Source organism: Pedobacter rhizosphaerae (assembly GCF_900111155.1).
In the GTDB taxonomy this organism is placed as follows: domain Bacteria; phylum Bacteroidota; class Bacteroidia; order Sphingobacteriales; family Sphingobacteriaceae; genus Pedobacter; species Pedobacter rhizosphaerae.
Genome location: NZ_FOGG01000029.1, coordinates 1 through 57,671 on the forward strand (window position 1 = coordinate 1; position 57,671 = coordinate 57,671).

Annotated in this window: 46 protein-coding genes (1 of these 46 running past the window's edge); 34 read left to right on the forward strand and 12 right to left on the reverse strand. The window is 38.2% G+C overall.

What is annotated here, in order from left to right; translation table 11 throughout:
* From BMX11_RS18460 to BMX11_RS18485, 6 genes are all read left to right on the forward strand, one after another.
* A partial coding sequence (locus tag BMX11_RS18460) for an integrase core domain-containing protein (RefSeq protein WP_139180225.1) occupies positions 1–293 on the forward strand: 293 nt, incomplete at its 5' end.
* A gap of 320 nt (positions 294–613) precedes the next feature.
* Complete coding sequence (locus BMX11_RS18465; protein WP_245738713.1) at positions 614–1,198, forward strand: tyrosine-type recombinase/integrase; 585 nt, start codon at positions 614–616, stop codon at positions 1,196–1,198.
* Positions 1,199–1,455: 257 nt separating this feature from the next.
* On the forward strand, positions 1,456–2,409 hold the full coding sequence (locus BMX11_RS18470) for a hypothetical protein (protein ID WP_090887033.1): 954 nt from the start codon (positions 1,456–1,458) through the stop codon (positions 2,407–2,409).
* A 125-nt stretch (positions 2,410–2,534) separates the two neighbouring features.
* A complete protein-coding gene (locus tag BMX11_RS18475) occupies positions 2,535–2,969 on the forward strand; it encodes a hypothetical protein (RefSeq protein ID WP_139180226.1) in 435 nt (144 codons plus the stop codon).
* Between the two features lie 50 nt (positions 2,970–3,019).
* Positions 3,020–4,834, forward strand: coding sequence for a DEAD/DEAH box helicase family protein (locus tag BMX11_RS18480; protein ID WP_090887039.1), 1,815 nt, complete (start codon positions 3,020–3,022; stop codon positions 4,832–4,834).
* Positions 4,835–5,419: 585 nt separating this feature from the next.
* Positions 5,420–5,935 (forward strand): hypothetical protein, encoded by a 516-nt coding sequence (locus BMX11_RS18485; RefSeq protein ID WP_090887042.1) that lies wholly within the window; start codon positions 5,420–5,422, stop codon positions 5,933–5,935.
* A gap of 80 nt (positions 5,936–6,015) precedes the next feature.
* Here the strand turns inward: BMX11_RS18485 and BMX11_RS18490 are convergent, their stop codons facing one another.
* Entirely contained in the window at positions 6,016–6,231 is a 216-nt protein-coding gene (locus BMX11_RS18490) for a helix-turn-helix domain-containing protein (protein ID WP_090887166.1), read from the reverse strand.
* Between the two features lie 115 nt (positions 6,232–6,346).
* On the opposite strand from BMX11_RS18490, the gene BMX11_RS18495 reads away from it, so the two are divergent.
* From BMX11_RS18495 to BMX11_RS18585, 17 genes are all read left to right on the forward strand, one after another.
* Positions 6,347–6,922: a hypothetical protein gene (locus tag BMX11_RS18495; protein WP_090887045.1), complete on the forward strand. Its 576-nt coding sequence runs from the start codon at positions 6,347–6,349 to the stop codon at positions 6,920–6,922.
* Between the two features lie 5 nt (positions 6,923–6,927).
* Positions 6,928–7,470 (forward strand): hypothetical protein, encoded by a 543-nt coding sequence (locus BMX11_RS18500; RefSeq protein WP_090887049.1) that lies wholly within the window; start codon positions 6,928–6,930, stop codon positions 7,468–7,470.
* Positions 7,471–7,682: 212 nt separating this feature from the next.
* A complete protein-coding gene (locus BMX11_RS18505; protein WP_139180227.1) occupies positions 7,683–8,183 on the forward strand; it encodes a hypothetical protein in 501 nt (166 codons plus the stop codon).
* Between the two features lie 1,047 nt (positions 8,184–9,230).
* Positions 9,231–9,539: a hypothetical protein gene (locus tag BMX11_RS18515; RefSeq protein WP_090887060.1), complete on the forward strand. Its 309-nt coding sequence runs from the start codon at positions 9,231–9,233 to the stop codon at positions 9,537–9,539.
* Between the two features lie 333 nt (positions 9,540–9,872).
* Complete coding sequence (locus BMX11_RS18520; protein WP_090887063.1) at positions 9,873–10,913, forward strand: PD-(D/E)XK nuclease family protein; 1,041 nt, start codon at positions 9,873–9,875, stop codon at positions 10,911–10,913.
* 146 nt (positions 10,914–11,059) lie between these two features.
* Positions 11,060–11,704, forward strand: coding sequence for a hypothetical protein (locus tag BMX11_RS18525; RefSeq protein ID WP_090887066.1), 645 nt, complete (start codon positions 11,060–11,062; stop codon positions 11,702–11,704).
* 119 nt (positions 11,705–11,823) lie between these two features.
* Positions 11,824–12,816 carry a hypothetical protein gene (locus BMX11_RS18530; protein ID WP_090887069.1) on the forward strand — a complete coding sequence of 331 codons (993 nt, stop codon included), beginning with the start codon at positions 11,824–11,826 and terminating at the stop codon, positions 12,814–12,816.
* Between the two features lie 10 nt (positions 12,817–12,826).
* Positions 12,827–13,303: a hypothetical protein gene (locus BMX11_RS18535; RefSeq protein WP_090887072.1), complete on the forward strand. Its 477-nt coding sequence runs from the start codon at positions 12,827–12,829 to the stop codon at positions 13,301–13,303.
* Positions 13,304–13,379: 76 nt separating this feature from the next.
* Positions 13,380–14,102 (forward strand): hypothetical protein, encoded by a 723-nt coding sequence (locus BMX11_RS18540; protein WP_090887075.1) that lies wholly within the window; start codon positions 13,380–13,382, stop codon positions 14,100–14,102.
* A 638-nt stretch (positions 14,103–14,740) separates the two neighbouring features.
* Entirely contained in the window at positions 14,741–15,202 is a 462-nt protein-coding gene (locus BMX11_RS18545; protein WP_090887078.1) for a JAB domain-containing protein, read from the forward strand.
* Positions 15,203–15,786: 584 nt separating this feature from the next.
* Positions 15,787–16,677, forward strand: a complete 891-nt coding sequence (locus BMX11_RS18550; protein WP_090887081.1) for a hypothetical protein — start codon at positions 15,787–15,789, stop codon at positions 16,675–16,677.
* A gap of 256 nt (positions 16,678–16,933) precedes the next feature.
* A complete protein-coding gene (locus BMX11_RS18555) occupies positions 16,934–17,944 on the forward strand; it encodes a hypothetical protein (protein ID WP_090887084.1) in 1,011 nt (336 codons plus the stop codon).
* Positions 17,945–18,176: 232 nt separating this feature from the next.
* Positions 18,177–19,052 carry a hypothetical protein gene (locus tag BMX11_RS18560; RefSeq protein WP_090887087.1) on the forward strand — a complete coding sequence of 292 codons (876 nt, stop codon included), beginning with the start codon at positions 18,177–18,179 and terminating at the stop codon, positions 19,050–19,052.
* A gap of 1,197 nt (positions 19,053–20,249) precedes the next feature.
* Positions 20,250–21,338 carry an FISUMP domain-containing protein gene (locus BMX11_RS18570; RefSeq protein WP_090887093.1) on the forward strand — a complete coding sequence of 363 codons (1,089 nt, stop codon included), beginning with the start codon at positions 20,250–20,252 and terminating at the stop codon, positions 21,336–21,338.
* Positions 21,339–22,156: 818 nt separating this feature from the next.
* Complete coding sequence (locus BMX11_RS18575) at positions 22,157–24,415, forward strand: glycosyl hydrolase family 95 catalytic domain-containing protein (protein ID WP_090887096.1); 2,259 nt, start codon at positions 22,157–22,159, stop codon at positions 24,413–24,415.
* Positions 24,416–24,491: 76 nt separating this feature from the next.
* Positions 24,492–25,832 carry a glycoside hydrolase family 88/105 protein gene (locus tag BMX11_RS18580; protein WP_090887099.1) on the forward strand — a complete coding sequence of 447 codons (1,341 nt, stop codon included), beginning with the start codon at positions 24,492–24,494 and terminating at the stop codon, positions 25,830–25,832.
* 22 nt (positions 25,833–25,854) lie between these two features.
* Positions 25,855–27,105: a DUF2264 domain-containing protein gene (locus BMX11_RS18585; protein ID WP_090887102.1), complete on the forward strand. Its 1,251-nt coding sequence runs from the start codon at positions 25,855–25,857 to the stop codon at positions 27,103–27,105.
* Positions 27,106–27,148: 43 nt separating this feature from the next.
* On the opposite strand, the gene BMX11_RS24855 is transcribed toward BMX11_RS18585, so the two are convergent.
* Positions 27,149–27,253, reverse strand: a complete 105-nt coding sequence (locus tag BMX11_RS24855) for an AraC family transcriptional regulator (RefSeq protein ID WP_090887105.1) — start codon at positions 27,251–27,253, stop codon at positions 27,149–27,151.
* Between the two features lie 303 nt (positions 27,254–27,556).
* Positions 27,557–28,669, reverse strand: a complete 1,113-nt coding sequence (locus BMX11_RS18595) for an acyltransferase family protein (RefSeq protein ID WP_090887108.1) — start codon at positions 28,667–28,669, stop codon at positions 27,557–27,559.
* A 365-nt stretch (positions 28,670–29,034) separates the two neighbouring features.
* On the opposite strand from BMX11_RS18595, the gene BMX11_RS18600 reads away from it, so the two are divergent.
* The gene (locus BMX11_RS18600; RefSeq protein ID WP_090887111.1) at positions 29,035–29,694 is read left to right on the forward strand and encodes a GDSL-type esterase/lipase family protein; all 660 of its coding nucleotides are present in this window, start codon (positions 29,035–29,037) and stop codon (positions 29,692–29,694) included.
* A gap of 122 nt (positions 29,695–29,816) precedes the next feature.
* Here BMX11_RS18600 and BMX11_RS18605 read toward each other — a convergent pair whose 3' ends face one another.
* On the reverse strand, positions 29,817–31,316 hold the full coding sequence (locus tag BMX11_RS18605; protein ID WP_090887113.1) for a carboxylesterase/lipase family protein: 1,500 nt from the start codon (positions 31,314–31,316) through the stop codon (positions 29,817–29,819).
* Positions 31,317–31,469: 153 nt separating this feature from the next.
* Between BMX11_RS18605 and BMX11_RS18610 the strand changes: the two genes are divergently transcribed.
* The 8 genes from BMX11_RS18610 to BMX11_RS18645 all read left to right on the forward strand — a co-directional run bounded on the left by BMX11_RS18610 (position 31,470) and on the right by BMX11_RS18645 (position 46,726).
* Positions 31,470–34,373, forward strand: coding sequence for a triple tyrosine motif-containing protein (locus BMX11_RS18610; protein ID WP_090887169.1), 2,904 nt, complete (start codon positions 31,470–31,472; stop codon positions 34,371–34,373).
* A 258-nt stretch (positions 34,374–34,631) separates the two neighbouring features.
* Complete coding sequence (locus BMX11_RS18615) at positions 34,632–37,751, forward strand: SusC/RagA family TonB-linked outer membrane protein (protein ID WP_090887115.1); 3,120 nt, start codon at positions 34,632–34,634, stop codon at positions 37,749–37,751.
* Positions 37,752–37,761: 10 nt separating this feature from the next.
* Positions 37,762–39,291: a RagB/SusD family nutrient uptake outer membrane protein gene (locus BMX11_RS18620; RefSeq protein ID WP_090887119.1), complete on the forward strand. Its 1,530-nt coding sequence runs from the start codon at positions 37,762–37,764 to the stop codon at positions 39,289–39,291.
* 96 nt (positions 39,292–39,387) lie between these two features.
* Positions 39,388–41,166, forward strand: a complete 1,779-nt coding sequence (locus BMX11_RS18625; protein ID WP_090887123.1) for a cellulase family glycosylhydrolase — start codon at positions 39,388–39,390, stop codon at positions 41,164–41,166.
* 19 nt (positions 41,167–41,185) lie between these two features.
* Positions 41,186–42,382: a multiheme c-type cytochrome gene (locus BMX11_RS18630; RefSeq protein WP_139180228.1), complete on the forward strand. Its 1,197-nt coding sequence runs from the start codon at positions 41,186–41,188 to the stop codon at positions 42,380–42,382.
* Between the two features lie 158 nt (positions 42,383–42,540).
* Positions 42,541–44,862: a TonB-dependent receptor gene (locus tag BMX11_RS18635; RefSeq protein ID WP_090887129.1), complete on the forward strand. Its 2,322-nt coding sequence runs from the start codon at positions 42,541–42,543 to the stop codon at positions 44,860–44,862.
* 3 nt (positions 44,863–44,865) lie between these two features.
* Entirely contained in the window at positions 44,866–45,666 is an 801-nt protein-coding gene (locus BMX11_RS18640; protein WP_090887131.1) for a DUF4249 domain-containing protein, read from the forward strand.
* 100 nt (positions 45,667–45,766) lie between these two features.
* Positions 45,767–46,726 carry a 2-hydroxyacid dehydrogenase gene (locus BMX11_RS18645; RefSeq protein WP_090887134.1) on the forward strand — a complete coding sequence of 320 codons (960 nt, stop codon included), beginning with the start codon at positions 45,767–45,769 and terminating at the stop codon, positions 46,724–46,726.
* A gap of 580 nt (positions 46,727–47,306) precedes the next feature.
* Here the strand turns inward: BMX11_RS18645 and BMX11_RS18650 are convergent.
* Both BMX11_RS18650 and BMX11_RS18655 read right to left on the reverse strand, forming a co-directional pair.
* Complete coding sequence (locus BMX11_RS18650) at positions 47,307–50,033, reverse strand: alpha-2-macroglobulin family protein (RefSeq protein ID WP_245738712.1); 2,727 nt, start codon at positions 50,031–50,033, stop codon at positions 47,307–47,309.
* Between the two features lie 206 nt (positions 50,034–50,239).
* Entirely contained in the window at positions 50,240–50,872 is a 633-nt protein-coding gene (locus BMX11_RS18655) for a nitroreductase family protein (RefSeq protein ID WP_090887137.1), read from the reverse strand.
* 527 nt (positions 50,873–51,399) lie between these two features.
* On the opposite strand from BMX11_RS18655, the gene BMX11_RS18660 reads away from it, so the two are divergent.
* Positions 51,400–51,921, forward strand: a complete 522-nt coding sequence (locus BMX11_RS18660) for a hypothetical protein (RefSeq protein WP_090887139.1) — start codon at positions 51,400–51,402, stop codon at positions 51,919–51,921.
* Between the two features lie 133 nt (positions 51,922–52,054).
* Complete coding sequence (locus tag BMX11_RS24410) at positions 52,055–52,228, forward strand: hypothetical protein (RefSeq protein ID WP_175474614.1); 174 nt, start codon at positions 52,055–52,057, stop codon at positions 52,226–52,228.
* A 70-nt stretch (positions 52,229–52,298) separates the two neighbouring features.
* Here BMX11_RS24410 and BMX11_RS18665 read toward each other — a convergent pair whose 3' ends face one another.
* The 6 genes from BMX11_RS18665 to msrA form a co-directional block, all read right to left on the reverse strand.
* The gene (locus BMX11_RS18665; RefSeq protein ID WP_090887142.1) at positions 52,299–53,189 is read right to left on the reverse strand and encodes a glycerophosphodiester phosphodiesterase family protein; all 891 of its coding nucleotides are present in this window, start codon (positions 53,187–53,189) and stop codon (positions 52,299–52,301) included.
* A 231-nt stretch (positions 53,190–53,420) separates the two neighbouring features.
* Positions 53,421–54,278: a nuclear transport factor 2 family protein gene (locus BMX11_RS18670; RefSeq protein ID WP_090887145.1), complete on the reverse strand. Its 858-nt coding sequence runs from the start codon at positions 54,276–54,278 to the stop codon at positions 53,421–53,423.
* Between the two features lie 80 nt (positions 54,279–54,358).
* Positions 54,359–55,339 (reverse strand): M28 family peptidase, encoded by a 981-nt coding sequence (locus BMX11_RS18675; RefSeq protein WP_090887148.1) that lies wholly within the window; start codon positions 55,337–55,339, stop codon positions 54,359–54,361.
* Between the two features lie 199 nt (positions 55,340–55,538).
* Positions 55,539–56,999, reverse strand: coding sequence for a cysteine--tRNA ligase (gene cysS, locus BMX11_RS18680; protein WP_090887151.1), 1,461 nt, complete (start codon positions 56,997–56,999; stop codon positions 55,539–55,541).
* A gap of 60 nt (positions 57,000–57,059) precedes the next feature.
* Entirely contained in the window at positions 57,060–57,413 is a 354-nt protein-coding gene (locus BMX11_RS18685) for a VOC family protein (protein WP_090887154.1), read from the reverse strand.
* 24 nt (positions 57,414–57,437) lie between these two features.
* Positions 57,438–57,671 carry the 3' end of a peptide-methionine (S)-S-oxide reductase MsrA gene (gene msrA, locus BMX11_RS18690; protein ID WP_090887157.1) on the reverse strand. It continues 366 nt past the right edge of the window, so the window shows 234 of its 600 coding nt (coding positions 367–600); its start codon lies off the right edge, out of view; the stop codon is at positions 57,438–57,440.

Consider the following 57,671-nt stretch of genomic DNA (forward strand, 5'->3'; position numbering starts at 1 on the left):
CAAAGATGATAAGAATGGATAATGGGCCAGAATTCATCTCACACAAGCTGGATGAATGGGCGAAGGAAAACAATGTAGAACTGCTTTTTATCGAGCCTGGAGAACCAACACAGAACGCATATATAGAAAGATGCAATGGAAGCATCAGAAGAGAATTGTTAAATGCCTACATATTTCATTCGTTGGATGATGTGAGGGAAAAGGTAGAGGAATGGATGATGGACTATAATTACCATCGACCACACCAGGCATTGAACTTCAAATCTCCCATCGATTTATTGCAGGAAAGTTGAGGACAAAATTATACTTTTGAATGGTCTGAAAAACAGGGGAGCTTACACAAGCTTTATCCAAGAAACTAAAATCCAATATCAATAGGAAATACAAAGTAAACCTAAAGACTATCCACACCCAGTTTACTAATTTTCTAACCGAGAAAGAACTAATTGGAAAGATAGAAGATATTACACTAACTCGGGTTGAACATTTTCTTTCACAATTCTCTAGTTCAGGCACCTATTACATGAATAAGCGAAGAGATTTAGGAGTTCTTTTCTCAACAATTAATAAACAGCTTAAACATAAAGTGCACGTCATACAGGACAGCGAGAAGATGAAATCCAGTGCCAAGCTTCACAAAATTTACGATGAAGATCAGGTTAAACCCATACTGAATTACTTGAAAGAAAATCATCATAATTTGTATATATGCTGTCTGATAACTTACGCAACTTTTCTTAGACCACACCACGAGGTTAGAAGCTTGAGAATGAGTCACATTAAAAATGATTGTACAGAAATACACCTATCTGGGACAGAGAATAAAGGAAAAAGAATAAGAATTGTATACATCCCAGATTATTTGAGAAAAGAGCTATTACCCATAATTGATGGATTAACACTAAATGAAAGTCTATTTACTCGGACAATTGAGATCCCAAATGAATATTATTTTAGTACGGCTTGGACAAGGCAGTTTAAGGAAATGTTTAAAATCGGTTTAATTCAAAAGAATCAAACGATCTATTCATTCAGACATACTGCTGCTGTGCAGGTTTATAATAAAACTAAAGACTTACATATTCTTCAGCAGCTATTAGGTCACTCTGATATGATTGTCACACTCAAATACCTTCGTGGTTTGGCTGCCATTAAAAATGATGATTTAAAAGCTGTTATGCCAACACTTAATTTATAGTATTTTAATTATCCATTATAGCGGAGTATGATTACTTCGCTATTCGTTTTTCGGTTAGAAATCATACAAAACATTAATCAAAGATATAGAGGAACAACTATTGCAAATTATATCAGAAGTTTTTAATCAATTTGCCTCATCTGATGCCTCAGAATAGTGCCTTTAAAGCAATAACATGGCATCTAAAAAAATCAATTTGCCTCACTTCTATACGAAATTTCTGAAGTACAAGTCGAAGCAATATCTTTACCGTATATATGGAATACAACTTTGTTACGGAAGAAATAACTGAAATTATTGCTGATTTAGATATCATTGCTAAATATCATAGCGGATCGAAAGCTTTACTGCATCCAGACAAACCAAATATACTCAGCACAAAGGCTAACATTAGATTGCTTATTGGTAAGGAAGGAGATAAATTATCTTTAGTCGATGATTTTAATATAGCGAAAGTTGTGCTAGAAACTGGACTGGAACATAGTCATGTTCAAAATCTGTTTGTTCTCACCAGAAACATGATTGATATTGAATGGGGCTATTACAAAACTCACTTTACTTCCGAAGATACCAATGAAATCAATCTCCATTCTAGACTAAGAATTTTAATATCTGAACTTAAAATTCTTAAGGAGCAGCTTGAAGGCCGAGGCATTCTAGAAACTAAGATAAAATTGAGGCAACTGATGAACAACGGTAAAAGCATGGTTCCATATGATGTTCCGAATATGGGAGTTACCATAGATAGTAAAGAAGAGAATCTCGAAATTATAAAGCTGGTACTCCTAAATAGATTTAGACAGATAACCGAATTGAGTTACTTATATCTTCATATCACAACTGAAGAACCAAGTAAATGGTCAGCGGATATTATTGAACAGATGCTAGAGTATTTTTATCAACCCTTTTCAGATGCAAGGGCAAAGTGGCTATTTGGAAGATATGCAACTCAAAATATAATAGCATACTTAAAAGCCGAAACGAACTTTCATAAAGAAGATATTGAAGTTACCCAGCAACAAGGTGTTCTGATCTACACACTATTTTTACTATTTGGCTTAATTGACATTAAAATCGAAGATGGCATTCCAGAATTTAAATCAGATCGAGATAAAGCCAAATTAATTCGTTCCTTTCTACGCCAAGACTTAAAGGATAAAGAGATTGAATTCTATAATTTAATGTTTACCTTTTTTCCAGTTGAAAATTAATCTACTGATTATCAGTTGACACGGATTCTTAAAAAGGTTCTTTTCTGTGACTTTTTTCATTGATGGATACTTGTATCAGAAAGCAACGACATGGTGTTGTTGCAACGAACAAATTTCACAAAACAATGAAAAATTCAATTTCAAATGCATCAATGGATGCAACAATCAGATCAGTAAAGGATCTATTTTCTGATTCTGTTAAAGATAACAAAGATTTATCAACAGAACAATTCTTTAACAGATACATGACAGCCGATGAAGTTTTAGATCAGCGCAAAGAATTGGGGAAAATGCCACATGGTCTTGACTACACGTCTATTATCTTTCACAATTGTTGTCAAGGATTAAAAATTACCAGTCCATTGCTTTTAAAGACTGATAGATATGGCAACCAATACTTTTGGACAGTATTCTCCAATGGCGCTGGAAGTAAAGCCATTTTAACAAATGGATTTAAAGCATTCCTGAATGATTATCAAAACGGTTTGATCAAGCCAGAATTCGATTACCGGTCTCTATTAGAAGATGCTTTAATAATGCAAACATTATCGAACAAGTAATTTTCAATTCAGCGGGGGAGATTCCTCCCTCGCTATTTAAAGCTGACCACATGAATATTAGGAATATAACATGCGTAAATAAAGACGTTATGCTTTGGCAAATTGAGCCATACGCATCAAAAGGATTACCAATCAATGCTTTATTCGATAAAGGGAGATGTGGAATTGGTGGAACAACACTAGAAATCGAACAGAATAGACACAGCATAATTGTTGTTCCAACTACCCCATCAATATTAGGAAAATGCAAAGATTATCCAAGTATTCTTCCAGTTATGGGAGATGAAAAGATGAGCTATGAAATGAAAGTTAAACGAATAATTGATAAACTGAAAAGTGGAGAATCAAATATTAAAATTATGACCACTCCTGATAGTTTCGAATGTATCATTGAAGCCGCTAGTAGAATTGACAGACTTGAATGGTTATTTGACGAGTTCTTTTTATTATTAGATGAGTGCCATTCATTTATAACCGAGGCTTTCAGAAAGAAAATTACGATCCCTTTCAGATACTTATGGTATTTTAAATCCAAATGCCTGATATCAGCCACACCGATTAAATTTAGCGACCCGAAGTTTGCTACATTAGAGCAACACGAAATTAAAATAAATGAAGAACTTGGAACAATAGAGCTTATTGAAACTTCAGATATTAATGGTGTTGTTCAATTTGTATTAAGTAATCCCGATAAGTTCCCTGACAATGTGCATATCTTCTACAATTCGGTTGCACAGCTTTCTAAGAGAGTACTAAATGTATTTAAAGAATTAGGAAGTATAGAATGCAATATCTATTGCAGTAAAAGTGATGATAACTTTAAAAAGCTAGGCGATATCTCAGGCATGTTTAAAGAAGAACCTGTAACCGGAGAATACAAGAAATTTAACATCTACACATCGAAATACTTTGAAGCCTTTGACCTAAAAGACCCTAACGCAACGATCATTCTTATAACAGATGTAAATGCAAAACATACCAAAGTTGGCATAACTAACAAAGGCTTTCAGGCAATCGGCAGATTACGAAGTAAACCAAATAGGATAATTCACTTTACGAACCATTCAGATTTAGGTTATAAACGAGACCTAAAGTACTTTAAAAGAAAGCATACAATATACGCTAGAGATGTAATTAATGGTTATCAAAATCATGTTTTAAGATGCAATAAGACTAAACTTAAACCATATTCGAAGTTTAAGGAAATGGTTGAGAATTACGCAGAAGTATCCAAAGATGGCCTAACGGTTAATTATGAAATTATAAAAGTTGACCAATTTGCCAATCATGAAGCTTGTAATGAAGAGTACAATAATATGGATTATATCCAGAAAGCCTGGGAATCATGTAACTATATGGTTAAAAGAAGGAGAATAAGACCTTTTGTAACAGAGATAGCTAGCCGAATGTTAGTGGCAGATCAAATTAGGGAAGCATTAGAAAAGATACATTATTTGGAAGTGAACAAAGATAATATGCTTTTCGACAGCGATTATCTTGACGGCATGTCGGAAGTAAAGATTTTAAACAAGCACTTTGAACTTGCATACAAGGCTTATCACAATTTAGGGTTAACAAAGATATATGAGATTGGTCTGGACTCAAAAAAGCTTAAAGCAGCTCTATACGAGAAGTTTGATGAAGTCGCTAAGCTCAATATAAAGATGCAACTGGCGAGCATGATTACCGAAAGCCGCCATTATACAAATGCTGAATTAAAAACTATCTTACAGGAACTTTATAATAATAGTGATTATAGAACTGTTAATGGAAAAGTAAAAACGGCTACCGCCTTGCAAATTGAAGATTACATTTCAAATTGGACAAAGGATAAGCGGGGGTATCACATTGAATGTAAATTTTAAATGAATGAATCAGTTAATCAATAGAAAATTTATTAAGTAAATCAATCAATAATGTCTCTTATAAAGGGAAATGTAAAATCGGTTAAAAAACTTTCCGTTTTCCGAACTAAGGCTTCAGGCTATAGATGTCCAGCCTATTCCAAAAAATATTTTTTTATTTTCAAATTAGCACATTAAAATCAACCTGTGTTTATCAAACGACAATGGTATTAACTACATACCCCCGTACCTTTCTCTAGAGGGAAATACAATGAATTACAACTTCCAAAGCCAAACTTTTCACTAGAACATTCAACGAGAAGCCTGTCTAAATCCCTTGATTTTCAATCTAAAAACTGATAAGTTGAAAACCGATATTTACAATTTCATTCATCTAACCTCATACGACATTTCCCACCTAAACAATACTAAATTGGTCAAAATCTAACAAAATAGATTCCCCGATATACCAATCCAGAATTACTAAAATAACAATGCATCGCCTAAAACGCGGTGAATTTCCATTATATACCAATACGACTTAAATGCTTCCAGACGGAGGCATTTTTCATTTAACCCAAGTTTTACATTTTAAATTCTATTCAGATGAAAGCGCAAGCAAGATCACAAAAGACGGTACAACCGCAAACACAATTTGTTGTTATAAACGAGCAACAAGTATTGATTAACAAAGAAGTTCACAAAGCATACAATCTAATTGTTGATGCTGCTCTGGAGCAACTACGCAAATTTGACCTAGCTAAATACAGGACTTATGCCACTGTTGATCATTTAAAAAACGAATACAAGAGCAACATGATTTCAGAGCATTTAAATTACTTTTGGAATATCACACTTTCTAACAGCAAAGATGGTCGATCATTCATATTTATAGACCTTGGTTCTGAAGCACTAGAGCGCTTTGGTTCAGGTCTTACTAATATTTTTCTTCGGAAAGCATACGAACTTACCCAATCACACGATAATACAACAGGAATCGAATATGCCTTAAGAATAAACTTTAGAGAGGCTGACCAACATCACAACTTCTTTTACCGTAGAGTTGCTGAAGGTGAGAATAATTATGTTTCCATTGCTACGGTTGATAAACTAGAGTCTTAAAAATAGAGCGCAGAAATGCGCTTTATTATGGTTTCCCGTAATAAAACGTAAAATTGAATAAATAGCTTTGACTAAGAAAGTTATTTATTCACGTTTGATTCTGGAAGAAAATCTTTAGGGGAACACTTGAATATTACCGAGAGTTTATCAATATGGTCAAGATTATACTTTGATGGGTAATTAGGACTTTCAACTTGACCTATAAAACCATTGGATACATCAAGCATGACAGCAAGCTCCGACTGGCTAAAATTTGCCTGTTCTCGTAATGCCTTAGCCTTACTGATTACAAACATCTCAATCTCTGATTTAAGTACTTGTTTAGCCACGTACGAAAAAAGAGATAAATCCAAACCTCCTTACTTAGTAATAACTAAGTAATTACTATTTTTACACTAAATTCTAGATCAAATGAAAAGTAAATTATTACTCATTGCACTGTTCATGACAGCAGTAAAATCATCTTGGGGTCAAGTCGACTTCCCCGTTTACAAGCCATTGCCACCAGTTCCACGTCAAAGTATTCCAACGCCAATCCCGCAATTACAACCACAATATAGACAGAGAAGCTACGAGGAATCTGAAAAAGAAATGAAAGTAATTGCAAAATTCGTAATCGAAAACGCAACCATTGATGGAAAAGACTACTCTAAGTACTACCGGGATAACCAAGCCTGTTTGGTAATTTATACGCAAGCAGATTCAAAGGAAATATACTTTGCCACATACATACCTGTTACTAAATCCATCAGTACGGGGATTATGACTAATCTTGATCTTCGCAGTGAGGCAGCAACTTCTAACAGTTACAAAACTCAAACATCAAAGTTTAAATGGTTTTTTAGTAACAGCTACGATAATGTAAAAGGAACAGCAGATGTTCATCTTCTAAAGATATATACTGAAAACGATACAGCCTTTTCTTGCACAATAAGCTCAAAAGATACTTTTTTGAAATTTACTGGACGTATGGAGGATCCTAATTAATTACAATGAAATTGCTATACACATTTATTATATTTCTGACATCATTTAGTTTTTGTCACGCACAATACGCAAAGGAACTTGACGAAAAAAATGGATTCAACAAATTTATTCTGGGGCAAAGCTTAGAGGATATTAAAGAGGTTGCCAAAGTCAAAGCGTTAAAGAACGGGTCTAATGATAAAAGAATGACCTATTATGAAGTAAAGAACATCAAAGATTTTAAAATCTTTGAATATACGCTAAAGAAGATTGAACTATGGTTTTATAATGATAAGCTTTGGTATATCGAAGTTTACCCAGCCTATGTATACACTCAGGAACAGAACGACCTGATTAATCAAGATATTCTTCGCCGCATTCAGAATCAATATGGTGGTTTCCAAGAAAAAGAACTTACGCCACAAGACAAACTTATTGGACGAAATGCTAAGTACGAATTATATGGTAAAAAAGTATTCTTGAGATACTCTGGTGGACGTGGTTATTATAGCTTTTGTGATTTAGTGACTAGAAACAATCTTTTAAAGGAGCAAGATTCAGGTTTATAATCTGTTTCTCAAATTTTGGAGAACAAAAAGATACTCTTTCAAATTGAGTTGATTGATACGAACAAATATTTCAGCACAGTTGATCAATTTTATTTCTCATACAATTTAATATGCCTTTAGCAATTTATCCAACAACATTAATCTGTGCGATAATCATCGTATACATATACAGTCACTTTAAAAAGTCTAATGATACTAAATCCGATGCAAAAATGACCGAACCTGAGATGAGCTTAGATTATCATGGTGAAACTGAAAATGAATTTACCAAACGTTGTTATACTTTTATCAAAAACTGGTTTGATCGGAATGATCTTAAGGTATATTCTTCCAATAGGGAATCATTCAGAATTGGTTTTGAAGAGCGAGATGGTACATTAGTTGACTATTTTATAGACAGTTACTTCAATAAAAAAGTAATTGTATTTCAAGCACCACTTTATTATGATATACCAGATCATAAGCTCGTTGAGGTATCGGAGTTTATTAATAGGTTAAACAGTAATCTTTTTATCGGTTCGTTGTACTTGAACTATGAAAAGAGGCGAGTTGAAGCAAGATTGGTTTACCATATAGGAAACAAGGATTTGGATGATGATTCATTTGAATTTTACTATAATACCTTAACTGCCGTAAAGGCTAGAAAATCAATAGATAAGATTATTCAAAAGAATGAAAATCCCGCACTTGTGGCCATAGATTGGCCTAATTAGCATTCTGACAGACCATTTTTTAAAGTTTGTGGCATGCAAGAGAAATAACAGGATTTCATCCTATCAGTTTTAACCTGCTACTTTAAGAGCCATAGCAATGTGGCTCTTTTTTGTTATAATTGGATTCTAAATGCTTGCAATAATGTTAAAGTCAATCCTATTTATTACATGCCTTTCCTATTCAGTATTAGGCTACTGTCAAAATAAGTCCTTTCATTCGATTCAAGAAGTTTTAGATTATCATACCGCCGAGTTAAGGCGGAACAATTGGGAAAATCTTAAACACATCTATATCTCAACATATTTGGACACCATCTCAACCTCAAAAGATGTGTTGTTAATTCAAAATGGACTTGATGCAAGGTATATTCGTAAGAAAGATACCAACTTGCTAATTCAGGTTACTATCAAAACAAAAGTTGATCACCTTGAACTAAGCATAGCTAACTTTAGAGTATTTAAGAAAACGAGAAGACAATTAAATTTAACCAACTTGGGTAATGGCAATGTTTATATAGTCAAATAGATTTTAAAGGCATCCTAAACCATCCCATCCCACAACATTTCTGCTTACGCAGTTGAATGGGATGATTTAGTCTTTATTTCAGTGGTTTGGCAACAATAAGCTTTCTTTTAAGTATCTGCTGTTACTCTTAGGCAGTGGTATATCGGTTGAGGCTGTGCAGACCCGATTAGGGAGATCGGTATTCGGCAAGTCTATTGCCACTTAAAACACACGCCATTGCTACGCACTGTCATGGTTTTAATTTTGGCAAAGTGGTTGCCTCATGAATGCTTTCTCTATCCTTATCTAGGATTTTGCTTCGCTTCATCCTGGATAAGTCTAATCGCATTCCACTTTTCAGCTCACCTGCGCAATCGAAAATGCTGCACGATCGTCATGATACTTGATACAAGTATCTCGCCAATCGCTTGTGTTAAAACATAGATCGAATCCCGTTGCTTCGCAACTGCTAATTCTCACACATTTTCTCAGTTCGCAGGCGGTGAGCAAATCCTTATATTAGGAAAATAATTAACTTAAAAATGAGTTTGGAGTACTTCAAGAAAAAGGTTGAAAGACCTATTGTTTCAATCCATGGTTCAATGGCATTCACATTCATTATCCAGACAGATAATACAGGTATAGTCAATGCTTATGACTCTGATCTAGGTGTAACGATCAAAAGTGACTATGAACTTTATTATGATGAGGCCCAAAACCTTATTATACATTTAAAGGATTATAATGTTAAACATGGCAACTGGGTTGGGCGAGGTATTTCGTGCAACGTAATTTTTCTTGTGGATAACTTAAAGAAGTTTGAGTCAGCCTATGACCTAGTTGGAGAATAACCACATTCTGTTGCACGGTTCAATTGAATCCTTTATCTCCATTCGAAAAGAATTAACAATATCGCCAAGCCTCGTGTTTTTTTTCATAAAACATACGTTGAATCGTTCTGCGAACTTTACTACAACGACCATCGCTCCATATACATTTATGGTACGCATACTTAAATATTAGTATTTACAGATTCCCGTAAAGCAAATGGAAACCTTATTTTTATATTAGCTGACAAATTTAAAACATGTCTCCAAAGTTGTAACAACACAGAAAGCCTGTAAAATCAATGCGAGTCATACTCAGGGTTTACGGATAAAAGTAAATTGATTATTCAATAAAGAATGTTTAATAGTTTATACAAGTTATATAGAAACCATTCGGTTAAAACACCACTCGAGGATTTCACTACTGAGGCTTTTGTGGGAGTATTGAAATTAGACCCTACGCTTTTGGAGAACTTTTGTGTATCACTGCTAGGATTAACCAAAGAAGACTTTAATATTAGGACACAGGCGAACTATCTTTTAAAAAATGATATAAACTGCATTGTCGATATAGTAATAGAAAGTGAAAACCAACTGTGTTTTATAGAAAATAAAGTTAATTCGAAAGAGGGTTATAGGCAGCTGGAGCGTTATTCAAAAGTTCTTGACCTATTTAAATCCTGTAATAAAGAAACATATCTAATTTACTGTACTAAAAATTTCGAGGAAAAAGCACAGGTTAATCATAAATTTAAGCAATTAAGATGGTTTCAAGTCGCCAAGTTTCTCACCCAACAAAGAGCCGATAATCCAATCAAAAACAACTTTTTAGAGTTCCTGAAACTTAAGAAAATGAGTCAAAATTTAACTATAACCAATAAAGATACTTTCATCATTGAAAACCTTTTTGAGACTATTGAGTTAGTAAGCGGACACCTAGACCGAGTTAAGCCATTGTTTATACAAACCTTTAGTAAAGGAGTAAACAGAGTAAACGATGGATTTAACATCACTCAAATAATTAAGCATAAGAGAATCATCCTGTATTTTAAAGATATTTTGGGAGAAAATACGGGTTGGTCTGAAATTAAATATGGACTTCAACTTAATAGTACAAAGATATATTGTGGGATATGGGTGGACAAAACTAACTCGCAATATAGAGACTTTAGAGATTATTTTCTTGCAAACCCATTCACTTTCGAAATTCTCGACAAACAAAACGGATTTGCAATCGAATTAAGTGAATCTCTCAATAAATATGTAAATGATCTAGATGGTGATGATAAGATTTTAAATTGGTACAAAGAAGCTTTTGTTTTATTTTTAGAGGTCATGTTAAAAACACCGCAATTACATTGGAATACAATAAATAAAATTACTAGTCAAGTGATATAAATCAAATCTCATTGCTATGCAATTATCAGTTCTCACAAATTTTTTCAGTTCGCAGGAGGTGAGCTAATTTGCTTTAGTCGAACAATTAGAGTAATTTGAGCGCAGAAGATAATTGTTTATCTAAACACGAGTCTAGTTAACCTCAAATGCAAAAATCCCCTAACATTGCTCAACCTATAGTTAAGTTTATAGACAAGCACGTTCAAGCAATTAATATAATGGGCTTAGTAAGCATATTACTGTCAGTAATAACCATATTAGTTTGGCTATCAACATGCTTAAATGCAGAGCCTTGGTCAGCCTTGTTTGGCACGCTTTCCGGCTGCTTTTTTGGGTTAAGAGCAGTCGCAGATTATTTACGTGAATCAGAAAAGCACATTAGTGAGATGAATTCAGATGAAATAATCTTCTTTATACTGACAACTGAGCGAGACATAGACTGGCATAGAATTAATAGTGACGGCAAAATTGAGATCTACTTAAGGAAGCACCCTGCTCTTCGGTTTATTATGGACGAAGAGCCACTTAATGACGATTATATTGCACCATGGGCAAACTCATTTCCCGACCCACACGCAGAGAGCTATAACTTTAGGCTCGTTCTTAATGGCAACCTTCTAAAAAACACAACCTTGGTTACTGTGGATGGTGGCAGAGTCGAATTGCCACAGCCAGACTTAACAACAATGAAAGTATTCCCTTTCGATTATAAGATTGCTCAACTTTTCAACATAAGCAATAGTCAGTTTAACTCATATATGGAGAGGGCAGGCCTTACAGTTAAAGTCTAGTTAAAAACTAATGCATACTTATTTTACGGATTCCCGTATAAAAACAAATAATAGTCTCGATTAACTTTGCCTTAAACCAATTCTGATTAACCCCAGGACTAAACATATCTAGTAATCTGATGAAAAATTACCTTATTTCTCTACTATTGCTTATTATTTATGGTTGTGGCAGTGCTGACCACAAGGAAAACAAAGAAGCTGACAATAAATATGAGATCCAGAGTAAGGATAAATTCTATTCTGTTGTTAAAGCTGCCTTTCTACTAAACTTTCCATCACAATCAGCACCGAAAGTAATTGACAGTATTAACTCTTCTGAAATCCACAAAGAGTACTGTTTACTTGATAGTACCAATAAAGTAATAATAACAGACATCAAAGATAATTGGTGTAAAGTAAAGGTAATTGAGCCGGATTGGTTATCAAAAACTTATATAGGATGGGTACCTGCAGATAACTTGGTTGAAGTGCATCTAACAGAAAAAAAGGTAACACCCAGTATCAAAGCCACAATTAAATACGAGGTTATCAACGAGCAGAAGTTAGAAACTAATTACAAAGCTCAGCTTATTGAATATGCCATTTACAAGGATACTATTTACACAAAAGAAGCTTTAGAAGATGCGGTGTTAGAAATCTATAACCTCAATAGCAATAAAGATGTTTTCGAAACCCATGATAAAGCGACAGTACTTGCAGTTTATCTATTTACCTCTAAAGAGGCATTTAAGGATAAATCCAATTGGATAGCGATGCTAATCAAGGGGCCAAACGAAAATGAACCTAGAATCACGTATAACGATTTTAAGATAACCGCATTGAGTAATAGTGCAAATAATGTCAAAACTAAAGATGAGATCGAATTAGAGAAACTTAAAATCTATCTGCAAAAAAGGGGGTTAGACTTATGCATCCTTTGGGAAATGCTGAAGAAAATTGAGCTTGATAATATTCATAAAGCTGATGCAAAGTATCCAGACTATGGAGATAAGCACATGGCAATGATTGATCAACTAGATAAACAGTCCTATCGTAATTTGCGGAAGAAATATCAACTTAGCGATGATATGCTTAGCAAGGTCTCTATTTTTGCAATGTCATACTGCAAATAAAGGAACAGATATGAACTCAATCACAGGTGCTATAGTTGGGGCAATACTCGGATTTATATCTTCATTTGGTTTTATGGCAATAAACATCAAAAAGAGCCAACGCTCAGAATTATTTCCAATAATAGCAGTAATTACCACAGTATTCGGAGCTGTTGGTGGTGCCCGTATCGGACACAACATTGAAAAGTCAGATAAGATTGCCAGAAGTTTGGGTTTAGATAATATAAAACACACACATTATAAAGTTGGCCGATTTTGGGAATCCCAATCGACATGGAATGACGTTAAAGGTGTGCGCCACATGGTCACGACCTTGAAGCGGAACAATGATATAGTTTCCTTGTACAATGGCAGTGTAATTTGCACACATGGTTCTTCTGCATCGTCCGTCAATATAACTAAATATCATAACGAGGCAAGGAACATTACATTTGCAAAGCTAAAGGAAAGGGTTGGCGATAGTTATATTAGCTACTTAACTAAGTAAATTATAACATCTGAACGGATTTACAACTAACTTTTATCAGTTTAAGTTTAAATACAACATTACTAATAATTTAAATATGAAGAGGCCATTCGATTCGGTGCGTGATTTGATTTACCTTAGAGTAAAGCAAAGCAAAGAAGACATAAAGTTCCGCATGGAGCAGATCGATAATTTAATGGTCTGGGTTGTGGGGTTTTCCATCGGTGGACTTTCTTTGATAGTTTCAGACTTCACTAAATTAAGTGAGAACTTTAGTTACTGGATAATTAAATCAGTTTTGCTTCTGTTAGTCCTCTCAATTACAGCAGGTATTGTATTTAGGATTGCGTGCTATTTTATTAATATATATAACGAACAAATTCAAGTATATGTTGAAACTGCATTTTCAAATGAAGAGATGATGGAGATAGATGCTGAGGATTTAACTGATGAACCTGAAGTGGAGGAGGTTCTTAGACGGCTACAAGTTGATTTCGGTCAGGATGTTCAACAAATATTAGCTGCATATACAAATGTTGATATGTCGCAACCAGCCAATAGAGATTTTCTGTTGAATGACTTGAAACAACATTACAAGAAAGTTGCAATGTGGGCAAAGAAGGACTACGAAATAGCAATAGAATTTGCTAAAGACACGATGCAAAAGGCTTACGGATACTCAAATAAACAACTAGATCGCGCATTTACAGATAATGTTAGTTTAAAATGGCAATTCTGGGTTCGGGCGGCTTTTACATCATTTATTATAAGCTGTCTCGCTTTTATTGCTGTTATTCTGATATTTTCAATTGCTTATTAAATCAACTTAAAATTATCAACTTACATAGTTCGTACCGTTCTTTGTTACACATTGAACATGAAATGGATTATATAGCCATGATCTAGCTCCGTCTTTAGACTCTGAAACAATGAAGAACCTTAATGCAAAGTATTGGTTACTATATACGAATTCTTTCAACAAACATGTTCCTTCGTATTGATTGGGGTCTGGAAGCTCATTAACTAAGCTATCTATAAAGTTGATGTCTATTTCGAACATAATTTATTTAAGAAGTGATTGAACTATTTTTTGTTGTTCGTCTAAGTCATAATACCCATTAGAACGGCTGAATGAGCCTGTTAAGTCATCATACACGAACATTACATGTAAAGAAGCTTCATTTATGGCTTTATTCAATTTTAATTCTGTTTCGCAAGACTCGAAGAAAAGAACTGCGCTGGCTTCATTTTTTTGTTGGAATATATAATACACAACACGAGAGTTTGTACAATATACGATTAATTAATCATTGCTCAAATTTAAGCTTGTAATCTCAACACGCTTAAAGGATCTACGGCATAAACGCTCTTGTGCCAACCGCACCACCTATTTATATCCGTTCTTCCTTTGCTTTGTTGAGCTGAAAGCTTGGCCATGCTCCATAATTAATTATCAATATGGAACAATTACAAACCCTATTCAAAGTGGCTGAAGTTGAAGTAAGCTACAAATCAAATTACAACATTACCGAAAGGCCTAAAATCAATTGTGCAAAGGACGCTTATAGTTTACTGATGCAACATTGGCACTTAGGAAAGATCGAGTTTATAGAAGAATTTAAAGTGATTCTACTAAATACAACTAACAGAGTATTGGGAATTGTCGACATATCCACGGGTGGAGTACAGGGAACCTTAGCAGATCCGAAGATCATTTTTTCGATTGCTTTAAAGACAAACAGTAGTAAAATAATACTAGCACACAACCATCCGAGCAGTAATACAAATCCTAGTGAGGCTGATAAGAAACTAACGCGAAAGTTAATGGAGGGAGGAAAGCTATTAGACATCGAAGTGTGCGACCATTTGATCGTTACCAATTATAGCTATTACAGTTTTGCTGATGATGGCATTTTATAACCAGTGCGCCAAAAGTGCGCCAATTCCCTAAATTATACTGCTAAATGCAGTATATTTGGATACAATTAACAGATTTATAAACTGCGCACAAAGCCTGAATATTCTGCACTCAAGACCCTTTAAACGTACATTTCACATCCTTTAACCTAATGTTAATCGGCTAGCGATCCTAGATTAAGAGTCTGTTGCTCTACCAACTGAGCTACGGAGTCGGGTAAAGTAAATATAAGGATTTGTGGGTTGATTATTAAGTGTTTATGGAGGTATTAATCAAGATGCTGAAATACTTGAAAATGATTGGTAATAATATTATGCGGGGGAGTGCGCCAAACCCCATCTTTTCATTTTCTCATCTAGGATAAGTCTAATCGCATTCTACTTTTCAGCTCACCTGTTCAATCGACAATGCTGTGCTTGTGTTAAAAAGGATAGATTGAATCCCGTTGCTTTGCGACTATTGATTCTCACACATTTTCTCAGTTAGCAGGCGGTGAGCGATATATTGCACCAATCTTTAGCATTAAATTAGATTTACTTTCTACTGCTAATTGTTTCTTTATATTTGCTATTCTAAAAATAATTAAATGAATCTTCTAGAATACTCTGACGCTCTTTTTAAAGCTCAACCAGCACTCAAACTCAAATCCGAATATACATCAGATTACAAACAAAAGATATATTCAAACGTAAATATCTTTAGGAAAACAATTGAAGGTTTAGAAGAAGTAACTCCTCTTAAACCTGTCTTAGAAAAATTAAAAAAAACAGCAATTTTTGCATCAACTGGTGATACGGTCACGACCACTTCATCTTCTGAGGTAGAAGACATATTAACTGATCTGAAGTCTAAAATCAATCTTCTAAATGAGATGATCCACGCCTCTAAATTATTCGGAAGAGAGGATCTTCTATATGTTAAATTGCCAGAGTTCAAGTCTTTTGATGAACTTGCTAAATTTTCCAAAGATTTACAAAAAGCTATTGAAATTCCAATCACAGACACGGCTATAAATGGTGAGGTAAACATTATTGGAGCTGATCAAGGGTCTGTAATTTTATATGTTGCATTAGGAACAATAGCTGCCGTAAAACTCATTGCAGGCATCTGCTGGTCTGCGGCAGTAATTAAAAAGAAAAATGCTGAAGCAAATATGTTTGTTGAACATGCAAAGACTTTAGAACTTAAAAATGAAGCATTAGACTCGATAATAGAAGCTCAGAAGAAACAATTAAGAAATATTGCTGATTCTGAAGCAAATGCTTTGGCAAATGGACTTTTAAACCATAATGATCCAGAAACAATAGGTAGATTGAAGCTATCGATGGAAATTATTACAAATCTAATTGATAAAGGAGGAAAAATTCTTCCAATGACCAAAGATGAAGATATACAAAAATCATTTCCAAACTATAATGCACTAGACCTCATTGAATCTTCCATCAGGCAGATACAACCAGGCAATAGAAACAATTAAGAAACAAAATAAGCCATTTTCTTGAGCTAGATAGTTTTATCACAACTTATTAAACAATAATTAACTATTACACAAATTTAAGCTTATCTACTCAACATATTTCAAGAAATTCCAGCATAAAACACTCTACCCTATCCATTTATTCTGTTGCTTCTTCATTTTGTTGAGTTGAAAGCTTGATCAATTACCATAAAATTTACTTGCAAAGTAGTATATTTATAGCCAGAAATACTTCTGAAAATAAACCAGCGCTCTCATGGTAATCTTATTTCAAATATTTGCGGCGGTTGTCCTGTTTTTTCTAATTAATACGATTGGTCGCTTTGCTCCGGTTGAGTCAAGATATTATCAGATAACAAGTTTTTTGGAGACTGATGAAGCTCCTGCATTCAACTTCTCATTTAGAATACTGACGCCAGTAGTTTTTATCATCCTAATAAGTACGCTATTATACCAACTAAAATTAGATGCTTATGTTAAAGATATCTACTGGGTTAGTATTTATTATGTTACTTTCAGAGCGCTTTTTAATTTAATAATTGATAGAGCTTATCTAATCAACTGGAAAAAACAAGTCTTTTACGCATTTTGTATTGTTTTGGCAACTTATGTGATTTATGAAAAATTAATAATAAAAAAGGAAAACCTGATGCCTAATTTCTCTGACATTTCTAATGAACTTTGGATTATAATTCTAATTTTCCTCTACAATCTTGTAAATAAAATTCAGTTAAGCGAGAATGGGGCTGAAAAGAGAAAACTCAGATACATAAAACATACATTGAGCAATTTGAAGAATAAGTATTCAACAATTATTAGCTCAAGAACGGATATCATTAGGCTTGAACAGATTATTTATGCAATTATGTTACACGAAAATTTCAATCGCCCAAAAGCATTTAGGCTTTTAGAATACGTCAAAAGTAAATTCTCGAAAAACCCAGTGTCACTTGGAATTATGCAAGTCAAATCAGATGGTTTTATAAACGATTTACAAAGTGTAGAGAAAGGAATTGAGATTTTGATAAAGGAAGTTGATTTATTGTTTCCAAAATTTAAAGAAGAATATGGAAAGTTGAATGGAGCATATGAAATCGAATATCTAGAGCAAAGTTATCAAGCAAAGTTAATAAGGGCATATAACCATTGTGATGATTACGCTTATGACATTATTGAGCTTGCAGATTACATTAATGAAAAATTTTATATGAATAATCCCGTATATAGAATTTTGTTTGGCAATTACATCGAGGCACAAGGTACCTAAGACGAAGAAAAAAATTATCGATGCAAAATTTGTCTTTGGAAGCAGTCTATCATAAAAGTAAGATTTAAACAATATCTCATTTTTACAATGGCTAACTTCTATGGACTTGCTGAACAAATTGAAATATCCAAAAACAAAAACCTCTAATTAACTATATAAATTGATAAAATTTTTGGATATTCTATTTTCGGGTAAAATTAATATCTTGGTGGAATGACGAGTTCTATAAAATATGATACCTCAAAAAATACAAGCTTTATTTGATTTTATCGATTTTTTGGATAAAATCAAAAATGAATACATTGAAAAATATATTCCGCTTTGTGATGAACTCCGTGGACTCGATGAAGAAAGGGGCGCACTAAAACCAAAGGAAAATTATAAAGAGAAACATGCTTTCGATGAGATTCAAAAAGAAATAACGGAAAAGTTTGTGCCTATCACAGAAAATATTTATCAGCCATTCACAAGTAAATTACTCGAGTTAGGGATTTGGTCAGGGGACGACGTTTTTACAAGTATATGGAATAATAACATTTCAGAAATTGAAGATTTCAAGAGACATTTTATAGAAGATGATATTGAAAAAGTTTTTCATTATAAAAAAAAATACTTAACGTTTAGAACTGAGACAAATAACGATTTTCTTTGCTTATCATTTATATTATCCAACCTAGACGATATATTTAGAGTGCTTTTTGATTTCTTTAAGGACACTCAAGAAAATGAATTTGATGGTTTTGAAACTAAAATAATTGAATTTGTGAATCCAGAAGGAGTAGCTAGAAGCCTACAAGATAATATTCGTAAGAATGTAAGATATTCTATTCCTAGTGACACATTTTTTAACCATAACGAAAAAAAATCGACTACAAGTTTAGAATCCAAAAATGAATTTAATTTTTATGCTATGAGAGATAAAATTGAAATAGGAAATATTTCCAATAATAAAGGCCAAATTAATGTTGGTAAGGACAACAGAATTGAAGTCGATGGGGGCGACGAAATTGCTAAAAAATCTTTTAAATGGCAAAAAAAAGACACTATCATTATGATAGCCATTGGTATAATAGGGATTGTAATATCTTACTTATCATTAGTGAAATAATTTAAGCTTTTAAAATGTTTGAGAGAATTCCATCTTTAAAAGACTTCATAATTTATGTAATTCCTGGAATAATTATTTGCTATTTTTCGGTTGATATTTATTGTCTATTAAAGAATAGTACCTTCACTACTGATAAAATTGTTGGTAACCCGAGCCTGTCTTTTATTGGTATCTTATTTTCATTTTTGATCGGGTTTCTTTTTTCTCAATTTCAGATTATCCTATTCGGAAGATTGTTTAGGATTGAATTTAAAAAAATGTGTTCGATCCTAGGGTGTTTTGAAAATGACTCACAGTTAAAAAATATTTTAATAGATAAGATAAAAAGTGCTTTCGGGCTAACTAGTGTTGATGAAAAAGATTCTTTAATAGTGTTTCTATGCTTGAGCTATGTAAGGTCAAAATGTGATGAAAACAATCTTGCACTAGTTGATAGACATAATAATATGTCATCCTTTGCAATGGCGACGATGTTACCATTAACACTAGCTGTTCTTGATATATTGTTTAGATTTCAGATTGGGATAGTTTGGACGACCTTAATTTTACTATTTTTTGTGGTAATACTTTATTCATCTGTCATACGAATAGTTTTTAATTTTAGGAGTGACTATTACAAAAATATCTTTAGGCTTTTTTTGGTGTTGAGTATATAAAATAATAAGTTTAAAAATGTATTTAAAACTCAAAATTGCCCCTTAAAGAAAGAAACAGATTGCTGATTGGATATTGAGTGGTAGTGATATATAGTATCTATCTAATCATAGCACCAATTTAAGCTCGTCCTCCAAATACGTTTAAAGGAACTATGGCATAAACGCTCATATCGTACCCACACAATCAATTTATTCCATTACTCCTTTACTTAATTGGTTTGAAAGCTTGATACAGAAGTACTGAAACCACGGAAAGAACAAATTTCTCGTTTCTTAGGCGCTTTAATGTGTTGGGGGGTATGGGGGTGGGTGCAATATGCCTTTGCGTTCCTCTGCGTAAATCTTCGTGTCCTTCGTGGTTGAAAAGTTGTAAATAGTAGGTTTTAAGTTATAAGTCTGGGTGTGCTATTGGCTCTTTTCCCTCTGTGTAAAACTTCGTGCCCTTCGTGGTTAAAAAGTTGTAAGCTGTACTAAAATACTAAGTTCGTGGTATTGCTATGCGTTTGATCTATGAAGAGATTTGTAGAAAACAAACAACTTCATGAAAATTAATAAACTCCTGCTCATGGTGCCGGTAATGGCATTATGGGGATCGGTATCTGAGGTATGCGCTCAGGCCAAAAAAACTGCGGCAAAGCCAGCCGGGGTATCCAAAACAGTTAAAACCAAATATGGTGCTTTGGCCATAGATCGGGCCAATGGCTTTTATTATGGTTATTCATTTGATCAGGCTACGCTCGAAGAAGCAGAAAAGAGGGCAGTAGATGAGTGTGTCAAAAAAGGAGGATCGTGTAGCATTGTGTTATCCTATTCGGGTACAGGCTGTGCGGCCTACCGCACCATTAATGGCAATGTGGGCACTGCATTTGGCTGGGGATTGGCTAAAACCCAGGCAGCAGCAGATGCAATTGCCACTAAAGAATGCTTAAAGAGAAGTGGAGGTCTAAACCCTACAAATTTTGTTTACAGCTGTAACGCGGCGCAAACAGCTGTATTGAAGGAAATATACAATGCATCGCCAGAGATTTCAGCTCCCGTAACCATTGGTGCCCAGGTATGGACCACCACTAACTTAAATGTAAGTACCTTTAGAAATGGACAGGAGATTTTTTATGCTGCCACCCAAAAAGATTGGCAAAAGGCAAGCGAAGAAGCTATTCCTGCTTACTGTTACCTCAACTTCGATAGTAAAAACGACAAGAAATACGGCAAGCTGTATAACTATTTCGCTGTAGCAGATAGAAGAGGATTAGCACCAGCCGGATGGCATGTGCCCAGTAGAGCCGAATATTTAAAAGTGATTGCTACCCTGGGGGGAGAGAAGGTCGCTGGGTTGAAAATGAGAGGTACTACAGGCTGGGATGTAAAAGATCCTTACAAGTTTGCGATAGGCAATGGCGATAATTCTTCAGGATTAAATATGTTAACCAGTGGAAGTGCCGGTGGCGATGAATATGGCGGCGGTAAATCTTTCTTATACGGGGTATGGTTACATCAATGGTGGACCAGCACTCCAGCGAATGACAATCCCCGGTTTGCATTTCACTTTGATTTTAACAAGTACAGCGAACCTCGTGTAACCGACTACAGCAAAACTACTGGCTGTGCGGTACGATTAGTGAAGGATTAAAAATACAAACGCATCAAGGTACTATCTGCTGTATGGCTATGGTGTAGCAGATAGTATTTTATTAATCAAACGGTTGGTATTCCCTGGCAACCGGAATAATTTCTTCTCTTTGAAGACCTTCTTAATAAGTCGAAAACTAAATAGATTACCCTTCGACAACTTGTCTAGATTTTACATCGGGAGGCTCAAGGATGACAATCTATTTTAGTTTTCTCCTTAAGTTAACAGCATTGGTCGCGTCTCGCTACGACATTATAACTCTTTTTTCCCTCAGCTTGCGCCTTTCCCACTGATCATGACAGGGTAAGGTTTAAACTATTTACAACCACCCCCGCCACGCACAGGCTTTCGCGCCCCCTCCTTGAAAAGTAGGTGAGCTGGGGATTACGAAAATCTCCCGCAGATTACTCAGATTAACGCAGATTTTTGGGGAGTTATATTCTTCCGTGTATTCTGTGTTTCCGTGGCTAAATGTAATTGAGAATCTGACTTGTATTTTCTTCTATGGCTTTTAGGGTTCGATCTTTTTTTACCATTTCAGGCATGTAAGTTTCATTGTAATAACCACCCCCGCCACGCACAGGCTTCCACACCCCCTCCTTGAAAAGTAGGGGAGCTGAGTTAAGAAATCTCCCGCAGATTACTTAGATTAATGCTGATTAATTATAATTTAAGAGTACTGCACCGATGAGCACTCCTTCCCCTTGAAATAATTTAAACAAACGTTTGTGCAATCTTTGCTTTTTTACACCAGCCAAATTATTCCTAGTTTAGAGGAAGATCATTAATCAGGATTATTGGCTAACCACAAACACACCATGAAAAATAAAATAATTCTCTTTGGATTGTTATTCAGCATTGCAACATCAAGCTATGCACAGCTGCTCAAACCCTATAATCTCAGCTTTACTAAATTAGCCAATAAATGGGATGAAGCCATGCCTTTAGGTAATGGGATGTTAGGAGCATTAGTTTGGGAAAAGAATCAAAAGCTACGCGTGTCGTTAGATCGGGCCGATTTATGGGATGAACGCAAAGCCTTAGATATTGCTAAACTCACATTTAAATGGGTAGAAGAACAGGTAATTAACAAGAATTATGCTGCGGTACAAAAAATAGGCGATGCACCTTACGATACGAGTCCATACCCAACCAAGTTACCCGCTGCGGCCTTAGAATTTGATCTATCTAAATTAGGAAAAGTACGCAGCAATGTGCTGGATATTGAAACGGCCTTGAACACCATTAAGTTTGAAAGCGGAGCCGTTTTTAACTGCTACATTCATGCCGTTGCGCCACGTGGTTATTTTAGGTTTGAGCACCTGAAAGATCTTTCCATATTACCCGAATTAATTGTCCATAACTATGCGAATAATCTGGTAGAAAAGGGAGATAACAGTCATGCAGGAGTAGGACTGCAAAAATTAGGTTATGCCAAAGGTACAGTTACCCAAACGGCCAATACCATCCGTTACCATCAACCTACTGCCGAAGGACATTACTATGAAGTTTTAGTACAGTGGCAGAAAATGGCGAAGGATCACATTATTGGCTCATGGACCATCAGTAATGATCAACCGGCAAGTCCTGTTACTATTTCAGCGTCTGCCAAAGAACCTACAGGCTGGCCGGCACATACTGGCTGGTGGAAGGATTTCTGGAGTAAATCCAACCTCAATGTTCCCGATTCATTGATCCAGAAACAATATTACTTAGAAATGTATAAACTGGGCTCGGTAGCGAGAAAGGGAGCACCGGCCATTACACTTCAGGCGGTGTGGACCGCCGATAACGGCAGCCTGCCCCCCTGGAAAGGCGATTTTCATAACGATTTAAATACACAATTGAGCTACTGGCCAACTTACACCGCCAACAGGCTAGATGAAGCGGCTACTTTTACCGATTGGCTGTGGAAAATAAGAGCACGAAATTTGGTCTATACCAAACAGTACTTTGGCGTTGCTGGCTTAAATGTTCCCGGGGTAGTTACCTTGAACGGAGATCCCATGGGCGGATGGATTCAATATTCGCTTTCGCCAACCGTAGGTGCCTGGGCTGCCCAGCATTTTTACTGGCAATGGAAATACAGTATGGATGATGCCTTTTTAAAAAACAGGGCTTATCCCTATATACATGAGGTAGCTACCTACTTAGAAAACATTACCCGATTAAAAGATGGTATTCGTAAACTCCCTTTAAGTTCCAGCCCCGAGTATAACGATAACAGTATAAATGCCTGGTTTTTCAACTGGACTAATTTCGACCTGTCCCTCAGCAGATTTTTGTTTAAAGCGGCAGCAGAAGTTAGCCTGGCTAATGGTAAACCAACAGAACATAAACATTGGTTGGCCATATTGGCCCAATTGCCAGATTACGAAGTGAACCAAACCGGTTTTACCATTGCACCAGGAGTAGACTTAACCAGTTCTCATCGCCATATGTCGCAATACATGGCTATTTATCCTTTAGACTTATTAGATGTTAACCAACCAAAAGATAAGGTCATTATAGAAAACTCGCTTCAACAATTAGAAAAAATGGGTACACGGGCCTGGTGTGGCTATTCTTTCAGTTGGATGGCTTCATTATATGCGCGTGCTTACCAGGCCGACAGTGCAGTAAAACAATTGCAAATTTTTGCATCAAACTTCTGCTCGCCCAATAGTTTTCACCTCAATGGCGATCAAAAAGGAGGGCAATACTCTGGCTTTACCTACCGGCCCTTTACCCTGGAGGGGAACTTTGCTTTTGCGCAAGGCGTTCAGGAATTGCTGTTGCAAAGCAGAAACGGTTATATCCAGGTTTTCCCTGCTGTGCCTGCCGCATGGAAAGATGTTTCTTTTAATCATCTCCGTACCGAAGGGGCCTTTTTAGTAAGCGCAACAAAGGAAAATGGCCTGCCCACACAGGTTAAGGTAGTGGCAGAAAAGGGAGGTTGGCTACGCATTAAGCTGCCTTTTAAAACACTTGTAGCAAGGGGCGTACCGGCAGAGCACGTTAGCACGAATGATGAAGGAATTACTGTAGTTAAATTGAGGCAGAAACAAGAGGTTACTTTTGAAAACGGATACGAGTAATTGATGATGTTGAGCGTAAAAACTATACCACTCAGCACCTGGCGGGAAACCAACAATAACAACCAAAACCAAATATATGCGTAAACTTTTATTACTTATTTCATTAAGCTATGCAATTGCCGTTCAGGGGCAAATAGCATTACCCGACAGCATTTACCTCCACATGAAAAGGGTAGCAGACTGGCAGTGGAAAACATTAGGTACGGAGGGCTGGAAAAACCCAAAAAAAGACTGGACATCCGGAGCCATGTACACGGGGATGATGGCTTTTAGTGGTCTGGCTGCAACAGATGCTTATTATCAGAAACTGATTCAGGTAGGGGAAGATAACCAGTGGAAAATAGGTCATTACCGTCACTTTGCAGATGATTACTGCGTGGGGCAGTTATACTCACAATTGTATACCATCTATCAAAATCCTAAATATATAGCAGATTTTAAAAGCATGGCCGATTCATTGGTGGTTTTACCACACACCGAATCCTTAGAATGGAAAAAGTCTATCCACATGCGCGAATGGGCCTGGTGCGATGCCTTATTTATGGGCCCTCCGGCCTTAGCCTATTTAAGTCAGGCTACAGGTGATGCCAAATACCTGGATAAGGCCAGTGCTTTATGGTGGAAATCTACTGCCTATTTATATGATCAGGATGAGCAGTTGTTTTATCGCGATAGCCGTTACTTTAAAAAACAGAAAAAGAATGGTGCCAAAGTATTTTGGGGCCGTGGAAATGGCTGGGTAATAGCTGGCCTGGTGAGGGTGTTATCTACCATGTCGACAGCACACCCGGATTATAAACGCTTTATTAAACTATACAAAGAAATGTCGGGCAGGTTAGCCGCACTGCAACAGCCCGACGGTACCTGGCATGCCAGTTTACTTGACCCGGACAGCTATCCGAGTAAAGAAACCAGTGGTACAGGATTTATTGCTTATGCCATGGCCTGGGGGGTAAACAATAACCTATTGCCTTACAAAAAGTATAAAACAGTACTCAATAAAGCCTGGGCTGCATTGAGTTCTTCGGTGCACGCTGATGGGAAATTGGTCTATGTACAGGCCCAAGGTGCCGCCCCAGATGTGGTTGGGTATGATGATACCGATGTGTATGGTGTAGGCGCATTTTTGCTGGCGGGTACCGAGCTGTTTAAACTGAAACTTCAGCAGGAAAATAATGGATGGATTAGCACGGTGGTTAATACAAATGCTACAAGTAAAAAACAAAAGGTAGAAATTCCATGGAGAAGCATAGCCAAAAAAGTGGCAGATCAGGATCCACAAAAGGTGCAGGTAAAAGATGCTGCTACCGGAGAAATTATCCCCCTAAACGTTGATTATGATGGCACCAAACCCAAAGCGATAAATTTTGAAGTACAGCTTAGTGCCGGTGCAACTCGTTTTTTCAATATTCAATAGCATTTTAAATTCTAGTCCTTAAATGAAAATATTAAAAATTAGCCTGCTAATTGCTACAATTAGCCTGGCGAACCTGAATCTAATCCAGGCGCAAAAAACTAAAGGCAAGGTTCAAAACACGGGCTTGCAAGAACGCGCTTACTGGGCCAAACTACTTTATAAGATGGCCTCGCCGGTTATTTTAAACTTATCCAATAGCACCTTAAAGAAAAATATGCCTGTTGAAGTTCCACCCGGAATGAAAACAGACTTTTTTAAAAAGGTAACTTATTTGGAAGCAGTGGGGAGAACTATGGCTGGTGTTGCACCCTGGCTGGCCCTTTCGGATGATAATACCGACGAAGGTAAAATGCGACTGGAGTTGCGTACAGCCTTATTAAAAGGCATTGTTAACGCTGTAGACCCAGCCAACCCCGATTACCTGAACTTTAGAACAGAAAGCCAGCCGATTGTTGATGCGGCCTACATGGCCCAGGCTTTTTTGCGTGCACCAAAGGCTTTATGGGAACCATTAGACGCCGTAACCAAAAGCAGGGTAATTGAAGAGTTTAAAACGTTAAGAACCCGTACAGGTGCTTATAATAATTGGTTGCTATTTGCCGGAATAAATGAGTGTTTTTTGCTGAGCGTGGGTGAAAAGCCTGATCCGGCAAGGATAGAATTTGCCCGGAAGAAAATGATTGAATGGTACAAGGGCGATGGCTGGTATAGCGATGGGCCAAGTTTTAGCATGGATTATTACAATTCATATGTGATCCATCCCATGTTGGTCGATTTCTTAAAAGTCCTTTCAGATAAGAAGAGAGTGCCTGTTGAAGAGTACAATACTGCTTTACAAAGGATGGTTCGGTATTCAGAATTTTCTGAGCGGATCATCAGTCCAGAGGGTACTTACCCAGCCATGGGGCGCTCGGCAACCTACCGTACGGCGGCTTTCCAGGCATTGGCACAAGTGGCTTTAATGGAGAAATTACCTGAACACGTGAGTGCGGCACAGGTGCGTTGTGGTATATCGGCGGTGATGCACCGGATGTTCGATACCTGCAATAATTTCGATAGCAACGGTTGGTTAGTATTGGGCTTTTGTGGTTCGCAACCTATGATTGCCGATAGTTATACTTCTACAGGAAGTTTATATATGGCTACCTTGGGATTCCTACCATTGGGATTGCCAGCTCATCACCCTTTCTGGACAGACCCTGCTGCCGATTGGACCGCTAAGAAAGCCTGGAGTGGGGCGGCCTTTAAGAAGGATTATCATGTAGAGTATTAGGTGCCCGGTAAAAGATGATGAAAAAGGGATTGGTGTAAAAGCACTACAGCTTACGCCAATCCCTTGGTGACATTCCAAATTTTTTCCTGAATTGGCGGGCAAAATATTTGGGATCAGCAAAACCAACCAAATAAGCAATCTCGCTTATATTATTATCATTGTTTTTTCAAAAGTTCTGCTGCTTTATTGCCTCGCGTTGATTAATAAAGTCATTAACAGATAAGCCTGACAAGGCATTTACTTCCTTATATAGAACGGGTCTGCTCAGTATACACGGCAGCCTTACGATGTTAATACGAAGTATTCAGGGATGCGTAGATGATTGCTTTCCGCATTTAATTCTTTAAAAAAACAATGCGGTATCCACATATATTAAGTTTCAAGATCGAAGCTTTAAACTAAAAAATAAATTATTGTCAGGAACCCAATCACAAAAGCGAATGGTTAAGAACTACGCCAACCGTTTCTGCAACCAGGCCCTGATCGGTTCATCATATAATTTCAAAGCCGCATAAGCAATACCCACAGCAGCTATAAAAGTGAGCAAGCCATATGGTAAGTAAGCGGAAAAACCAAGGCCTCGATTATCGCTCACCCAACCGGTATAGACGTAAATTAAGGGGTAGTGGGTAATATAAATGGGGTAAGAAATATCGCCCAGAAATTTACAGATTTTATTTCCCGCTTTGCTGTGGATTTGTCCGCTGGCACCAACATAAACAATGATAGGAAAGATGAAGATAATGGTTAAGGCATCACACAAGCCATTAAGCCAAAGTTTATCTGTGCCGCCAATTCTGGGAATGGCTAAGGTGATAATTAACGCTAAGCTGCTCCAGATAAAAGCATTTTTAATTTGAGTAGGTTTGGTTAATCTGGAAAGTAAAAGCCCTGCGAAGAAAGGAAACATCATTCGCGTTAAACCAATCTCAATCTGTTCGGCATTGAGCGACCAGCCGCCAATTACATCACCAGTTTTGCTGGTTACTGTATAGCATATTAACCATGTTCCGGAGGATAATACTAACAGCATTAGTGCCCAGTTTGGCAGTTTTCTAAAACCAAGGGCATACAGGATATTGGCTATATATTCATAAAAAAGTGACCAGCCTGGTCCGTTTAAGGGGTGTATTTCCTGCCAGCCCCTAATATCCATCGAAATAGGTAAGGGGATAAGAGTAAAACCAATTAGCATAACCATAATTACTTTCCACATGGGAACCGTGTGGATTAACGGAAATATAGCTGAGTCTGAAGCATAGAAACCTAAAGCACCAATAATCATCCCCAATACCACTAGCGGCTGCAAACGGATTAAGCGCCGTTTAAAGAACCCACCAATGCTGAGCTTTGTCCAACGATCGTCGTATGCATAACCAATTACAAAGCCAGAAAGTAGAAAGAAGAAATCTACGGCAAGGTAGCCATGGTTAATCATTAAATCTAAATGACTGGTAGAATGAGCCTCTAAAATGTGAAAGATAACGACAATGAGTGCCGCCACGCCACGTAATCCATCTAAGATCGCATAGTGAGGTTTCGTTAATATAGTATTGGTGTGCATAACCTCAAATATACAAGATGCAGTAATAAATTAGCAATGATGGGCTGTAAGATATGGGTTACACCTTCTTTCAGAATATAATGGAACGTTTGTTTCTCCCGCCGATTTCACAGATTTGTGCTGAGGTAAGGAAAAAGCAGGTCTGAATATCCATTTTTATCTGCAGGAAAATAAAAAGCTACGAATGGCCAACTGATTTTGGATAAGGCAAACTTTATTCTCAAGCTCAATATGATGTGTTTTAAAATTGGAGATATTATTATCTTGTGCCCTGTTTACTTTTCTATTGGCAATGAAAACCCTTACCAAGCGTTTAAATAGGTAAGTTGAAGGAAAAGTAAACGATTAAAGAATTCCAATCCCTTATGAAAAAGTTTCTTATTGCGGCATGTTTATGCGCATTCACAACCATTAGCTTCGCTCAAACCAAGCCCAATTTTTGGGAAGATGTACAAACCATTAAAAAGTACGATCAGATGTTTAAGGCACCTGCCAATCCGGTACTTTTTGTTGGGAGTTCATCCATTAGGAAATGGGATACCCTAACGCAAGATTTTGCGAAATATAATGCCTTAAATAGAGGAATAGGTGGCGCGGTTACCAATGACATTACCTTTTATTTAAATGATGTGGTTTTCTCTTACCATCCACGGCAGATTGTAATTTACGTAGGGGAAAACGATCTTCCTGATGAGAAGACTACGCCTGATAGTGTGCTTAACAGGACCGTAAAATTGTATAAAGCCATTAGAGAGAAGTTACCTAAAATTCCAATTGCTTACATTTCTATTAAGCCCAGCCCCAGCAGAGATAAGTTTAGGGAAAAAGCGATTGCGGCTAACTTGTTGATTCAAAAATTCTTGTCAGGAGAAAAAAATACCACTTTCATTAATATTTATCCATTGATGCTTACGCCTGATGGAAAATTAAGACCAGAGCTTTTTGTTGGCGATATGTTGCATATGAATGCAGCAGGATATGATATCTGGAAAAAAGCAGTGGAGCCACATTTGTTGGCTAAGTAGCAATTTCGATCCATGGTCCGTGGCACACGGACCATTTCAAGGTGTTAAAATGGTTATAAGTTGCGTGTTATGGATTATCAGTATGCCATGGTCCGTGGCTCACGGACCATTTCAATGTTCCCTTACCTCAACACCAAACATGCTGCCGGGTGCTTAGGATCATTAAACACAGCCCTTGGCGTTTCTAAAGTTGTATTTCGATCGAAAACCTTAATTGACTTTTGTTGTGGTAAATAGTTTGGCCAGTTAGAAATTGGCCTGTCACGAATAAAATCTACCCAATAATCATGCATTAACGAGGCCAGATCATAGTTCATGTTCGCATTTTTAGCATATGGATCTAACCACACATACGGTAGTTCGGCAGCGTGCGAAGCGCCTTTACCATCCTTGCTATAATCGAAACGATACATCCAGATATGGTTATTTACTGTGGCTAAAGTATCCGCTAAACGATAAGAATGCATCGTGTACATGTACTGGGTAAGCACTGTTTTGGCGGCAGAATCGGTGCCTAACTGTTTTTGATTAGCTTTAAAATTTTTCCATACCCATCGTCCGTTTGTGCCGAACCAATCTTTTAATGCTTTGCGGGATGGATTTTGCAGGCGTTTATCCATATCCATAAACATCCGGCTTTCCGCTTTATTGGTGCCGATTAAAAAACGCTTGCTTTGATCTGTATTTTGCTTTATGTAATCATAAATATTTTCGTTAATGACTTGTCCATCAGCAACAGGGCCGAAATAATTGGTGCCCTGAGCCCCCTTACAAATGGTGTTCTGAGCAGTAATCAACTGTTCAGCAGATAAAGTCAGTAATTCTTCTGGTCGTTTTAACTTCAGTTCTTTCAATAATCTTTTGCGGATGGATTTAGCCGTAGCCGAATCTCTAACACATTGTACCGCACCGCTCTCTAAAATTAATTGATGGTATAAGTCTTTTGCCTTGTTATTCAGTAACAATGTACTCACCAGTTTGGCACCAGCCGATTCACCAATAACCGTTACGCGGCTAGGGTCACCACCAAAGGCTGCTATATTATCTTTAATCCAGCTTAAAGAAAGCATTAAATCCTGCAGGCCATTATTCCCCGAACTGCGGTACTTGGGGTCAATATCACCCAGATAAAGGAAGCCAAATACACCCAATCTATAATTGATGGTAATGGTTACTACGCTATCCTTATCGGCAAAAGCATGTCCGTTTTGCCCTGAGCCCGAGCCTGCTGTCATTGATCCTCCATGTACCCAAACCAGTACAGGCAGTTTAGCCTCTGTATTTAGCTCAGGAGTGTAAATATTTAAACTTAAACAATCTTCATTCCCTTTAACCTGTTTGGTATTCCCATTGTATTGTGTAGCAACAGGGCCAAAGCTTGTGCAATTTAAAGTGTCTGTCCAGCCTTTTTTAGCAACAGGAGGTAAGAAACGTAATTCACCTGTGGGCGTTTCGGCATAGGGAACACCTTTAAAAATCCAGGCAGGTCCCTCTTTTATACCTTTTAAATATCCGCCCTGCGCTTTAACAATAGTATATTCTTGTGCGCTTAAAGAAAAAGACAAACCTAATAGGAGTATTAAAGATATTGCTCGAATATATTTTGAGATGGAGGGTTTCATTGGCCAGAGATTGAGGGGCGCAATTTAAATTATTTGTTCAATATTATCACGTAAGTTTTTCTGCAGATTAAACACATTGAATACTAGCGCAGCTGCGTGGTAGAAGGAATTAAAATTTATATATTTATTATTGCGCAAATCATTCCTAACCAAATGAAGAAACTTTTATCCCTAATCATCTTTTTATCAAGCTGCTATTCTTTATATGCACAGGATTTACTGGGAATTCCACAAATTGTAAATTATAATAACGAACAATATAACGGCGGGATTCAAAACTGGGATGTTAAACAAGACCGCAGCGGAATTTTATATTTCGGTAACAACGAAGGTTTGTTAACCTTTAACGGACAGTACTGGAATCTCTATCGCCTTCCCAACTATACCTCCGTACGATCGGTTGGTATTGATTCTAAAAATAGAATATATGTGGGTGCGCAAGATGAGGTAGGATATTTTTTCCCCAATGCACAAGGGATACTCAAATATACTTCCCTGCTCCACCTTATTCCCGAAGGAATGCGAAAGCTTGCCGATATATGGGACATTGCTATCTTAAATGATGAAGTTTATTTCAGGTCTAACAATGCCATTTTACACTATAAAGATGGGGCCATTAAGTACTACAAACCCAGTACTACCTGGCTCTATGTGGGGGTTGTGAATAATCAGGTTATATCGCAAGACAAGGATGCGGGACTATTGCTTCACGACAAAGAGCTTTGGAAACCCTTTTGCAATGCTCAGGAGATGAAAATATCATCTGTAACCGGAGTGCTCCCTTACCATGGAGATACTATTTTAGTGACCACGCTTAAGAAAGGCTTGTTTCTGGTGACTAATGGCGTAATTAAGCCTTTCCAAACGAGTTTAGACCGGGTATTTTTTAACGACCGTATTTTCTTTGCCAGCCAAATCAATAACGGACATTACGCTATTGGAACAACTTCTGGTGGTGTTTATATTATGGATAAAAATGGAAAGCTGATTCAGAAATATAATTACAGGGAAGGACTTCAAAACAATAATGTTAGAGGAATATTGCTAGATCGAGATAAGAACATGTGGTTAGCACTTGATGATGGAATTTCTTATGTGGCCATTAACAGTGCCATTAAAAGAATCTTCCCCGACCGCACCAAGCAAACCACCAGCTATGCCTTTAGAAAGTTTGGTCAGCAAATTTATATAGGTACCTCCAATGGCCTTTATACTTCAGGTTTGGAGCCTAATAAACGGGATTTAAGTTATTCTGCCACAAATTTTGCAGAGGTAAAAAATACCAGGGGCCAGGTTTGGGGGCTGGAGGAAATCAATAATCAATTATTGATGGCGCATGAAGATGGCACATCCACCATTGTGGGAAATGTAGCCAAACCACTATATGTGCTGCCGGGTACCTGGATGTTTCAACCACTTGAAAATGTTTATCCGGCCCAAAATATTTTAGCGGGCACTTACACGGGGCTTCAAAAGCTCAATTATGTTAATGGCCGGTTTATTAACTCGGGGAGAGTAGAAGGCATTATTGAAACGTTAAGGTTTATTGTGGTAGATAACAATGAAAACATCTGGGCATCCCATCCTTACCATGGCATTTATCGGATTGAACTTCAGCCCGATGGGAAACGCGTAAAGAGAACCACCCTATTTACCGACAAGGAAGGTTTGCCATCAAAATTATATAACTATGTATACCGCATTAAGAACCGCGTAGTGGTTGCTACGTCAACTGGCATTTTTGAGTACGATGCAGAGAAAAATAAATTTATTCGCTTTAAACTTTTGGGTAATGCTTTAAACGGTATTTCTATTCAATATTTAAAAGAAGATAATGAGGGAAATATCTGGTTTGTAAGCAATAAAAAAGTGGGCGTAATTGATTTTTCTAAGGCTGGTGGAGGCAAGCCATTTAGTATTTTCTATCTTCCTGAGCTGGATGGCAAGGTTGTAGGTGGTTTTGAATCTGTATATGCGCTGGATAATCAGAATATATTTATTGGCGCAAATAAGGGCGCTTACCACATCAATTACAATAAATACATTCAGAATATAACCAAGCCAAATGTGCTTTTGGGCACGGTAAAATTGCAGGATAGTATTGTTTTTGGCGGGTATTTCGTAGCAAAGGAGATAATTGCAACAAAACAAGATGAGAAACATATCCCTGAGTTCAGTTTTCAGTTTAACTCCACTCATTTCGAATTCTCTTCTACTTTATTTGAGCATGATAAAAATATCAGTTTCAGTTATCAATTGGTAGGCTTTGATGAGGATTGGTCTGCATGGGGCACTAAAAGTGAAAAAGACTATACTAACCTTCCGGCAGGGAAATACACTTTCAAAGTTAAATCCCGAATTGATGTTGGAAATGAATCTGATGTTGTAAGTTACGTTTTTGTAGTGCTACCGGCCTGGTACAATACCATTTGGATGCGTTTGGTTTATTTGGCCATTATCGTTTTGCTGGTTCGGTTAATTATCCGCTGGCAAAAGAAGAAATACAGGAAAGAACAGGAGCGGATGAGTTACCTGCATCAACTGGAACTGGATAGAAATGAGAAGGAGATTGTTCGTTTACAAAATGAAAAGCTGGAGGCTGATGTAAATTACAAGAACAAAGAGCTTTCTACCATGAATATGCACCTGGTGCAACGGGGTAAGGTATTGGCGAAAATAAAGGAGGTGATTTCTACGGTAATTAAAAACCATGATATTACTGAAAGTTCGCCAAGCTTCAGGCATTTAATCCGTTTAATTAAAGATGTAGAGAAGAAGGATCAGGAGTTAGACCACCTCAGCATGCATTTCAATCAGGTAAACAAAGATTTCTTTAACAAGCTTAAAGACCTTTATCCAGACCTGAGTCAGAACGACCTTAAGTTCTGTGCTTATTTATCAATGAACCTCTCTTCAAAAGAGATGGCACAGCTGATGAATATTACCATTAAAGCGGTAGAAGTTGGCCGGTATCGCTTAAGGAAGAAGCTTCAGTTAAGGCCAGATGTTAATCTTTATGAATTTTTGATCGGTATATCCCGGCAAAAACCCATGTAAATCACTGTTTTTGTTACAAAGTGATTTTAAACATTGGTTATTTATAATCTGCTGTTAATCAGTTTTTTGTGTTGTTTGTGTAGGGGCTATGTAGGGCCTTGTAAAATCATTGTAGGTTAAAATACGGGTATTGTATGGTTTGTGTAGTGGTGGCAGATGCTGTAAAAGGTTCCTGCCTCCTATAGATTTGATTTAATGTTTTGGTCGAACTACAGACCACGCACTAACTAACCAAGTATTAACCTAAAATTATTTTCTATGAGCAGAAGATTTACGTTCGTATTCTTCATTTACTGTATCATGGCATTTCCGCTGGCGCTATTGGCGCAGGATATCACCGTTACAGGAAAAGTTACCGATGAGAAAGATGGAACACCACTTCCGGGTGTTACCATTAAACAAGAAAATGCTGCACGGGCGGTATCAACCGATGCCAATGGCAGGTTTTCTATTCAAGTACCCAATGGCGCAAAACTTGTTTTTAGCCTGGTAGGGATGGCTCCAAAAACAGTCACAGTTACTTCGGCAAGCTTAAATGTGAGCTTATCAGCCGACACCAAAGACTTAAGCGAGGTTGTAGTAGTGGGGTATGGTACACAAAAGAAAAGTGTGGTTACCGGGTCTATCTCCAGCGTTAAAGCGAAAGACTTGGAAAGCATGCCCATCAACAGAGTAGAGCAAGCCCTTCAGGGCAGAACCTCTGGTTTAACTATCGCATCGGGCAATGGGCAGCCAGGTTCTTCCTCCACTGTACGGGTAAGGGGATATACCTCTTTTGCTTCTGGTGGCAACAATGATCCGCTTTGGGTAGTAGATGGGGTGATTGTGGATAATGGCGGAATAGGTTATTTAAACCAGGCAGATATCGAATCGATAGAAGTTTTAAAAGATGCAGCTTCGCAAGCCATTTATGGCGCAAGGGCAGCCAATGGTGTAATTATCATCACCACTAAAAAAGGTAAAGTAGGTAGCATAAATGTAAATTATAATGCCTTCTACGGTACATCAGCGCCAGCTAAAAGGTTAGATTTATTAAATGCCACGCAATATGCCACCATCAGGAATGAATCGGCAGCCAACTCTGGCCTACCTCAGCCTTATGCAAACCCAACAGCACTAGGTGAAGGTACCAACTGGCAGGATCAGGTTTTCAATGACGATGCCCGCCGCCAAACGCATGAGTTCAGTATCAGTGGAGGGAATGAGAAATTTACCATTTACAGTTCCTTCGGTTACATCGACCAGGATGGTATAGTAGCCAGCCCAATTTCGAAGTGGAATAGGGCAAACGTGAGGATTAATACCACCTACAAACCAGCTAAATGGGTTACTATTGGTGAAAATGTAGGCTACAGCCATTCTGTAAACAGCAGTTTAGGCAATACCAATAGTGAGTTTGGCGGACCTTTAAGTTCTGCCATTAACCTTGATCCGATTACCCCTGTAGTAGAAACGGACCCTGCTTTAATAGCGAAATCTCCTTATACCATTGCCAATACCTTAAGAAACCCTGATGGTTTTCCTTATGGTATTTCTCCGATTGTAGGCCAGGAAATGTCGAACCCAATGGCTTACATTCAAACCAGGTTGGGTAACTACAATTGGGATCATAATATTGTGGGGAACGTGTTTGCAGAAATAGAGCCCATTACCAATTTGAAATTTAGGTCTACTCTGGGTACTAAAGTGGCTTTTTACGGAGGAGATTCTTTTACTCCGCTTTTTTATCTTAACTCTTCTTCTAAAAATGATAAAAAGTCTTTCTATCGCGAGATCAATACGGTATTAAATTACAATTGGGAAAATACCTTAAGCTATGCAAAAAACTTTGGTAAACACCATGCCTTTATCATTTTGGGGCAAGGTTATTACATGGATAACAATACCAGAAGCATAAATACGACCTATCAGAATATCATTGCGAACAACTTCTATGAGGCGAATTTGAACTATGATCCGGGAACGGCTAACAAACTTGTTGGTGGAAGTGATGGAACGTTGCATGTGGTAAACTCATTATTTACCCGTGTCACTTATGATTATGATGAAAAATATCTTTTTACGGGGATCATGAGACGTGATGGGTCATCCCGTTTTGGTACCAATAACCGTTTCGGCTATTTCCCATCCTTCTCTTTAGGTTGGGTGCCATCAAAAGAGGGTTTCTGGAAAGAAAATAAAGTGGTTAACTTCTTAAAAATCCGTGGAGGTTATGGGGTGACGGGTAATGATGCTTTGGGCGATTTCAGGTATGTTTCTTTGGTAAGCAGTGGGCGCAACTATACTTTCGGCACCACCGATCAAAGCATTATTGGCTGGAGCCCTGCGGCCTTATCTAACCCCGATTTAAAATGGGAAGAAACCCGTCAAACCAATATCGGCTTTGATGCCACCTTCTTTACCGATTTTACGCTATCTGCAGAATACTACAAAAAGAAAACGGTGGGTGTATTGCAAACACCAGATATTCCATTGTATGTAGGTGCAGCGGGTGGCCCAACACAGAATGTTGGCGATATGGAAAATACCGGCTTTGAGTTTGAATTGGGGTATCGCAAGAAAATAGGGGAATTAAATCTGGGCATTAACGGAAATATCTCATTCCTTAAAAATAAGGTAACCAAATTATTGCCGGGTAAGGCATTTATTGAAGACAATGCGCAGAGTTTTCAAACCATGGGTAATTTCACCAGAACCGGTTTAGGCAGATCTTTCAACGAATATTATGGTTACGATATGTTGGGGATTTTCCAAACTCAGGCAGAAGTTGATAGTTACGTAGGCCCGGGAGGAACAAAACTTCAGCCTAATGCGAAACCTGGAGATATTAAATATGCAAACCTTAATGGAGATGATGCCATCAATTCATCAGACAGAACCTTTCTTGGCAGCCCTATACCCAAATATACTTATGGTGTAACCATTAACCTGGCCTATAAAAACTGGGATTTAGTGGCCTTTGGTAATGGTGTGGGTGGCAACCAGATTTTTCAAGGTTTGCGCCGTTTAGATGTTACTTATGCCAACTGGCAGACTAAAGTTTTAGACCGTTGGACACCTTCTAATCCTTCTACCACAATGCCGCGTATTGTAGAATCAGATCCTAACGGAAATTACATCAAGTTTTCTAAACTCTACCTGGAAAAAGGCGATTACTTCAGGTTAAAAACCTTGCAGGTGGGTTATACCTTTCCACAAATAATTTCGAAAAAAGTGGGCGCTCAAAAGGTACGGGTTTATTTGATGAGTGAAAATTTATGGACCATCACCGACTACACTGGCTATGATCCGGAAATAGGAGGAACGGTATTGGGCGTAGATAGGGGTGTTTATCCGCAAGCCCGTTCATTTATGGTTGGTTTAAATGTTGGATTTTAATACTTGAACAATGAAAAAGAACATTCTATATATTGTGGCTATTGCAGCTTCAACACAAATATTCACCTCTTGCAGAAAGCAGCTTGATGTGAACCCAAGGGAACGTATTCTGGAGACTGGTTACTATAAAACGCCGGCAGAAGCATTAACTTCCCTCATATCTGTTTATGATATTTTGGGCAACCAATCTTCGGGTTATCTCACCAAGGTGAATATCCTCTCGGCAGGTTGCGACGACCACTTTGCAGGTGGAGATTCCCCTTCAGATATTGGCGATTTACAAACGATTAATAACTACACATTAACTTCTACTTCGGGCGCGGCAAGCCATTTGTGGAGTAAGGGCTTTACGGGCGTATACCGGGCCAATGTGTTTCTGCAAAAGGTGGCCAATGCTGGTTTGGATGAGGCTACGAAAACCAGGTATATTGCCGAAGTAAAAGCTTTAAGGGCGATTTATTACTTTGATCTGGTTAAACTTTTTAAAAATGTTCCCTTGCTTACCGAAGTGGTAGAGCCAAGTGCCATGTATGATGTTCTGCAGGCTCCAGCCGATCAGGTTTATGCTTTAGTTATCAAAGACCTTACCGAGGCTATTCCGAATTTGCCACCAACTGTTCCTGCAAACACGCAGGGCGGAAGACTCACCCAGGGTGCCGCGCATGCCGTTTTAGGAAAGGTTTATATGTGGCAACAAAAATGGGCCGAGGCAGCCGCAGAATTTGCCTTGGTAAATGGACCCAGCCCAGGCGCAAGCCCATACGGCTATAAGCTACTAACCAATTATGCCGATCTGTGGAATGTAAAGAATAAATTCAACTCAGAGTCTATTCTGGAAATTGTATTCAATACCACTTCAGATATGGGGTGGGGCACTGTAGGCAGTCGTGAAGGTAATGTAATGGGCATTTTGGTTGGTCCCCGTAACTATGTGCCATTAATTGCTGCACAGGCACCCGATTATGTTTCGGGATGGAGCTTTATGCCTTTCACCAAAGATTTCTTTGATCAGATCCATTTTGATCCACGTAATAAAGCCACGGTAGCTAATCTGGATAGTTTGGAAAAGGCAGGCATTGTAACTTATAAGCATGCCAACGCCAATACCGGATATTTTATTGAAAAATATGCAGGCCGTACTTCAACTAAGGCTGCAATTGGTCAGTTAGAATTAAATTTCGGGCAGGATATGTACGAAATCCGTTTGGCAGACACTTATTTGCTGGAAGCAGAGTCGCTGCTTAAAAGTGGTGCTGCGGTTGGTGCAGGGACAAAAGCTTACACCATGTTTAATGCAGTGCGGGCTCGCGTGGGCTTAAACCCACTGCCCGTAACCATGGATAACCTCATGCGCGAGCGCCGTTTAGAACTTGCGGCAGAAGGGCACCGTTGGTTCGACTTGGTTCGTTGGGGCTTAGCACCAACTGTGCTGGCCGGAAAAGGCTTTAAAGCAGGGAAAAATGAGATTTTTCCTATTCCGGAAAGAGAACTGGCCAACTCTAAAATTGTGCAGAGTAAAGAATGGGGAGGTACTAAATAATCAGGCTCATTATTGCTTAGTTATAATTGTTAGCAGGGAGAGATCAAACGCTCTTCCTGTTTTTTATGATTTCTACTTATAAAAATCACTTTCATTATGTTTAATCATCGCCTCGATCAAAAAAAACAATCGGGTAAGGGCTTCGCTTTGCTCGTTCTACTCGTGTTATTTTTTCAAAATACTTTCTCACAAGGTTTTTTAAAAACATCCGGAACCAAAATAGTCAATGAGAAAGGTGAGAATGTGTTGTTAAGGGGCATAGGTTTAGGGGGCTGGATGCTCCAGGAGGGCTATATGCTCAAAATTAATAAAGAATCACAGCAATATAGAATCCGCGAACGGATGGAGGAACTGGTAGGCCCTAAACAAACAGAAGCATTTTATGATGCCTGGCTGGCTAATTATACCCGAAAGATTGATGTAGACTCGATGAAAAGATGGGGCTTTAACTCTATCCGGCTGCCTATGCACTATAACCTCTATACACTTGCCGTAGATAAAGAGCCTGTTGAGGGCCAAAATACCTGGTTAGAAAAGGGATTCGCGCTAACAGACAGTTTACTGGCCTGGTGCAAAGCCAACCAAATGTATCTTATTTTAGATTTGCACGCTGCTCCAGGAGGGCAGGGGAATGATGTTAACATTGCCGACCGCGATCCTTCCAAGCCTTATCTGTGGACCAGTGAAGCCAACCAGCAAAAAACAATTGCGCTTTGGAAAAAACTGGCCGAACGCTATAAAGATGAACCCTACATTGCCGCTTATGATATTTTAAATGAACCCAATTATGGTTTTCAAAATCCACAGGAAGACAAAAATGGCACTAAGGAGAAATTAAATGCCCCTTTAAGAAAACTCATGGTTGAAATTACGGAAGCCATTAGATCTGTTGACCAAAAACACATCATTATCATTGAAGGTAATGGTTGGGGGAATAATTATAATGGTATTTTTCCTGTGTGGGATAAGAATATGGTGCTCAGTTATCATAAGTACTGGAATTATAATGATCAGAGTGCTATTGCACACATCATTAAGGCCAGGGAAGAACAGCAGGTTCCCGTTTGGTTAGGCGAAACAGGAGAAAACTCGAATGTTTGGTTTACCGATGCTATCCGTTTGCTTGAGAAGAACAATATAGGCTGGGCCTGGTGGCCCCTGAAAAAAATTGGCAACAACAATCCGATGGAAATCAGGTCTAATCCAAATTATGACGCGCTGGTTAAGTACTTCAATACCGGAGGTACTAAACCCAAAGAAAGTAATGTGTACAATGGTTTAATGCAGTTGGCCAATGACACGAAACTAGAAAATACCATCATCCATAGAGATGTTATTGATGCGATGATCCGCCAACCCTTTAGTACTGAAACAAAACCCTTCAAAGTTCATTGGATACAGGATAAATCGGTTATTTATGCGGTAGATTATGATCTGGGTAGAAACGGTTGGGCATACTTTGATTTAGATACTGCCGACTACCATGTGTCTACCAATAAGCGTAGTGCGGGCAACCGAGGTCGCATTTACAGAAACGATGGCGTAGATATTCTTCGGGATTCAAGCCAGAAGGAAAAATTTTATGTCAGCCACATTGAAAAAGGAGAGTGGTTGCAATATATGGTTTCATCAAAAGCTAAGGCAAGTTACAGCTTAAGCATCAATGCTGCATCGGCGCTAACATCCTCCAAACTGTCGGTATTTGTAAATGGAGTAGCCATTGCCAGGCAAATCGCTGTGCCCGCTACAGGCAGTTTAAAAAACTTTAAGTCTTTCCAGGTTGGAAAGCTGACTTTAAAAGCAGGCCAAAATGTTATTCGTGTAGTAACAGATACAGGAGGTTATAATTTTAGCTATATTCAATTTATCAAGTAAACTAACCAGGTATCCCATTTTGAAAGGATTTCTTCGCTTATCGGTTATAGTGAGTGCAATTGCCATTTCGGTTATTTTGTTATCGCAATGCATGAACAATGCGGCAGATCAATTGCCAAAGGATATTCGTGGGGGAAATTATGCCGGAGCCGCAACTTGTATAAAATGCCATCAGGATATTGCCCGTCATTATGCGCACAACAGCCATGGCCTTACCTCCAGCCTTGTAACAGATCAAACACTTTTGAAGCAATTAGCTCCCGGTAAAGACGAGTTTGTTTTTAATGAAGATATGAAGGTGAAGGTAGAGAAAAAGGATGATGGTATCTATCAGGTTGGATATTATCATGGCAAAGCTGTGAAGCGCGAGAAAATGGAGATGGCCCTTGGCTCTGGAGAAAAAGCTTTCACTTACGCCTATTGGAAGGGGAAAAAACTATATGAACTTCCCCTTTCTTACTTCTCAGCCATAGGCAATTGGGCCAATAGTCCGGGCTTTCCGAATCATGAAATGTATTTTGATCGGGCCATTACCAGTCGTTGCCTGGCTTGCCATACTTCTTACGTTCAAACCAATGCTGCGCAGCGATCAGGCACGCAGGTAGATGAACAGATGGAACGTGGATCGATTATTTATGGCATAGACTGTGAGCGTTGCCATGGTCCAGCCAAGCAGCATGTGGTATTTCACCTGGAAAACCCTGATGAGAAAAAGGCACAATACATCACTTCCTTGAAGGCATTATCACGGAAACAAAAGATGGATGCCTGCGGTACTTGCCATTCGGGCAACGATTTGATGGTACAGAAAGCAACCTTTACTTTTCAGCCTGGAGACTTGCTCGAAGATTACTTCGAGCAGGATTTTGTGTCTTTTGGAGGCGCTAATCCCGATGTACATGGCAATCAGAGTGCCATGTTGAAAGGCAGTAACTGCTACAGGAAAAGCAAAGATCTCACTTGTCAGTCTTGCCACAATACCCACGAAAGTATCAAGGGGAATCTTACGGTATATTCCCAGCGTTGCCTAAACTGTCATCAAAATTCAAGGCATAGTCAGGCTACGTTGGCCAGGGGGCCAATAAGCTCCAACTGTATCGACTGCCATATGCCCAAAGAGGCCTCTAAACTCATTTCTTTTCAAATTGCAGGCAAAGATCAACCTAAGCCATATCTGCTGAGATCCCACAGGATAGGGATTTATGAGGGGAAATAACCCATGGTCAGAGTCACACGGACCATTTTAAGTATGCCATCGCACAGATCATTTCCTCCGTTGGGCACGGATCATTTTGATAGTGAAAAAGTTGTAAGTCCCACTTCCGACTTAATTCGTACATTTGGTTAGCTCATTCACCTTACACAGTAGCTGGTATGTCGATGAAATATTATTTATCTCTTTTACTTCTTTTTTTTAGTACAGCACTTTTAGCCCAGAAAAAATTTACTTTAAGCGGCACCATTCGAGATGGCGCAACAGGAGAAACCCTCATTGGTGCAACGGTCAAAATATCCGGACCTGCCACCGCAGGAACTTTAACCAATGGCTACGGCTATTTTGCCATCAGCCAGATAGAAGGCAGTTATACCGTTGTAATAAGCTATACTGGCTATACCGCAATCACTAAAACCATCACCTTAAATAAAGACATTAAACTCAATGAAGAGTTGAAGAGTACCATTGATCTTGCAGAAGTAGTGGTAAGCGCTACCAACAGGAAAAATGAGAATGTAAAAAGTGCCCAGATGGGCCTGGAGCGGGTAGATATGAAGTCGCTGAATAGCATTCCCGTGCTACTGGGTGAGAAAGATGTGTTAAAAACCATTCAACTCTTGCCTGGTGTAAAATCTGGTGGAGAAGGAAATACTGGTTTTTACGTACGTGGTGGCGCTGCCGATCAAAACCTGATCATTTTGGATGAGGCCGTTGTGTATAATTCATCGCACTTACTCGGTTTTTTCTCCACTTTCAATGCTGATGCGATTAAGGACGTTAGCCTATATAAAGGTGGAATGCCTGCACAATACGGCGGTCGGTTATCTTCGGTTCTGGATGTAAGAATGGATGATGGAAATAACAAGGAGTTCAAATTTCAGGGGGGGATCGGGTTAATTGCCTCGCGGTTAAAGGCTGAAGGACCTATTGTTAAAGACCGCGGTTCTTTTATGGTGAGTTTTCGCAGAACCTATATTGACCTCTTTTTAAGAGCCTCACCAGATTCTTCTATCAACGGAAGTACGCTGAACTTTTACGACATCAACGCAAAGGCAAACTATAAAATTAACGATAAGAATACCATCTACGTTTCGGGTTATTTTGGAAAGGATAATATTGGCGTTAAAGACTTGTTTGCCAACGACTGGGGGAATGTAACGGCTACCATCCGTTTGAATCACATTTTCAGTGACCGATTGTTCTCCAATACCTCTTTAATTTACAATAACTACAACTATACCGTTCGCTTATTAAATGATGTAACCAATTTTAAAGCCAGCTCGCTGGTTCGCGATTTTAACTTTAAGGAAGATTTTCAGTATTTCAGTAATAAACATACTTTGCGATTTGGGATTAATGCCACCCAGCATCGCATTTCTCCGATTGATATTAGTGTTTCGCAAGAATCGCAGGTTAATCCACTTACCCAGCAAAGGAGATACGGCATCGAATCGGCGGCTTATATTTCTGATGAATGGGCAGCAACTGAACACCTTAATTTTTTATATGGCCTACGCCTGGCAGCCTTCTCACTTATGGGGCCAGGAAACTTCAGTACTTACGATCCTGACGGAAATATTTTATCAACCGAAAGTGTAGCAGACGGGAAGTTTTATAAGAATTATTTCAATCTGGAGCCACGTTTTTCGGTAAGTTACCTATTTAATGAGGAGAATTCCATCAAGACATCTTATAATAGAAATACCCAAAATGTACACATTTTAACCAATGCAACTTCCAGCTCTCCAACAGATCAATACGTACTGAGCAGCAATAACATTAAGCCCGAAATTGCAGATCAGGTTTCTATGGGTTATTTCAGGAATTTTGATGAAAACAATTACGAATTTTCTGGAGAGGTTTATTACAAATGGCTTCAAAATCAAATCGACTATAAGAATGCAGCGCAATTACTGGCCAATTCTAACATAGAATCAGAACTCCTGTACGGAGTGGGCAGGGCATATGGTTTAGAGTTGTTTTTCAAAAAGAAATTCGGCAAGCTAAATGGCTGGGTGGGCTATACGTTATCGAGAACCGAACGCAAGTTTGCCGAACTAAATAACGGCAAGTATTTCCCTTCACGCCAAGACCGCACACACGATGTATCTGTAGTGGGTATTTACAATATTAGTCAACGGTGGACTTTCTCTTCCAGTTTTATCTACAGCACCGGAAATGCAGTAACTTTTCCTGCCGGTAAATATGTTGTTGGTGGACAAACAACTTATTATTACACCGAGCGGAATGCAGGCAGAATGCCCTATAACATGCGTTTGGATGTGAGTGCAACCTTAGAAGGGAAAAAGCATAAAAGGTATCAGTCCAGTTGGAATTTTGGTGTTTATAATCTTTTAGCCAGAAAAAATCCCTATTCGATTGAGTTTATTGATGATCCAAATGATCCAAGGAAAACTGCGGCACAACAAACTTCTTTATTCGGACTTATTCCATCAGTTACCTGGAATTTTAAATTTTAAATCATGAAAAGGCTTACATTATATTTGATTTTATTGGTTTTATCTCTTAGTGCCTGTAAGAAGATAATAGATATTGATACCAAAGATGCGGCTCCACAAATCGTGATTGAAGGGAAAATCACCGATAGCTTAATTGATCAGCAGATCAGGATATCTAAAACAGTGGGCTATAGTGAGCTGGGCATTTATCCTAAAGTGTCTGGTGCTACAGTAACGGTTAGCGATAATAAAGGCAATAACTACGTTTTTAAAGAAACCTCGCCTGGAATTTATACCAACAGGATGAAGGGCAACCCGGGAACTACCTATAATTTAAATATCACTGCCGAAGGGGCTGTTTACACTGCAAGTTCTACTATGCCTAAAAAAGTATTGATGGATTCTATTGGTGTGATTAACAATTATTTTTTCGGCAATGAGCGTAAAACTACAGCAGCCTACCTGGCCGATCCTAAAAATGAAGCCAATCAATACCGTTTCTATCTTTACCGCAATGGGATCATTTCAAAAAGTATTTATGTAAACAACGATCGCTTAACGGATGGCAATAACCTCAGGATTCAGCTGTTTTTCTTTACAGATGAAGAAAGAGATGAAGAGCTTAATAGCGGAGATCAGCTTTTGGTTGAGATGGAGTGTATAGATGCTCCGGTATTCGATTATTGGTTCGCCTTATCAGAGCAAACAGGCCGAGGACCAAATCAGGGAACTACACCGGCAAATCCCCCCTCTAATCTTTCTAATGGTGCTCTTGGGTATTTTAGTGCAAATACCTATCAGAAATTGAGTGCTACGGTTAAGTAACATTTGTTTATTTCAAAATTTAGTAAACACAGAGCAGGCTTGGCTGTTGATTAGTAGGAAGCTTTTAGCGTGGCTTCATATTTTATTTAATCAGAAATTAATGAAGGTATTTATAAGCGGAAATATAGCCGCAGAAGGAATTAACGAACTCAAAGCGAACGATATTGAGATTACGCAATGGACAGCCGATAAACCAATTACTGCAAAAGAATTAATTGATGCTTGCCAGCAACACGATGCATTAATTAGTGTTGGGCGGAATAAGATCAATGCAGAATTTCTTCAGGCCTGCAAACATTTAAAGGTTATTGCGCTGCATTCTGTAGGATATGATCAGGTTGATGTGGCTACGGCAAAGAAACTAAATATACCCATTGGTAATACTCCGGGGGTACTTAGTGCTGCTACAGCCGATACAGCCTTTCTTTTGATGCTTGCCGTAAGCCGGAAAGCCTTTTTCCTTCATAAGAAAATCATTGCTGGCGACTGGAAAGCCTATCAACCAACAGTAGAGCTTGGAATAGAACTTAAAGGCAAAACCCTTGGCGTTTTAGGATTGGGAAACATTGGAATTGAAATGGCTAAGAAATGTATTGCTTTATATCAAATGCCTGTAGTTTATCACAACAGATCTCAGAACCCGGAGGCAGAAAGAGAAATAGGGGCAAAATATGTTTCTTTTGAAGAACTTTTAGCCCAAAGTGATGTATTAACCGTTCACACCGCGTTGACACCCGAAACACAGGGTTTATTTACCCTGGATGTTTTTAAACAAATGAAATCCAATGCTATTTTCATCAATACTGCGCGCGGTGGCATTCATAATGAAACTGACCTGATTGAAGCCCTGCAACAAAAACTAATCTGGGGTGCAGGATTAGATGTAACCAATCCTGAGCCTATGGATAAGGATAATCCGCTATTGCAGATGGAGAATGTTGCGGTGCTACCACATATTGGCTCTGCTACAGAAGAAACCCGGACAGCAATGGCTAAAATAATTGCACAGAATATTTTAGCCGGATTAAAAGGCGAGCCTTTACCTTATCCGGTAGATTGATTAGGGATTAGGTTGACCCTCATTCAAAAATCGTCTTGCTGAATTTATTTCAGCATCTTTTAGTAAGGGGGGTGTATGATTATAAGATCAATTGTCAACCCTGAGCTTCCCGAGGTGAAATCGGGACAAGTTGCAGAAGGATTTGATTAAGTGTTATTAGGGCGTTTCGACAAGCTCAACGTGACAGACTTGAATAGAAATTTAATTTTATGATAAGGCACTTCTCTCTGGTTGTAGCATTTCCAATGCTATTAACTTAAGCTAAATGCTATCAGTCTGAACTTTCCGATGTGAAATCGGGACAAGTAGTCGAAGATCTTCTTAATAAGTCGAAAACTAAAATGGATTACCCTTCGACAGGCTCAGGATGACAATCCATTTTAGTTTTCTCCTTAAGTTAACAGCATTGGTAGCGCCTCGCTACGACCTATTACTGATTGAATGAGCTTGTGAGACACTAGCCTATAGCTAAGTTTTTAGGTTACTTAAAACTTATAACCTAAAACTTACAACTTTTCTCGCTATTACTGAAAGTTTTTTTAGGTCACTTAAAACTTATAACCTAAAACTTACAACTTCTTTATTTAACACCATATCTAAATACCGATCGGCCAATATTTCCATTGGCATCTATTCCTTCCACAGTAACCTTATATTGTCCTCTGCCATCGGCATTGTAAAACTCGAAAGAAGCATTTCCTGTAGCATCAGTGATGACCTTAGGGTTCCAATAAATCGTGGTACGTAAATCGTTTCGGTTCATGCTCGCTGCAACCTCATACTTAGGCGAGTAAAATTGCTTTTCTTTATTATAACCACCTGGAGAGAAAGTGAGTTCGTAGTATTTAGGCAGCATATCCAGCAATTGTGCTTTAGATATTTTAGTTCCTTTAGGCGCTTTCTTCTGGTTAAATACGATTACCCCATTCACATTGTTGGCGCGGTTTACCAGGCCCAGTTCATCTCTTAAAAAGATCTCGATAGACTCAATTTGATTGGCATCTAAAGTATTAATCTGATTTACATCTACATTCATCCCGTTGATAAAGATTCCCATTGGAACTCTTTTCCCTGCATTATAATCACGGGTAACATAGAAATTATTATCGACAAAAGTTACACCAGCCAACATGCCCTGTAAGCAGTTAATGAGCAGTCCGCAACCTTGTAACCTATCGCCGGTTACTTCATGGTCAGCCATCTGACTAAGGCCGCTTAATGCGGGATAATCTTTATGGCTTACCTTCGGAATTGCAGCAGCCTTGATATTTACATCTTTCAAAACATGCAGGTAAGCATATTGCTTTTTGCTATTATCCAGATAAGTATTTAAGGCACTGTCGATATTTAAAACCTCATCAGCGGCGCTAAAGTTTCTGCTTAGTGTTGGAGAAGGAGAACCGTTAATGCTTAAGGTCATGTTTTTGTAGTTCACATTGTATTTGGCAGTAATGGTTACTTTAGAAGAATCATTGAAAACCAAATTCTGGAATTTGAAATTCCCTACAGGATCGGTAGTGCCCTCCAGGTTAAAGCGCTTATCAGGAATACTCAATAGGAGCGAACCCTTTCTTACCGGAATACCGTTCCCCATGCGAAGAATTCCTGATATTTCTATTCCCTGTTCTGGCAGTAAGCTGATTTTAGGCATTTTACCTGCAATCACATCCGTATAGCTAAACGTTCTGTAGCCTTGGGTAAGCAATAAAACATCTAAATCGGCAGCCTTTTTAGCATCTGTCGCATTAAAATAATAGTTAGGCTTTTCAATATAACCTTTCAAGTCGCTGCTTAACAATAAACCCGTTAATATGGTAGTAGCTGCATCTTCAGCCGATGGTACTTTACTTTCATCTACAACCGATACAGAAAAATTACCTTCTACAGGTGCACCATCTTTCTTGGCGGCCAAATTGATCTTTACTTTTTTCTTCACACCATAACTTGGGAGCGAAGAAGTTACCGCCAATGCCATGGTGTTTTTGTGTTGCACGAAAACCAGTCGCTCGCTTAAAGGCTTGCCATTTTCTGCAAATAGGGTAAATTGGGCAATTCCGTTAGGGAATTTAGATTTTTGAATGGTTGTACTATAGGTTTTATTAGATAAAGCAGTTTGTGCACCATAACAAATCACCCCTTTACTTTGTGCAATGAGATAAAACTTTTTCCCCTGATTTTGTTCAAAGAAGCTATCGTTGGCATTAATTTTAACGGCAATGTTCTCCGCATCGCTATTATCAATATTTATCCCTATAGCAGATGCACTAACTGCAGGGAGATTATAGCTTTGTGTGCTGCCATCAGCATAAGTCACATTTGCTTTATAGCTTTTGCTAGCTTCAACAGGTAAGCTAAAGGTACCCATGCCCAGGTGTTGAGCGGTAAAGGTAGCCACCTGTTTTCCCTCACTGTCTGTAATGGTGCCTTTGGCATTTATGCCCAGTCCATCACTTTTAATCGCTTTGAAAGCTACTTTGTTGGTTAAGCCGGCAATCAGGCTTCCCCCTTCAGGAAACAGCTGGAAATCTTTGTTAATAATGGCATTTTGAAGTTGAAAGGTACTACTGGCTACATCTTTTTCATTGGTGTTGATGCTGGTAATCAGTTCTCCTTTTTGAAGTTGGTATTCTGCCTTTTGGTTGGCTGTCATAGAAATGGTTAAAAAACCATTGGCATCAGTAGTGCCCCGCCCTTTGGCGATTTCAGTATAACTGGTTACAACTTTCCAGCTTACATTTTTGTTGGCGTAAGGTTTATTATTCGCATCCTTAAACTGTACTCGCGCATCTATTTTTTCCTGCTTATCTGTAGAAAGATTTTTATAGGTAATATGCGTTTTAACTTCTTTATCTATCGCCTCACCTACAAAAAATGTTTTGTTAAAATAAGCCGGACTATCAAAGTTCAACATCCACATGGTGTACGCCCTGATATGATAATTGCCCTGTTTATAGTTGGTTTGGTCTAATGGAAAACTTCCATTGGCAAAGCCACCTGTAATGGGAAGTTTGAGGGTTTCGATTAGGGAATCTCTCTGATTGATCACATCAACATAGATAATCTTACTCACTCCCGAGAGGAAATTTTGATTTTCAGTTACATAGGCTTTAAACCAAACGGTATCAGCCACCGCATAATAAGGCTTATCGAAATGGATATATATTTTTTCCTGGGGATAATCGTTTAAGACCTTGTTGGTTTTGCTGATGATGGTATTGATTCCCACGGTATCGGTTTGAGCCGAGGCATTGAAAGCAAGGAAACTTAGAAAACAAAGTATAGTAAAGGAGATGTTAGAAATCTTCATGAATTGGAAATTTATTACTCAGGTTGTAAATATATCCAATTATAAATATAGCACCCAACTTGTTCGCTGGTTTAACATTTTTTTACATAAAAATTCTAAACGATTGATGGGGTAGAGATAAAAAAAAGATGTCTGCTGCAATTTATACAACAGACATCTTTTACTTTTTAGAATTTCAAACAGATTGCAACCTTTTGGTTACCTACTTAGTTATATTCGATAACAAACTCTTCTAAAGGTTTACGAACTTTTTTCAAGTTTACTAACCAGTCTCCGGCTTCATCTCTGTAACCTAACGGAAGGATAGTTACACTTTTTAAACCTTGTTTATCTAAACCTAAAAGTTTATCCAGTTCAGCACCAATGAAACCTTCCATAGGGGTAGCATCTACTTTTTGAAGTGCTGCCTCAGCAATAGCTAAACCAAAACCAATATAAGCCTGACGAGCAGCATGGTTAAAGTTTTCTTCAGCCGATCTGTTTAATAACATGCCTTTAAGCTGGTTTTTATAAGCATCGGTAGTATTTTCAGGTAAGCCACGCTCAGCATTCATTCTGTTGAAAACAGCATCAATACCTTCGTCAGTATAGTTCTCATCAGCAGCGAAAACCAATACGTGAGAAGCAGCCTCAATTTGAGGTTTGTTGAAGGCAATAGGAGTAATTTGTTTTTTTAATTCCTCGTTGGTTACTACAATCACTTTAAAAGGTTGTAAACCAGATGAAGTAGGAGCCAGGTGAGCTGCGGCAATAATTTTATCAACTTTTTCTTGCTCAACAGGTTGGCCATTCATTTTCTTAACGGCATAACGCCAGTTTAGGGCTTCAATTAAACTCATATCAATAGTATTTTATTTCAAATTTTATCAAGCAAATATCTATAATAACCAATAAACCTCTGTTGATGTATGGTAAGAAAGTAAAGTTGTAGGTATTAAGTTTTAAGTCTCCCTGGTTCGTGGCGCACGTACCAGTTCCGCAATCCATTGTGAAATAGATCCTGAGCATAACTGAGGTGCCTAAGGTGGTAAAATAGGTAAGATGGTTTGATGGAAGATGGACTCTTTTTCTCTGTGAAAAACTTGGCGTTTTTTGTGGTAAATTTCAACCCTATCCCAAAAATAAATTTGTAATTCACTGAAATTAAATATCTTTGCATCAAATTTTAATCACCATGCTAAAACTAAAACATATTCAACAACCGAACTTTAGCTCCTCTTGTGGCCTAAAGGGTTTGGATATTCACTTTAGTTACCTGCCAAACCACTAGTTTTTTTATCCTGAACAGATAACAAAAACAATTTTATTTTATTAATCCATCTGCAGGCTGGCAACCCCGCCACTAACAGATTTTACAATATCCACTATGGACATATACACCACTGTAGAAGAAAAATATCTACAAGCTGTTGAAGAGCTGGATCTTGGAGAATTACCCAAAGCACTTCAATATTTCAATGCCATTATTGCTTTCGATGCCGAATATGCAAGAGCCTATTTTCAGGTCGGAAAAATATATCATTATCATTTAAAAGATTACAGGGCTGCCGGTTATTACTACAAAAGAAGTATAGAGTTAGATGCTGCATTTCCTGATGCTTACGAGCCCTACCTCGAATTGATCGTTACCTTAAGAATGAACAATCTGGTAAAGCCATTGTCCGAAAAGGCACTGCAAGTACCGGGCGTAAACTGCGCTTTAATTTATAAACAACTGGGCTTGTATGCCGAGCAACAACAGCAATTTGCTGATGCGTATAATTACTTTCGACAGGCAGAATTATTTAATTCGATACAGGAAGAACAAACTATGCTTCAAGAGCACTTAAAACGCATTAAAACCAAAATTAATAGCCAAAAAACAATGGTTTACGATTTACAGGGATAAGGGCTTTGCCTTTATCCCCTTTTATCTTATAGGTGGCAACAATAAATCACATGTTTAAAGCTTTAGTTTTTTAAAATTGTTATTATCTTTATCGCCTGTTAAGCTTAATTATTAAATTCAAAAATATATAGATATGTCAGGTCACGATACACACGCGCCGGTTCAGGAAACAAAAGGAATTTGGGCATTGCCATTAGCGGCATGGTTATTCGTTATTGTTTTAGTTTTTGTATTCACCATTGATTGTTCAAAAGATGCAGGTGAAAAACATGGTGAAGAGCACCACAAAACTGAAGCTCACCATTAATCTATAAATCCAAAAGATAAAAAAAGCGCTGAAGTTAATTTCAGCGCTTTTTTGTTTTTTAATCCATCAACTATTTATCTTTTATCTGCCCCATCAGGTTTGGATAATCAGTAATAATACCATCTACCCCCAGGCTAATAAAGTAGTTTACTTCTTTCAGGGAGTTTACTGTCCAGGGAATAATTTTTATCCCCATGGCGTGGCAACGGTCTACCAGGCCCTTTCCTACCAAAACTGAGTAAGGACTGTAAATAGTGGGCTTAAAACCTAATTTCTCTATGTAATCCTCAAAGGGTTCTTTTTCATCAATCAGTAATGAGGTTTGTATTTTAGGATATTTTTCGTGTAAATACTGTAACGTACGCATATCAAAAGACTCTATAATCACGCGTTTAGCGATTTTCTTCTGATTAACCACTTCCATAATCAATTCTACAAATTCTGCCGGCTCCGGATGAAACTCATTATCGCCTTTTTTAATGGTTTTCGTTTCTATGTTGTAAACCGGCTTAGGCGTTTTATGCGTTTTAACATAGTCCTCAACCGCGTCTATCGTTTCGGAAAGTAGGGGCTTGTAAGCCTTAAACTTCATCTGACCGGGAAAACGTGCATGAACTTTGCTTCCAACATCAAATTTCTTTACCTCCTCGTAATCCATTTTATAGATATTGAAATTCTTTTGGTCTTTCAGTGATATTGGCTTTCCGTTGGGTTGCAAAGAAATTTCATTGTTAAAGTAGGGTTCCTGCGACAATACCACTTGTTTATCTTTGGAGATTACCGCATCCATTTCCAGTGTCGTAACGCCTAAATCAAGGGCTTTCAGCATCCCTTCGATGGTATTTTCTGGCATAATGCCGCGTGCTCCTGCCTTGCCCTGCACATCAAATTTCTTCTTTTGTGCAAAAACAGTAAAAAAGGTTAAAACAAATAAAGAGAGTATGAGTAGTTTTTTCTGCATGGAATTTAAACGTAAAATATGGATTTAACTTATCGGAGGAAGATCTTTTGTAGCGGAAAATGCATTGCCATTCACAACTTTTGTTCCCGCTCCGCTAAATCTCTGCGCTGCGCTTCGAGGATATCGCTTCAATCGGGGCTAAGTGGAAAACAGCTACAAGCAAAACTGCAAAGTTGTCAAACAAAAAAGGGCTTTCGAAAAGAAAAGCCCTTTTTTATTCACATTAATCATCTATCTGTCAGCAGGTACGAATGCTTGGACGATTAAGTTCCAGCTTGCATCAGCAGCTTTTTCGTATACAAAAACGTAGTTAAAGCTCTCTCTCAGGTCTGCTTTATAGTCGATGGTAGCTATTCCATAGGTATAAGCTAAATCGCTACCAATAGCCTTGTCTACGCCAGTTGTTTTTAAATTCACTTTGCTTACCATTCCGTTAAAGAAAGATAAGATCTTTCCTTTACCATCTATAGCCTCGTTACCTGGAAAAAGTAATCTGGCATCGTTAGTTAAGAAACCACCAAAAGCGGCAATACCATGTGTTTTAAGCATTGTATTTAAGGTTTTCTCTGTGGTTAAGATAATGTCTCTACCGGCTTTAATTTCTTTCTCATTTAAGAACTTCGGCGCAACATGATCTTTTGGTTCTACAAACTTAGCAGCCGTTTTAGCCAAAGGTTTGTTACTGGTTGTTCCTAAATCTATAGCCAGTTTCCATTTGCCATTTTCACTTTTCCAGATGGAAAGATATTGTCCGTATTTTTTTTCAGATCCACCAATTTCATATGGTCCTGTAGTAAAGCCTAAGTCGCCACTGCGGGAAACTTTAGCTAAATTAGGCTCCCAGGTTAATTCAGTTTCACCTTTGCTTTGGCTGGCATAAAAAGTTTTAGCATTAACCGGGTTTGGTCTAAAGACCAACGTATTGGCAGATGAATATTCGATATATGACTCCTTCTCGCCATTTTTAGCGATTGATTTTGCAAATTCTTTCTCTGCATTAATCAACGATTTAGTGGTTCCATCACTTTTTTGTGCAAATGCACCCAATGTGATCAATAAAGCTACAGCAGTAGAGGATAGTTGTTTCATTATATGTTTAAGATATAGTTTTGGCGAATATAAAATTTTCTTTGTTGTGCACTTTCAAAAGTAATCAACAATTGCACATTTTATTGTTCTCTGTAAATGGTTTCTAGTACGGTTTGGCCTGTGGCCTTCAAAGTATTTTTATCGATGTTGGCCAGGTTATCCAGCTGTGTATGCCAGTTGATGTAAAAACCGCTATTGTCATTGTAATGGATAATATCAATAGAGGGAACACCAGCTTTGTTCATCCAGAAGTGGTCGTCTACCAATCGTCCGCTTGGAATACCAACAAAATAAGAGGCATAGCCAATTTGGTTGCCAATTTCCCAAACTTTGTTTACTACCTCCGGTGCCGACTGGCGCGAAATCTCATCTTGTGTAAATTGCGCATTTCCGCCACCCACCATATCCAGGTTGATACCATATCTGGCTTTATAACCTGTGGCTACAGCATTTTTAGCCCAATATTGAGAACCCAAACACCAGGTGGTTTCATCGGGTGTTTCATCGTTGGCTTTGCCGTAATCTTCTAAATCCCAAAGCACGAAATCTATACCTACAGCTGGTTGCTTCTGTTGAATTTGACGCGCCATCTCCAAAATCACTGCCACTCCACTGGCTCCGTCATTGGCCGCATCAAAAGCTTTTGAATGATTAGCGGGATCAGCATCCTGATCTGAAAAAGGACGGGCATCCCAATGTGCAGTAATCAATACGCGATCCTTTTTATCTGGACTAAAAGATGCCAGGATATTTTTCAGCTGAAAACTTTTTCCATCATAAGTAGTGGTTTTAGCGCCCTGTATTTTTACTTCTGCGCCAAAAGATTTCAGTTTGGCCACCAGATAATCGGCACATTTCTGGTGTGCGGTAGTACCCGGAATGCGTGGTCCGAAATCTACCTGTGCTTTGGTGTAAGCGTAAGCACTATCGGCATTAAATGCTGGAGAAAGTAATTTTACTTCTTCGGCAGTGCTGCCTTCTTCAGTTGTTTTGTTATCGTTTTTACATGCCTGGAAACCGATTAAAGCGATCAAAGGCAGAATTAAAAGTTTTTTATTCATCTATTCTTATTCTAGTTCCCTTTGGGAGGGGGATGAGTAATTTTTTCATTCAAATCTGTCAGGTTTAGCCCCAACGATGTAAAATCGGGACAAATTGTCGAAACGCCCTAATAATGCTTAAGGAGGTCCTTCGACAAGCTCAGGATGACAATCGATTTTCAGGATACAGAAAGCTGTAATGCCTTGGCCATGAAAATGATTAAGCCTTGCTCCAGGTGGTTCCTTCTTTGCTATCTTTCAATTGAATGCCCAGTTCTTGCAGACCGATACGGATTTTATCAGAAGTAGCATAATCTTTATTGGCTTTGGCTTCGCTGCGCAGATTAATAACCATATCCAACACACCGTTTAAATCAGTATTACTGCTTTCCTCATCTTTTAATCCGAGTATATCGAATACGAAATCGCTCATCAATTGCTTTAATTGCGTTAAAGCTTCTGAAGAAATTTTCGCCTTTCCATCGTAAACAGTATTAATAATCCTAACCGCTTCAAAAAGTTCGGCAATGAGCACCGGACTATTAAAGTCATCGCCCATGGCTGCCACACATTTATCCTTTAGCGCAGCAATATCAAAATCGTTTTCTGCAGACGGAGTTAACTTTTCGAGTAATCCTACAGCCGACATCAACCTTCTGAATCCTTTTTCCGAAGCATCTAAAGCATCATTAGAAAAATCTAGTGTACTTCTGTAATGGGCCTGCAACATAAAGAACTTCACGGTCATTGGGCTATAACCTTTTTTCAGCAAAGGGTGATCGCCAGAAAAAAGTTCCAGCGGAAGGAAACCGTTACCTGCCGATTTGGACATCCGTGTACCATTTACCGTTAACATATTGGTATGCATCCAGTATCTGGCAGGCTGGTGATGGCTGCAAGCCTCACTCTGTGCAATTTCATTGGTATGGTGCGTAGCGGCCAGATCCATTCCGCCGCCATGAATATCAAACTCTGCCCCTAAATATTTTGCACTCATGGCCGAGCATTCGATATGCCAGCCAGGAAATCCCATGCCCCATGGCGATTGCCATTGCATTAGTGTTTCTGGTTTGGCTTTGATCCAAAGCGCAAAATCCAATCTACCCCGCTTTTCATCCTGCCCACCCAATTCACGGGTATTGTTCAGCATATCTTCCAGATTCCGATTGGTGAGTATCGTATAGTTATATTCTTTGCTGTATTTTTCTACGTCGAAATAAACATTACCACCTATTTCATAACCATAACCATTTTCAATGATTACTTTAATCATTTCGATTTGCTCGATGATGTGCCCTGTAGCCGTTGGCTCAATGCTTGGCGGTAAGGTATTAAACATGCGCAAAACATCATGGAAACCTAATGTATACTTTTGTACAATCTCCATGGGTTCGAGCTGTTCTAACTTGGCTCTTTTTGCAAATTTATCATCTCCCTCATCCCGATCACCTTCTAAGTGACCAGCATCGGTAATATTACGTACGTAACGTACCTTATATCCCAAATACTTGAGATAACGAAAAATGAGATCGAAAGAAATAAAGGTGCGACAATTGCCTAAGTGCACATCGCTATATACGGTAGGACCACAAACATACATCCCAACATTGGGTGCATTAAGGGGTTGAAAAAGTTCTTTTTTACGTGAAAGCGTATTATAAAGCTGTAAGCCAGTATTCATACTGCAAATGTAAGATTAAGTTAGAAAGTTGGAACGATTTAATGTCTAACTTCCGTAAATCTAATTTACGGTGTGAGATAAAATATTAATCAGCTTACCAAAGGGATCGCGGACATAAAAACGCCGTACTCCCCAAGGCTCGTTCGTGGGCCCATATTCGACAGGTAAATTGGATATTCTGCACTTATCCAACACTTCTTCCAGATTATCTACTTCTATAGATAAATCCGGAACCAAAGTCCCGGATCCACCTTGCGTGGCAAAACTTAACTGAACATCCATTGGCTGGTTTGTACCATAGGTGGTAAACCAACCATGATCCATTAAAATATCCAATCCGAGGATATCTGCATAGAAAGTTTTGGCTTTCTGAATATCTGAAGTGGCAATATTGGCTACAATTCGCTTTACCATATTTATAAATGCGCAGTAAAAGGATTAGTTTTTGAGTTTAGCTTTGAAAACCTTTTCCAGCTTTTGGATTTTGGGAAGAATAACTAATCTGCAATAAGGTTCGTTACCATTTTTAAGGTAATAATCCTGATGGTAGTTCTCTGCCACATAAAAAGGTTTTGCAGGATCTATTGCGGTAACTACCTTCTTGCCAAATGCATTGGTTTTATTAAGTTCTGCTTTATACTTTTCGGCTAAGGCTTTTTGTTCTGAATTGTG

Excerpts from the sequence above, each read along its gene's own strand:
- BMX11_RS18465 (WP_245738713.1), top strand. The coding sequence starts at position 614 with ATGAAATCCAGTGCCAAGCTTCACAAAATTTACGATGAAGATCAGGTT.
- BMX11_RS18470 (WP_090887033.1), top strand. The coding sequence starts at position 1,456 with ATGGAATACAACTTTGTTACGGAAGAAATAACTGAAATTATTGCTGAT.
- BMX11_RS18475 (WP_139180226.1), top strand. The coding sequence starts at position 2,535 with ATGAAAAATTCAATTTCAAATGCATCAATGGATGCAACAATCAGATCA.
- BMX11_RS18480 (WP_090887039.1), top strand. The coding sequence starts at position 3,020 with ATGAATATTAGGAATATAACATGCGTAAATAAAGACGTTATGCTTTGG.
- BMX11_RS18485 (WP_090887042.1), top strand. The coding sequence starts at position 5,420 with ATGAAAGCGCAAGCAAGATCACAAAAGACGGTACAACCGCAAACACAA.
- BMX11_RS18490 (WP_090887166.1), bottom strand. The coding sequence starts at position 6,231 with ATGTTTGTAATCAGTAAGGCTAAGGCATTACGAGAACAGGCAAATTTT.
- BMX11_RS18495 (WP_090887045.1), top strand. The coding sequence starts at position 6,347 with ATGAAAAGTAAATTATTACTCATTGCACTGTTCATGACAGCAGTAAAA.
- BMX11_RS18500 (WP_090887049.1), top strand. The coding sequence starts at position 6,928 with ATGAAATTGCTATACACATTTATTATATTTCTGACATCATTTAGTTTT.
- BMX11_RS18505 (WP_139180227.1), top strand. The coding sequence starts at position 7,683 with ATGACCGAACCTGAGATGAGCTTAGATTATCATGGTGAAACTGAAAAT.
- BMX11_RS18515 (WP_090887060.1), top strand. The coding sequence starts at position 9,231 with ATGAGTTTGGAGTACTTCAAGAAAAAGGTTGAAAGACCTATTGTTTCA.
- BMX11_RS18520 (WP_090887063.1), top strand. The coding sequence starts at position 9,873 with ATGTTTAATAGTTTATACAAGTTATATAGAAACCATTCGGTTAAAACA.
- BMX11_RS18525 (WP_090887066.1), top strand. The coding sequence starts at position 11,060 with ATGCAAAAATCCCCTAACATTGCTCAACCTATAGTTAAGTTTATAGAC.
- BMX11_RS18530 (WP_090887069.1), top strand. The coding sequence starts at position 11,824 with ATGAAAAATTACCTTATTTCTCTACTATTGCTTATTATTTATGGTTGT.
- BMX11_RS18535 (WP_090887072.1), top strand. The coding sequence starts at position 12,827 with ATGAACTCAATCACAGGTGCTATAGTTGGGGCAATACTCGGATTTATA.
- BMX11_RS18540 (WP_090887075.1), top strand. The coding sequence starts at position 13,380 with ATGAAGAGGCCATTCGATTCGGTGCGTGATTTGATTTACCTTAGAGTA.
- BMX11_RS18545 (WP_090887078.1), top strand. The coding sequence starts at position 14,741 with ATGGAACAATTACAAACCCTATTCAAAGTGGCTGAAGTTGAAGTAAGC.
- BMX11_RS18550 (WP_090887081.1), top strand. The coding sequence starts at position 15,787 with ATGAATCTTCTAGAATACTCTGACGCTCTTTTTAAAGCTCAACCAGCA.
- BMX11_RS18555 (WP_090887084.1), top strand. The coding sequence starts at position 16,934 with ATGGTAATCTTATTTCAAATATTTGCGGCGGTTGTCCTGTTTTTTCTA.
- BMX11_RS18560 (WP_090887087.1), top strand. The coding sequence starts at position 18,177 with ATGATACCTCAAAAAATACAAGCTTTATTTGATTTTATCGATTTTTTG.
- BMX11_RS18570 (WP_090887093.1), top strand. The coding sequence starts at position 20,250 with ATGAAAATTAATAAACTCCTGCTCATGGTGCCGGTAATGGCATTATGG.
- BMX11_RS18575 (WP_090887096.1), top strand. The coding sequence starts at position 22,157 with ATGAAAAATAAAATAATTCTCTTTGGATTGTTATTCAGCATTGCAACA.
- BMX11_RS18580 (WP_090887099.1), top strand. The coding sequence starts at position 24,492 with ATGCGTAAACTTTTATTACTTATTTCATTAAGCTATGCAATTGCCGTT.
- BMX11_RS18585 (WP_090887102.1), top strand. The coding sequence starts at position 25,855 with ATGAAAATATTAAAAATTAGCCTGCTAATTGCTACAATTAGCCTGGCG.
- BMX11_RS18595 (WP_090887108.1), bottom strand. The coding sequence starts at position 28,669 with ATGCACACCAATACTATATTAACGAAACCTCACTATGCGATCTTAGAT.
- BMX11_RS18600 (WP_090887111.1), top strand. The coding sequence starts at position 29,035 with ATGAAAAAGTTTCTTATTGCGGCATGTTTATGCGCATTCACAACCATT.
- BMX11_RS18605 (WP_090887113.1), bottom strand. The coding sequence starts at position 31,316 with ATGAAACCCTCCATCTCAAAATATATTCGAGCAATATCTTTAATACTC.
- BMX11_RS18610 (WP_090887169.1), top strand. The coding sequence starts at position 31,470 with ATGAAGAAACTTTTATCCCTAATCATCTTTTTATCAAGCTGCTATTCT.
- BMX11_RS18615 (WP_090887115.1), top strand. The coding sequence starts at position 34,632 with ATGAGCAGAAGATTTACGTTCGTATTCTTCATTTACTGTATCATGGCA.
- BMX11_RS18620 (WP_090887119.1), top strand. The coding sequence starts at position 37,762 with ATGAAAAAGAACATTCTATATATTGTGGCTATTGCAGCTTCAACACAA.
- BMX11_RS18625 (WP_090887123.1), top strand. The coding sequence starts at position 39,388 with ATGTTTAATCATCGCCTCGATCAAAAAAAACAATCGGGTAAGGGCTTC.
- BMX11_RS18635 (WP_090887129.1), top strand. The coding sequence starts at position 42,541 with ATGTCGATGAAATATTATTTATCTCTTTTACTTCTTTTTTTTAGTACA.
- BMX11_RS18640 (WP_090887131.1), top strand. The coding sequence starts at position 44,866 with ATGAAAAGGCTTACATTATATTTGATTTTATTGGTTTTATCTCTTAGT.
- BMX11_RS18645 (WP_090887134.1), top strand. The coding sequence starts at position 45,767 with ATGAAGGTATTTATAAGCGGAAATATAGCCGCAGAAGGAATTAACGAA.
- BMX11_RS18650 (WP_245738712.1), bottom strand. The coding sequence starts at position 50,033 with ATGAAGATTTCTAACATCTCCTTTACTATACTTTGTTTTCTAAGTTTC.
- BMX11_RS18655 (WP_090887137.1), bottom strand. The coding sequence starts at position 50,872 with ATGAGTTTAATTGAAGCCCTAAACTGGCGTTATGCCGTTAAGAAAATG.
- BMX11_RS18660 (WP_090887139.1), top strand. The coding sequence starts at position 51,400 with ATGGACATATACACCACTGTAGAAGAAAAATATCTACAAGCTGTTGAA.
- BMX11_RS24410 (WP_175474614.1), top strand. The coding sequence starts at position 52,055 with ATGTCAGGTCACGATACACACGCGCCGGTTCAGGAAACAAAAGGAATT.
- BMX11_RS18665 (WP_090887142.1), bottom strand. The coding sequence starts at position 53,189 with ATGCAGAAAAAACTACTCATACTCTCTTTATTTGTTTTAACCTTTTTT.
- BMX11_RS18670 (WP_090887145.1), bottom strand. The coding sequence starts at position 54,278 with ATGAAACAACTATCCTCTACTGCTGTAGCTTTATTGATCACATTGGGT.
- BMX11_RS18675 (WP_090887148.1), bottom strand. The coding sequence starts at position 55,339 with ATGAATAAAAAACTTTTAATTCTGCCTTTGATCGCTTTAATCGGTTTC.
- cysS (WP_090887151.1), bottom strand. The coding sequence starts at position 56,999 with ATGAATACTGGCTTACAGCTTTATAATACGCTTTCACGTAAAAAAGAA.
- BMX11_RS18685 (WP_090887154.1), bottom strand. The coding sequence starts at position 57,413 with ATGGTAAAGCGAATTGTAGCCAATATTGCCACTTCAGATATTCAGAAA.